This window comes from Geobacillus sp. LYN3, assembly GCF_003064505.1.
GTDB classification, from domain to species: Bacteria; Bacillota; Bacilli; order Bacillales; family Anoxybacillaceae; genus Parageobacillus_B; species Parageobacillus_B toebii.
Window position 1 is genome coordinate 2,593,956 of sequence record NZ_QCWL01000001.1, and the last position, 40,374, is coordinate 2,634,329.

Sequence of the window (40,374 nt, forward strand, 5' to 3'; positions counted from 1 at the left end):
TCGCATATTTATCAAAATTTGGGGGCTAGAAGTTCAATTTATCTCGAAGAATTTTTACTCCTCAGAGCTGATTGCATAAGTGCTAAAATATCATAACCTTCTAATTTTTTGCGTCCCTCAAGCTCGGTAAGCTCTATTAAAAAGGCAATGCCAGCTACCACACCGCCTAGCTGTTCGACAAGTTGAATCGTAGCGCGAATCGTTCCGCCTGTCGCCAATAAATCATCTGTAATTAACACGCGTTGTCCCGGTTTAATCGCATCTTTATGCATCGTCAATACATCTTTTCCATATTCTAATCCGTATTCCACACGAACTACTTCGCGCGGAAGCTTTCCTTCCTTGCGCACCGGAGCAAATCCTACACCAAGCGCATACGCAACAGGGCAGCCAATAATAAATCCTCGCGCTTCAGGTCCAACAACAATATCAATTTTCTTTTCGCGCGCGTACTCCACAATTTGATCTGTCGCATATTTATATACTTCGCCTTTATCCATCAATGTGGTAATATCTTTAAACATAATCCCAGGTTTAGGGAAATCTGGAACAATTGTAACATATTGTTTCAAGTCCATTACACATTTGCCTCCTCGTATGTTTGCGAACCTTTCATTTCGAAAAGACAACGCTTTAATTGTTCATATGTTGAATACAAAAATAGATTTTCAAGCTCAAACTGAGCTTGTTTAAAGCGATAAGTCGGCGATTCGCTTAAATCGCGTTTAGCCGGTTGAGGAACAAGCGATACAACTCCATCCTGTTGCGTAATAAATTCCAGCTCGAGAAATACTTTTGCCATAAACCGGACAGTTTCTTCTGTCCATCCACGCGCACGTGCTAACTCGCCACCATACTTAGCCAAGTTAAACACACCTTTTTTTCTCAAAAACGCATAAAACCATTTAAAATGATCACGCGTTGGCAACGTGCGAAAAAAATGAGTCTCCCTTTGATAGAATAACGCATAAATGCGCGCAGGTAAACTAGAACGTAACAACATTTTTATGATTTCCAAAGACGTTGGCATATCTAACAGCACAACGTACCGGTTATCTAAACAAAGCCGCGACGCTTCTTCCACTGAGGCCGTGTAGTAAATCTCTTCTTTATATGCTTCAAGTCCTAATGCATCTGCCGTACCTTCCCGAAACATAATCAACATCCGCTTATCTTTCGGAAGAGACGCAATCAGTGGCCGTACATCGCGCATACCGCGAATATCATACAATTGACATTCATGCACCGCAACATCGCAAATCATTAGCTGCGGTTTGCGAAGATTGTTCCACTCATTCACCATTAACTCGCCAACCACGGACACTTTCGCATCTGGAGCGATTTCATCGCACAAATAACCAAAGCCGAACCCGACGCTATCAATCGCAGCGCCATTTTGGGCGAAAACAGCCTTTAAATGCGACTGGTCAGCCCCGATGCGTCGGATCGTTTCCACTGATACATTTTCCATTAAAAAAAGAGGCTTTGCGTTATCTACACCAAACGGAGCAAACTTTTCCAGCTGTTCGGCTACCGAAAGCGTTAAATCAGATACGGAACAAACTGCATCAATCGGTGTAATTGGGGTAAAATCATCGGCTGTCAACATATCATCGGCAAGTGCGTTGAGACGCTGACGCAATTCATCAATATGATCAACCGATAATGTCATTCCCGCCGCCATTGGATGCCCGCCAAAATGTGGCAAAATATCGCGACATGTCGATAAGCTTGAAAACATATCAAACCCATGAATGCTTCGCGCCGAACCTTTTGCAATTCCTTTCTCGGAATCAATGCTCAAAACAATCGTCGGACGGTAAAATTGTTCAACCAATCGGGAAGCAACAATGCCAATGACCCCTGGATTCCATCCTTCTTTTGCGATCACAAGCACTTTATTTTCGGATGGCGGAAATTGTTCATTTACTATTTGTGCCGCTTCCTCCGCTATTTTCGCGACAAGCTGCTGCCGCTCCCGATTTAAATCATCCATTTCTTTCGCAAGTCTTTGTGCTTCCTCTTCTTTCTCCGTCATTAACAATCTGACAGCAGGGGTTGCTTCTCCCAACCGGCCAACTGCATTCATCCGCGGCGCAATAACAAACCCAACCGTCTGTTCGTTAATTTCTTTTGCTTCTATTCCACATTGTTTACACAATGCACGCAATCCAATACGTTTCGTATTTCGCAACTGTTCAAGCCCTTGTGCAACCAACAGACGATTTTCTCCGGTAAGGGAAACGAGATCAGCGATCGTTCCAATTGCTACGACATCTAAAAAATGACGCGGCACATCCCCAAGCAATGCGTGGGCAACTTTAAATGCTACTCCGACGCCTGCTAATTCACGAAACGGGTATGTACTGCCGGGCTTTTTCGGATGAATAATTTCATATGCTTCCGGCAACGCCGGTCCCACTTCATGATGATCTGTAATAATGACATCCATACCAAGCTCATTGGCAAGCGCCACTTCCTTCACTGCAGCAATGCCGTTATCGACCGTGATAATCAGAGAAAATCCTTGCTCCTTTGCCCAACGAAATGCATTCTCATTCGGACCGTATCCTTCGGTAAATCGATTGGGAATGTAAAAATCCACAATGGCGCCAGCTTCCTTCAGAGCACTAACCATTACCGTCGTGCTGCTTACGCCGTCAGCATCATAATCACCATATACCAAAATATGCTCTCCATGTTGTATCGCCCGTTGAATCCGCTCAATTGCCCGTTCCATCCCATCTAGCAAAAACGGATCATGAAACGGTTGTTTCAGCGGATATAAAAACGCGTTCGCCTCTTCTACCGTACGAACTCCACGATGAACAAGAAGCTTCGCAATCAACGGATCCATATGCGACTGTTCTACTAAATGCGTTACGATATTTTCGTCAGGACGTTTCACATCCCAACGTGTTTTTGCTATTAACATGTATCCCACCTCAACTCTTCCTATTATACAAAAAGGAAAAAAGGGTGAGCAATGAAGTTATTGGTTTTTTTGAATGATACGCGGGCTAACCATTTATTCGTCCAATCGATAATATAAGACATAAAACAAAAATGCCCCATAAAAACATGGGGCATTTTTTGCCTTCCGCTTTTCGTTATACTTGTGGTTCCAATTCTTTTTCTGAACGTTTTTTCGTCTTTCCTTTTTTCAATTGGTTGCCTTTCCAAACAATCCATAATTGCGCGGCGATGAATAAAGAAGAGTAAACCCCGCATATTAAACCAACGAAAAGGGCGATATTAAAGTTGAGAATCGCTTCACTGCCGAAGATCAAGAGAGCAACAACGGTAAAGATGACCGTTAACACCGTGTTAATGGAACGAGTAAGCGTTTGTTGCAATGCTCTGTTGACGATATGTTTTAAATCATCCACCGTTTTCACTTTGCGTTTTTTCAGTAAATCACGGATGCGGTCAAAAGTAACGATCGTATCGTTAATCGAATAACCGATAATCGTTAACACCGCAGCAATAAACGTTAAGTCAACTTCTAAACGAGTCAAGCTGAAAAAGGTGACGATGACAAACGCATCGTGAAGAAGCGCCACGATCGCGGCAAGCGCCATATATATTTCAAAACGAATCGTCACATAAATAATAATCCCAATGGACGAAATGAGCACAGCGATCAATGCGTTACGCGCCAATTCTTTTCCAATAACCGGAGATACCGTGCTGACGTTCGGCTCTGAACCATATTGCTGTTTAAAATGTGCTTTTAGCTCCGCAATTTCTTTTTTGCTTAACACGCCGATCAAACGAGCAACACCGATATTATTATGCTCGCCTGATAATACGATGTCCTCCGGTTTTAAGTCAAGCTTTTGAAACTCTTCTTTTAACTGCTGAACATTAATTGGTTTATCACTCATTACTTCTATGCGCGTGCCGCTCGTAAAATCGATGCCAAGATTAAGCTTCAGCGTTAATAAGGCAATAATCCCGATCACCGTTAGCAAACCAGAAAAAATGAAAAACTTTTTACTATGTTTTACGAAGTCCAAACGATCAAATTTTGTCGGTACTTCCGTATGATCCGTTGTTTCGGCGATATTTAAGATTTCCGATTTTTTTACACCGAAATAGCCTGGCTTATTGTTCAGCCAGCGGCTATGGACAAGCAGGCCAAGCAACAGGCGCGTGCCGTACACCGCGGTGATGAAGCTTGCTAAAATGCTGATGATCAGCATCGTTGCGAACCCTTTTACTGAGCTTGTCCCGTAAATAAAGAGAACAATACCGGCAATCATCGTCGTAATGTTCGCATCCACAATTGTCGCCAACGATCCTCTATTCCCAGAACGGAATGCCGACATAACCGACTTGCCTAGCTTAATTTCCTCTTTAATCCGCTCATACGTAATAATATTGGCATCAACCGCCATCCCGACACCTAAAACAAGGGCAGCAATTCCCGGCAATGTCAATACGCCGTTCATCCAATCAAAGATAAGCAAAATAAGGTAAATATAAACAGTTAATGTAATGACAGCGATAACCCCTGGCAAACGATAAAACAAAATCATAAAGAGGAAAATCGCGGCAACCCCTACAATGCCGGCAAAAATTGTTTTTTGCAGGGCATTTTGGCCAAACTGCGCCCCGACCGATGTCGAGTAAATTTCTTTTAACTCGACTGGAAGCGCGCCAGCATTAAGCAGGTCAGCTAATTGCTGTGCCTCCTTAACGGTGAAATTGCCTACGATGGAGACATCTGTTTGGGCAAATACTTGGTTTACCGCTGCCGCGGAAATAAATTTTGGATCTGCTTTTCCCGCTTCTTTCGCGTAGGAATCTTCTCCTTCTTTAAAGTCCAGCCAAATGACCAATAAGTTATTTGGCGGTCCCATTTTATATACTTTTTCTGTCACTTGTTTAAATTTATCCGCATCTTTTAATTTAATGGCAACACTCGGTTTCCCGTTTTCGTCAAAGGACAGCTTTGCTCCGCCTTGAACAAGATCGCTTCCATCCATTAACACGTTATCATGCACATCGCGGAACGTTAATTTTGCCTGCGTCGATAAAATCTCGCGCGCTTGATTTTGATCTTTTATCCCCGCAAGCTGCACGCGAATCCGATTTTTTCCTTCTATTTGAATGTTTGGCTCGCTCACACCGAGCACGTTAATCCGTTTGTTTAGCGCGCTCACCGTGCTTTTTAATGTTTCTTTGTCAATTTTATCGCCTTTTTTCGCTGGCTTTACTTCATACAGCACTTCAAAGCCGCCTTGCAAATCAAGACCTAATTTAATGTTATGTAAAATTCCTTGAATCGTCGGCCCCATCACTCCTGCAAAAAGCAAAAGCAACAGGAAAAACGCGACAATGCGACTGCGTTTTACCATAATAAAAAAGTCCTCCTTCAACTCGTCTTACCACTTACTTCTCATGATTGTCACTCATCTAGAAATTACTTGCTAGACTAATTTTCGAAAAAAAGAAAACTTCTCTTACACCGAAAAACAATGCTTGCGAGCGCTTGTTTTTTCTCAATAATCCAATTATGAAACAGTTAACGGAAACTGTCAATTTTCTACATCACTATAATAATTCGTTTAACACTGCTTCTAAATCATCATTTCCAGAACAGTGCTGTTCTTTATATGATTGCATCGTAATAAATGACATGTACTCGCCGATTTGTAACGATAAAATATCGTTGACAAGCTCAAATAACTTTCTTTCTTCTTTAAAATTTTTCCATTTCTTTTGAACTAGATAATCCCATATTTGATCCATCGTCACCTGTTTATAACCAAGCAGGCGAAATTCATCATACTTGCATTGTAATGCGGGCATCAGCTGTTCTCGCAGTTCTTTTTGTTTTTCCTTTTCCATTCTCTCGCCTTCTCCCTCTGAAAACTTGTCATGCTTGTTTATATGTATTGCATATAGTTAATTGTATAAAAGATCATGACATTTGAGAAGGTAGGGAGACGAGATGTCTAAATTTCTACAAGGAACGATGATTTTAATCGTTGCTGGTTTGATTACAAGGATTCTTGGATTTGTCAACCGCATTGTCGTCGCCCGCGTTATTGGCGAGGAAGGCGTTGGATTGTACATGATGGCGATGCCAACGCTTGTGTTAGCCATTACGATCACGCAAATGGGGCTCCCTGTCGCCATTTCGAAACTAGTTGCAGAAGCCGAAGCGGTTGGCGATCGACAAAAAGTGAAAAAAATTCTTGTTGTCTCTTTAACGATTACAAGTATACTTAGCGTTATCTTCTTCCCTACTATGATATTGCTTGCACCATTTTTATCACGAACATTATTTACTGACCCACGCACTTATTATCCGTTAATCGCTATTGCTCCTGTCGTCCCAATCATAGCGGTTTCTTCCGTGTTACGCGGTTATTTCCAAGGAAAACAGCAAATGAAGCCGTACGCATATTCACAGCTTTTAGAACAAATCGTTCGCATTAGTTTGATTGCCTATTGTACAAAAGCATTATTGCCGTATGGCATTGAATATGCTGCTGCAGGTGCGATGTTTTCATCTGTTATTGGTGAATTCATGTCATTATTATATTTGCTTTACATGTTTAAATTAAAAAAATCCATTAAGCTGCGAACAAAGTTTATTCAATATGTCAAGGCAGGAAAAGAAACGTTTGCAAGTTTAATGCGCATCGCTTTGCCAACGACAGGAAGCCGTTTAATTGGCTCTCTTTCTTGGTTTTTGGAGCCGATTGTCGTTGCAAACAGCTTGGCAATGGCCGGAGTCGCAACAACGCTAGCTACAAAACAATATGGTCAGCTGACTGGCTATGCTCTTCCATTATTAATGCTGCCGTCTTTTATTACGTATTCACTATCCACCTCTCTTGTTCCAGCAATCAGTGAAGCAATGGCACAAAAACAAACATTATTGGTTGAACATCGCATTCAGCAAGCAATGCGTCTTTCTCTCGTCACAGGCGGGCTCTCTGTCGTCGTCTTATATGTATTTGCAGAACCGCTCATGCAACTGATGTACGGTACAAGTGAAGCAACCATTTTTGTCAAAGTGATGGCACCATTTTTTCTATTTTATTACTTTCAAGGTCCGCTGCAGGCAGTATTGCAGGCCCTTGATTTAGCGAAAGCAGCGATGACAAATAGCTTAATTGGCGCAGCCGTAAAAATTGTCTGTATTTTCGCCTTAGCAACCCAACCGAGCTTAGGAATTATGGGAGCAGCATTGGCCGTTGCGATCAACACTGTGTTAGTCACATTGCTTCATTTTGCAACGATTATAAAAGTAGTATCTTATTCTATTTATCCACTCGAATATGTCAAGGCTTGTTTATCCATCACTATAGCAGGTGTTGCTGGGTACGTATCATTCCACTATTCTTTCATCGTGCTGCCACTGCCTATACGAACGTTGGCTTCTATTACCGTTACCGCCATCGTTTACTTGCTTCTGCTGATTATTTTTCAATTGGTCAAACGAGAAGAGCTTGCACATATTCCGGCAATTGGTGCTTTTTTTGCGAAAAAAAATCGCAAATAAACTTCTAAACATGTCCGAATAGGAATATATTTTGGTGAAACTTATTTATCAGGCGACAGGGGGGAATGAGATGACAAAATGGGGAACAGCTATTGTTTATGGGGTTGTAACTATTTTCTTATTGGCGGCTCTCATTAGCTTCTTTTTATCTCTCATACTAAAATGGACAAACGTGCAAGAACCTTCGTTAACATGGATTATTTTTGCCGGGTCGCTTCTTTCCATGTTCATTGGCGGGATTGTAGCTGGTGGAAAAGGAAAAGAAAGAGGCTGGCTCATTGGCGGGGGAACAAGTTTATTATTTACATTCATCGTATTAGTATTTCAATTTTTGGGATTGGAAAAAGCATTCACTATTGAACAATGGTTATATCATCTCATCTTTTTTGTCGCAGCGGCGCTTGGCGGCATTGTCGGTGTAAACCTAGCCGCATCACGCAATTAAACGATGACGGCTACCTTTACTTGGGAAAGGTAGCCGTCATCGTTTACTTATTCTCTTTTTCCGTCACCACTTCGCGCACCGCCGAGCGGTCATATGTAAGACGCGTGCCATCGCCTGCACGAATGACAACTTTATCTTCATCGACCGAATCGATGATCCCATGCAGTCCGCCAATGGTGATGATTTTATCCCCTTTTTTTAAATTAGCCTGCATTTGCTGAATCGCACGCTGCCGTTTTTGCTGCGGCCGAAGCAGCAAGAAATAAAAAATGACAAAAAACAAAATAATTGGAAGCAAATTAACAATCGCTGCTGACATTTATTTCCCCCCTTTCTAAAAATTTTTCGCATTTGGTTTATTAAAGCCATATCGCTCGAAAAATTCATCGCGAAAGTCCCCAAGACGATCTTCACGAATCGCTTGTCTCACTTGCTCCATTAATTTTATCAAAAAATAGACATTATGGTAAGAAGTTAAACGAATTCCAAATGTTTCATCACATTTGATGAGATGGCGAATATATGCGCGTGTATAATTGCGGCACGTATAGCAGTCACAATTAGGATCAAGCGGCGAAAAATCGCGGGCGTACTGTGCATTTTTAATGACGACACGCCCCTGGCTCGTCATTACTGTTCCATTGCGGCCAATACGTGTTGGAAGCACACAGTCAAACATGTCAATGCCGCGAATCGCCCCGTCGATAAGCGAATCCGGCGAACCGACTCCCATCAAGTAACGCGGTTTATTCGCCGGCAAAAGCGGGGTCGTAAACTCGAGCACACGATTCATTACTTCTTTCGGCTCACCAACAGATAAGCCGCCGACAGCATATCCCGGAAAATCTAACGACACTAAGTCTTGCGCGCTTTGTCTGCGAAGATCTTCGAATTCCCCGCCCTGCACAATCCCGAACAATCCTTGCTCATTCGGGCGCTTATGCGCTTTTAAACAGCGCTCCGCCCAACGGCTTGTTCGTTCCACGGACTGTTTCATATATTCATATGTTGCCGGATATGGGGGACATTCATCGAACGCCATCATAATGTCTGAACCAAGCGCATTTTGTATTTCGATCGCCTTTTCCGGAGATAAAAATAGCTTATCTCCGTTTAAATGATTTCGGAAGTATACGCCTTCTTCCTCAATTCTCCGAAATTCACTTAAACTAAACACTTGAAAACCGCCGGAATCGGTTAAAATGCCGCGGTCCCAATTCATAAATGAATGAAGGCCGCCGGCTTCTTTTACGATTTCATGTCCCGGCCGCAGCCATAGATGGTACGTATTGCTCAAAATAATGCCGGCACCCATTTCTTTTAATTCTTCCGGCGATAATGTTTTCACAGTTGCTAATGTCCCAACCGGCATAAACATCGGCGTTTCAAACGAACCGTGCGGCGTATGAAGAATTCCAAGACGCGCACCCGTTTGTTTACATGTTTTAATGAGCTCAAAACGAATCGGTGATGCCAATCCAACGATCCCCTTTCTTAAATAATCAACATTGCATCGCCAAAACTAAAGAATCGATACCGCTCTTTCACCGCCGCATTGTATGCCCGCAAAATATTTTCGCGGCCGGCAAGAGCGCTGACAAGCATAATAAGCGTTGATTTCGGCAAATGAAAGTTTGTCACTAATCCATCGATTGCCTTAAATTCATAGCCTGGATAAATGAAAATATCCGTCCAACCGCTTTCCGCCACAAATGCACCGTTATGTTTTGACGCAATCGTCTCTAACGTGCGTGTAGACGTTGTACCGACAGCAATAATGCGTCCTCCTTGCTGTCTCACCTCGTTTAACAATCGCGCCGTTTCTTCTGTCATTTGATAAAATTCGGCGTGCATATCATGTTCTTCAATGTTTTCGACGCTGACTGGACGGAATGTACCAAGTCCAACATGGAGAGTAATAAACGCAATATGCACCCCTTTGGCGCGTATATCATCAAGAAGCTGTTCCGTAAAGTGAAGGCCGGCTGTCGGCGCCGCCGCTGAACCCACTTCACGGGCATATACAGTCTGATAACGCTCCGGGTCATCCAATTTTTCTTTAATATACGGTGGAAGCGGCATTTCCCCAAGCTGTTCAAGCACTTCATAAAAGATGCCTTGATAAGAAAATTCCAAGATACGCCCCCCATGCTCAAGCGTATCGACACATGTCGCTTTCAGCCGTCCATCGCCGAAAGTAATTTCCGTGCCAACTTTTACTCGTTTTGCTGGTTTGACCAATGTTTCCCATCGGTCTCCTTCCAATTGTTTTAATAACAGCACCTCGATATTGGCGCCAGTATTTTCTTTTTCCCCATAAAGCCGCGCCGGCATCACACGTGTATCGTTCAAAACAAGACAATCTCCTTCATGCAAATACGATAAAATATTGCGAAAGGTTTCATGACGAATTTCGCCGGTTTTTTTATCGAGCACCATTAACCGTGATGCGTCACGGTTTAATAGCGGTGTTTGTGCAATTAACTCTTCTGGTAAGTCAAAGTCAAACAAATCTATTTTCAATTTTTCTCACCTTTCCTTATTGTTTAACGAAATCGTCCAAGCACATAAAAAATGAGCGATAAAACAATGCTTAACAAAATAGACGTAACAACCGGAAAATAAAAAGTCGTATTCCCTTTCCGAATAATAATATCTCCCGGAAGCCGCCCTAGTTTAATAAACTGCATGAGAAATCCGATAATAATGAGAACAACCCCAATCATCATAATAAGCTTAGGCAGGCTATTCATTGTTTTGGAACCTCCATTCCAAAATGTTCGTAAGCAATAGGGGTAACGATACGGCCGCGCGGTGTACGCTGTAAAAAACCAATTTGCAGCAAGTACGGCTCATATACATCTTCAATGGTCTGCGCCTCTTCGCCGATCGTTGCAGCAATCGTATCAATGCCAACTGGTCCACCGCCAAACTTTTCCATAATCGCTTTGATTAATTTATGATCGATATGATCAAGTCCTAGTCGATCGACTTGCAGCAGCTCCAGCGCCTCTTTCGCTAACAAAAATGTGATCGTTCCGTCTCCCCGCACCTGAGCAAAATCGCGAACGCGTCGCAAAAGACGATTCGCGATGCGCGGTGTGCCTCGCGAGCGCCGAGCGATTTCCAACGCGGCTTCTGCCTTAATGTCCACGTGCAAAATCTCTGCTGTTCGCATCACAATTTGCGTAAGATGTTCAGGTGTATAATACTCTAATCGGCTAATCACTCCAAAACGGTCACGAAGCGGAGCAGATAAAGCACCGGCTCTTGTCGTAGCACCGACAAGCGTAAACGGCGGCAAATCAATGCGAATGGATCGAGCAGTTTGTCCTTTGCCAATGATGATATCTAAACAATAATCTTCCATTGCCGGATATAACACTTCTTCAACCGAACGGTGCAGACGATGAATTTCATCAATGAACAACACATCGCCCGGCTCCAAAGAAGTTAAAATTGCCGCTAAGTCTCCTGGGCGCTCAATCGCCGGCCCGGAAGTCGTGCGAAGATGAACTCCCATTTCATTCGCAATAATCGCTGCTAACGTTGTCTTTCCTAACCCGGGAGGTCCGTACAACAGCACATGATCAAGCGTTTCTTCCCTCATTTTTGCCGCTTCAATAAACACTTTTAAATTATCTTTCACTTTATCTTGTCCAATATATTCATGCAAAAACTTCGGGCGGAGACTGTATTCGAGCGAAACGTCTTCGCGGTGGACATCACCGGAAACAAGGCGTTCTTCCACTTTTCTCCCCTCCCTATTTTAACAATTGCTGAAGCGCTCGTTTCACATATTGATCTGTCGATAAGTTTTCTTTCATTAACGACGGTACTACCTTTTGAATTTCCCGTTCAGCGTAGCCGAGCGCTTTTAACGCCTCGATCGCCTCCTCAAGAGCCGATAAATGCGGCCGTGCGGATTCCTCTTGCAAATGGAATAAATCCGGAAATGTTTTAGCAGTAACCGCTGTGAGCTTTCCTTTTAAATCGAGAATCATTTGTCGCGCTGTTTTTTTCCCGACCCCCGGAAACTTGCATAAAAACGTTTCGTTTTCTTGTTCGATCGCTTCGACAAGCTGCTCCGGCTGCCCCGCTGCTAAAATCGCTAGCCCGCCTTTTGGGCCAATTCCTGAAACTTGCAATAGTTTCGCAAACAACGTTCGTTCTTCACGGGTGCGAAATCCGTACAAAGCAAGCGTATCTTCACGCACGTATTGGTATGTATAAACCGTTACGATTGTATCACGGCTTTCTTGAAATGAAAACGGATTGGGTGTAAAGATTTGATACCCAATGCCGTTGTTGTCGATCACAATATATTCAGGGCAAACATAATCAACGTATCCGCGGACAAATTCAATCAACGCTGTACTCCACTCCTTTTCTTTCCTGCCTTTCATTGTACCATACCATTACATTATAACAAAAAGCGAATGTATATTCCTATTTAGAAAACAAAAAAGACTTACCCTAGCGATAAGTCTTTCTAACGTATTAAAGCAAAGTGGCGATATGTTTCGATAATATCTTTATACTGTGACTTGGAGACGACGCGAATTCCTTTTTTCAGCTGCTCATGATGACGGCTTTCGAGTTTTTTTACATCAATTTGAAAAAATGATTGAATAACCCGTGTAGAATGAGCAGGTTTGCCTTCAAAAATAGATAATGTTCCGTCTTCGGTGATTCCAAAATAACCGTTCGCCTTTAATAATGGGGAAATATCATTCACTGTTTTGCGAAATACTATCGTTTGATCATCCATATTCACAAGCTGCCAGTCTTTATATTTTTTCCATATATCTTTCATGGAAACAACGGTTTCTTCTTTTGTTTCTTGGCTCACTTCTCCGTCTAAATATTGCTGCTCTAAAATAATCGTCATTTTTACGGAAGATGGCGCAGCAAAAGCAGCCTGGATGAACAATACATAGGAAGCGATCATAATGAAGAAAGTGGCAAGAATTCGCATCTCCTTTTCCTCTCTTTCCAGGTAAATAAACAATATGCTTATTTCTATTTTCACCAATGTGAGAAGTTTTATCCTTTGCACCGATTCCGCATTTCTATATTTTCCGCCGTTATTATTGTGACAAACGCCAAAAAACAATGCCCTATGCAGCCAGCATAGGGCGCATTATTTCAATTATTACTCTTCCAACACCGATTCGTCCAAATTGTGGTACACCTCTTGGACGTCGTCGTCATCTTCAAGGGTATCGATCAGTTTTAGCATTTTCTTTAGATCATCGCCAGCAAGCGTGGTATATGTTTGTGGAATCATTGTAATTTCAGCGCTAGCAAACGTAAAGCCGTTTTTCTCTAATTGTTCTTTTACTTCTTCAAATGCTTCCGGTGTTGTATAAATTTCAAACGAATCTTCGGTTGTTTCCATTTCTTCCGCTCCTGCTTCAATCGCTTGAAGAAGCATGTCATCTTCATCGATGTCAAGTCCTTCGCGGGCAATGACAAGAAGTCCTTTTCGGTCAAACAAATAAGAAACGCAGCCGGTTTCCCCTAAATTGCCGCCATTTTTTGAAAAGGCTACTCGCACGTTCGAAGCGGTACGGTTTTTATTATCGGTTAAGCAAACGACCATCACGGCAACGCCGCCAGGTCCGTATCCTTCATAGCGAACTTCTTCGTAGTTCGTATGTTCTTGTGTTCCTGTCGCCTTTTTTATTGCACGTTCAATATTTTCGTTTGGCATGTTCGCAGCCTTTGCTTTTTCAATAACAAGGCGCAAGGCTGGATTGGATGCTGGATCGCCTCCGCCCGTTTTAGCCGCTACATAAATTTCTTTCGCCAATTTCATAAACAATTTGCCGCGCTTTGCATCTTGCGCATTTTTACGGCGTTGAATGTTCTTCCACTTCGAATGTCCAGCCATCGAAATTTCTCCTCTCATCGCAACGAAATTTCCGATATTACTATACCAAAAAAACAGGAAAATGTCATATAACAAAAATAGGCGGATTCTTCTCCTACACAGCCGATTTTCTTCGTTGAAGAAGAAGCCTTCTCGGCTATGTTTTACAAAAAAGTGGGAACACCTTTTTAGGTGTCCCCACTTTTTCACATTAACGTGTATTTGCAGGACGTTCGTTAATTTTTCCATCAATAAAAATCGTTTTTAAATCACGTTCGATTTCTTCCATTGGCCGGCCGCGGCGGATGTCGTTGTCGATCGTACGGACGCGGTTGTACATGCTAGGATTGGAAACGATGCGCACATGTTTGCCTTTCGTATACGGTGCAACCGCTTGGGCGACAAGACGCTTCACGTGATCTGCGTATTTGGAATTGGTCGAAATCGCAACAAGCACATGATCACGGTAAACAAGCGTCCGGGCATCGTTGACTCCTCTTACCGCAGCGGCGCGGCGGGAGATCGTTTCCGCCAATCGTCCGTCATACTTCCTATAGTAAGAAGGAGTTGTTTTACTTTCCATCGAATTTAAATGCCCATGGTAGTTGCGGTCCGCATCACTGAAATCAGCATCGAGCGGAAGCGCAGGCGTATCCGTATCAAAACGGGTAATTCCCGGAATACGTGCACGGTTATTGTCTGTATCGAAAAAATCGGCCGCTGGTCCGCGACGGCTTAATATATAGTTGTTATCATAGTTAGTCGCATTTGTTCCATAGCGTCCGTAACGGAAGTCATCATCAAAACGCTCCGTGGAATAGTACCCGATCGGACGCGTCGCATCATTGTAGCGTCTATCATTGTTGTCCGCGTAATTGGCGCATGCAGCCATCGCGCTCAAGACAGAAACAGCCCCGATGATTTTCATTGCGTTTTTCATGGAAAAACCCCCTTTTTTCCTTCGCTCGCACCAGGCCAAAAAACATATTCCGGCCTTATTATTAGCTTGGCGAAGGAAAGAGGGTTTTATCGCTGTCAGTTAACGGTAGAATTAGAATTTTGGCGGTGCAATCGCCAACTGGCGTTTATGTTGTGAACGCTTGTGCAAACGCTCAATAATTTGCCGGTCTTTTTCCGGAACTTCTTCTCCTTTTAAATATTTATCAATCATCTCGTAGGTTGTCCCCATTTCATTTTCATCTGTTTGCCCTTCCCATAATCCTGCGCTTGGCGCTTTTGTAATAATTTCGTTCGGAACGCCGAGAATGCGCGCCATCTCGCGCACTTCTCCTTTCGTAAAATGAACGAGCGGCACTAGATCGACTCCGCCGTCCCCATATTTGGTAAAGTACCCTGTATACCATTCCGCTGCATTATCAGTGCCGACTACCATATATCCGTAATTATTGGCAACCGCGTATAATGTTGTCATGCGAAGGCGCGCTCTTGTGTTCGCATCACCTAAACGCGCTGTTTCTTCATTCCATTCTCCTTTTTCTTTCAGTTGTTTTTCCACTTCTCCAAATAACAGGTTATGCGTTTCGGTTAAATCAATGATCAAGTGTTTAATGCCGCAGCTTTCCACCACTTTTAATGCATCTTCCATATCTTTCGGATTGCTTTTACATGGCATAATCAATCCGAGCGAGTTGTCCGGAAATGCACGTTTAATTAAGTGGGCGACAACTGCTGAGTCAATGCCGCCGCTAATTCCAACAATTGCCCCATTTAATCCGGCATCCGCTACTTGGTCGCGCAGCCATTGAATAAGTTTTTCAATTTTTTCCTTCATCTTTTTTCAGCTTCCTTTCACGAAAAAATTCCGTATATTCATTTTATCATATCGATAATTTCGCGGACAAACGTTTGAAACAACGGAATTTTTATTAACAGCCTGGCGATGGAATGATATGTTTGTAACAATTCCAGTCCATCGGCGATATCTTGTTGACGAGCGAATGATAATCTTTCTGCATCGGAAATATATGTTTGCATCACCCAAAAGGCGCCTTCAAAGAAAAATACACCATTTTGTCCCAAAGTGGTATATATGGCAGGAACATGAACAAACCCCGCCTTTCTTAGCGATTGCATAAATAGCGCTTGTCTCATCGCTTCGAAAAAGGTTCGATACCGTTTAATCACCCAATATCCTTCGCATGCTGTAACTACCCATACGTTATGTTTGACTGTTTTTATATTTTTCACACGTAAGCCGTATTCGTTTTGCAGAAGAAAAAAGAGACGACCTGCTACATCGTCTCTTTTTTGCTTATTGTTCACCAATAATCATTACTCTCCTCGTCATGCGGTTCTGTAAATAATTGTTCTTCCGTACGAGGAAACGCTGAAGTGGTTGGTGCTTGTGTGAATGGATATGCCGTCCCTGCCGCCGGATATGGATAAGGAGCAGGTGCAGCTGGCGGATAGTAGCCGTACGACGCCGGCGGCATGTATGGATAAAACGCTGGATGCCATCCATATCCTTGCATTACTGGTAAAATCGGTGCACATGGCATAATCGGATAAGAAGAAGCAGGTGAATATGAAGGAAATGGTGGCATATTTGCCGATGCCGGATTTACTGTTGGTGATGTATGCCCTGGCATTAGTGGCACTTCACCTGATTCACCGCTGCTTTCTTCAATACCAGGAAATGGATGAGAACCACTTTCCGCATCCCCATATGTTGATGGTTGTAGATATGTTGGATAGTTAACTGGCATGGTTGGCATAGGCGGAAAATAATATCCCGCACCTGGTAAAATAGGAGTTACCGGACCACACGGCTGTGGTGGCATTGGTGCAACAGGCGCTCCTCCCATCGCATATGGCTGCTGCATCATCGGAACGTATGGAGCTTTTGGAAGTTCTGGTGGTGTATCATCATCCGCTGCTAATTCTTTTTCTTCTACCGCCTCAGCAGGGCTTTCTAATTCTTGTTTCATGATTCCTGGTAAAATATTTTCTGGCTTTGGCGGAATCGGCGGAACATTAGAAATCGCATTAGAAAAGTTAATATTTACGTTTGGCGTTACTGGTGGAATCGTATGCGATAACGGTGGAATGTTGAACTGCTTTTCCTCAGAACCTAGTGCGGCATTATCTGATTTCGTCCCTTCGTTCACCGGCGCTTTTGGCGCTTCCTCGATCGGTGCTTTTGGCGTTTCCTTGATCGGTGCCTTTGGCGCTTCCTCGATCGGCGCTTTTGGCGCTTCCTTGATCGGTGCCTTTGGCGCTTCCTTGATCGGTGTCTTTGGCGCTTCCTTGATCGGCGCTTTCGGCGCTTCGTTCACCACTGCCTCGGGAGCCTTGTTTACCTTTTCTTCTTTTATAGGCTCCGAAAACTCCGCCTCAATGTTCACCGATGCAAACGGCTTTGTATGGGCATACGGGTGCTCTATATTTTCTTCTTTTTTCGGAGCCAGATTAATTTTTGTTTCTTTTTTCGGCGCTTCTTTTTTTACCGGAACTCCCGCAGTCGGTACTTTAATTTTCATTCCCGGCATAATCATATCTGGATTGCTCAAATGACCGTTCATTTTCTTTAGATGTTCAAAATCGACCCCATACTTTTGCGCGATTTTCCAAAGCGTATCGCCCTTTTGGACAATATGGATTTTCACTCCGTTCCCCTCCTAACCCGAAACTATTAACGTTGTATCTCAGCTTCCGCTTGTTGTCACCATCATCCTTCAACACAATTTATGATAAAAGCCGTTGTTTTATGATAAAAAAATCATCCTGCCCAGCGGAATATCACTGTCTGACAGGATGATTAGTTCACTTTTTCCTTTACGCCAGCGCCAGCATCCGCGCAAGCGCCTGCGCCGCATCTTTTGCAATTAGCGGAGGAACGGTAATTTGGTTAACAATTTCCCCTCTTTCAAGCGATTCAAGCGCCCATAGTAAATGCGGCAAGTCGATGCGGTTCATCGTGAGACATGGGCACATATACGGATTTAACGAAATGATTTCTTTATCAGGATGTTCGCGCATCAGGCGGTTCACCAAATTCATTTCCGTGCCAATCGCCCATTTGCTTCCGGAAGGAGCGTTTCGGATCGTTTCAATAATGTATTTCGTGGAACCAGCATAGTCGGCTTGCTGTACAACATCCCAGCTGCACTCCGGATGAACGATAATGTTCATATCCGGCTTTGTCCGACGAATATATTCAATATGACGGACAGTAAAGTTTTCGTGAACGGAACAATGTCCTTTCCAAAGAATCACTTTTACTTTCTTTATATCGCCTTTGTATTCTAAACGATCCGTATGCGGATCCCATACCGCCATCTCGTCTAACGAAATTCCAAGCTCATAGGCTGTATTTCTGCCTAAATGCTGATCTGGCAAAAAGAAAATTCTCTCTTTTTGCGTAAACGCCCATTCGACCATCTTTTTCGCGTTCGAGGAAGTAACGGTCGCGCCGCCGCGGCGTCCAACGAACGCTTTAATCGCCGCCGTCGAATTCACGTATGTTAACGGCAAAATCGTGTCACCAAACAGCTCTTGCAATATCGGCCACGCTCGCTCCACTTGTGTAATGTCCGCCATATCAGCCATCGAGCATCCGGCCCGCATATCCGGCAAAATGACTTTTTGATGGTCACCCGTTAAAATGTCTGCCGTTTCTGCCATAAAATGTACACCACAAAATACAATGTATTCCGCTTCACTATTTTGCGCCGCTACTTGCGCAAGCTGCAGCGAATCGCCTGTCGCATCGGCAAATTGAATCACTTCGTCTTTTTGATAATGATGTCCCGGGATAAACAATCTTTTTCCAAATCGCTCTTTTATTGCCCGAACACGTACTTCCATCTCTTCCATGCTCATCGTTTTATAACTTTCCGGCATATCGTCAAGCCGCTTCATTATTTCTAGCACGTTCATTATTTTCTCCCCCTATTCCATCCTTGCAAATGAAAACTAATATCTAGCGCTTTAGCAGAATGTGTCAACATACCGAGCGAAATATAATCTACGCCAGTTGTTCCGTACGCAGCGAGGTTTTCTAATGTAATCCCGCCAGACGCCTCGGTGACAATCGGCTTTGGCACTAGCGAGACAAACTCGCGCACTTCCTCTGGAGTACGATTATCAAACATAATGACATCAGCCCCCGCCTCCACTGCTTCTAACACTTGCTCTTTCGTTTCTGTTTCCACTTCGATTTTGACCATATGACCAAGCTTTGCGCGCACCGCCCGTACCGCTTTCGTAATCGAACCGCAAAAAGCGATATGATTATCTTTAATCATGACACCGTCGTACAAACCAAAACGATGATTATAGCCTCCTCCGCATACAACGGCGTACTTTTCTAACATCCGTAAGCCCGGCGTTGTTTTTCGCGTGTCACAAATGCGCGTATGACTGCTGTTTAGTATCATTACCGCTTGATGTGTTAACGTAGCGATGCCGCTCATTCGCTGCAGCAAATTTAATATAACGCGCTCCCCTGTCAATAGCGGAATAACCGGCCCAGATACAACGGCAATCGTCTCCTCTTTTTTTACTTGTTCGCCATCACGTTTATAAAGCGTTACATCGATGCCTGGATGCAATAGACGATATCCTATAGTAATAATATCTGTCCCCGCTAACACCCCATCTTCCTTCGCCGTAAACGTTCCTGTCGCCCATTCATTCTCTGGAAAAATCATTTCGCTCGTAATATCGTGTTCACCAATATCTTCAATGAAAAATTGCTGCAATAGCTGTTGCAATTTGAGTGTATTCATCGTGTCCCTCCGCTCTTCCAGCAAATTGTTATACCGTTACGGTCAGCTCTTTTTTTGTCCGCCGAATACGCCGTTGTCTCCATTGTTCTCTCTCAAACGGATAATCGGTGCGATAATGCCCGCCCCGGCTTTCTGTACGCTCTAGCGCCGATGTTGTTATAAGCCAGCCGGTTAACAGCATATGAATAACCGTAATTTCCTCGATGGAAAAATCATCAAGCGAACCATTCGCAAAGTCAGACAACGGAAATTGTTCAAACCACTGTTTTGCACGTTGCAGGCCTTGTTCATGACGAACGATGCCCGCATATATTGACATGATGGTTTGAATGGTTGGTATTTCTGGTAAATCGTTCACGCCCCTTTTGATACTGTGTATATTATTTGTTTTTTTACGTAATGGTGTCGGCGGCGCTGTTTCTCTTCGGATCGCCTCTGCAGCGCGCGCTCCGAACACAATTCCCTCCAGCAGCGAATTGCTCGCCAACCGATTTGCCCCGTGAACACCTGTACATGCCACCTCTCCGACGGCATATAACTCTTGTATGGAAGTCTGTCCGCAATCATTAACCAAAACGCCGCCCATCAAAAAATGAGCGCCTGGCACAATCGGAAGCCTGCCTGTTTCCATATCAATACCATGTTCCGCGCATAGATTTGCCATCGTCGGAAATCGTTCGCGGTAACTCGGAATCGCTGAAATATCTAAATAGACACGATGTCCCTTGCTCATTTCGTCATGAATAGCACGGGCTACAATATCGCGGGGAGCCAAGTCTTTTAGTGGATGGACATGTTCCATCATTCTCCGCCCGTCTTCTGTCACTAACACCGCACCTTCGCCACGTACTGCTTCTGAAATTAAGCCAACCGCTTTCCCATCGACAAACAACATCGTCGGATGGAATTGGATAAATTCGACGTCGGCAATAACCGCGCCGGCGCGATAAGCTAATGCAATCCCATCCCCTGTAACCGTTGAAGCATTCGAAGAAAAAGCATACATCCCCGCGCATCCTCCCGCTGCGAGCACGACAGCGCTTGCATAATAGCACGAAATCTCTCCTAATTGATTTTTCGTCTTAATTCCGACGCAGCGGCCATTTTCAACAAGCAGTTCGATGACATACTCGCCCTCCACGATCGTCACGCGTCCCATTAACTTTTCTAACAAAAACGAGACGATCGTTCTCCCTGTTTGGTCTCCTCCTGCATGCAAAATCCGCCGTTTACTATGCGCCCCTTCCTGTCCAAGATGTAGGATGCCATCCTGATTGACATCGAATGACAATCCTGCATTTATTAATTCGCGAATTCGTTTTGGCCCCTCACGAACGAGCAGTTCAACCGCCTTTTCGTCATTATGATGACAGCCAGCAGTCATCGTATCATCAAAATGACAACGCCAATCATCCTCCTGTGAAACGGACGCAGCGACACCACCTTGTGCCAGCCATGAATTGCTTTCTTCTTTTTTTGTTTTTGTGAAAATCGTCACATTTTTATGTTCATGCAAATAATAGGCAGTGGTTAACGCCGCAATGCCGCTTCCGATGATAATAACTCCATTTTCTGGCATAAAATTGCCTCCTAATTTCATACTGTCTTGACACCTATATTTACATATATTTAAACTAATGACAAGAGTTTTGTTAACATTTTGTGAACAAAAGGAATGATTTTGATGATTTATCTTGACTATGCCGCTACAACACCGATGAGCAAAGAAGCGCTAAATGCCTATGTAGAAGCAGCTGACGCTTACTTTGGAAATGCAAGCAGTTTACACGATATCGGAAGCAATGCCGAACGACTGTTAACTATTTGCCGAAAAGAACTTGCGACGCTTATTGGCGGCGAGGAACGGGGTATTTATTTTACAAGCGGGGGAACAGAATCCAATATTCTTGCTATTCGTTCGCTTATTAACGCACATCGCCACCGCGGAAATCATCTCATAACAACCGAGATTGAACATGCTTCTCTTTATCATCTATTCCAACAATTAGAAAAAGAAGGATTTGAGGTCACTTATTTACCGGTTAACCGCTTTGGACAAATTGATATCAGTGATTTACAACGGGCGATTACACCAAAAACGATTCTCGCCTCCATTCAACACGCTAATTCAGAAATCGGAACAATACAGCCAATTGCCGAAATTGGACGGCTGCTTCGGCGTCATGGGGTAATCTTTCATAGCGATTGTGTCCAAACTTTTGGTAAAATACGAATTGATGTGAAAAAGATGTTTATCGACAGCCTTTCGATTTCTGCCCATAAAATTTACGGACCAAAAGGGGTCGGTGCGGTATATATTGACCCACGCATCCATTGGCAGCCATGTTTTCCTAACGCCACCCATGAAGATGGATTTCGTCCAGGGACAGTCAATGTGCCTGGAATCGCTTCTTTTATCACCGCAGCACAGCACATTTGCGAAAATATAGATGCCGAACAAACTCGTTTCGAGCAGCTGCGCCGTTACTTGCTGGCGCTTATTCGTGAAAAAAGCTTGCCTGTCACGGCAGAGGGACATCCTGACGTTCACCTGCCAAATATTATCGGTCTTTCTGTTCATGGAATCGAAGGCCAATATGTCATGCTGGAATGTAACCGTGATAACATCGCCATTTCCACTGGAAGTGCGTGTCAAATTGGAAAACAAGCTCCTTCGCGGACGATGTTGGCAGTTGGAAAATCTGTAGAAGAAGCAAAACAGTTTATACGTGTTTCATTCGGGAAATGGACGACGGAAAAAGACATTGACCAACTTGTGTCTTCCCTTGAGCGAATCAGTCAGCAAAGAAAGGAGTTTGAATGAATTGAAAGAAGAGAAAAAAATTCTCGGGGAAAAGCGGCGCCAGCTCATTTTGCAGTGGCTAAAAGAAAGCAAAAGGCCGATCACCGGCGCCGAGCTCGCCGCAAAAACAAACGTCAGCCGCCAAGTAATCGTGCAAGATATTTCACTATTAAAAGCGCGCAATGAACCGATTATCGCCACGAGCCAAGGATATTTATACTTGCCGCCAAACATTCCAGCACAAACATATACGCGCACCATCGCGTGCTTTCATACGCCTGAACAAACAAAAGAAGAATTATATATTCTCGTTGACCACGGCGTCACTGTCAAAGATGTGAAAATCGAGCATCCCGTATATGGGGATTTAACCGCTTCCGTGATGGTCAGCAATCGGCTGGAAGTCGATCAATTCATTCAAAAAATTGAAGAAACGAAGGCATCGTATTTGCTGCAGCTGACAGATGGCACTCATCTTCATACGATTGAAGCGGATTCGACCGCCAAGCTCGACGCTGCCTGTCATGCTCTCCAAAAAGCCGGGTTTCTCATTGAGTCGTAGAGATTCGCCCCTTACAATAATTTCGAAACAACTGAAAGGAAGAATGGTATGGGTTACATTGAAGAACTGCGCGCCCTTATCGGCCATCGCCCCGTCATTTTAGTTGGCGCACTGGCGATCATCAAAAATGAAAAAAACGAAGTATTGCTGCAAAAGCGCAGACAACCTAAAGGATATTGGGGGCTTCCAGGCGGATTAATGGAGCTTGGGGAATCGGCTGAGGAAACAGTAAGACGGGAAGTATGGGAAGAAACAGGACTCACCATCGGAAGCTGCCGGCTCCTCGATGTCCTTTCCGGACCAGGCACGTACGTGAAAGTTCCTAATGGAGATGAATTTTATGCCGTTACAATCGTGTATGAAACGAATGAATTTTCCGGAGAAATCCGCGCAAATCCTGAGGAATCATTAGATGTGAGGTTTTTTCCAATTAACGAGCTTCCAGAACAAATGATCCAAAGCCATTGCTGCGTCATAGAGAAACATATAAAGCCATCCCCGCCGCTATAGGTTAGGGATGGCTTATTTTTTATCGCAACCTCCTCCGCTAAGCGAAAATATAGGGAGAGAGGTTTATATAATATAATACGGATAACTCCCTAATACTTGCACGGTGCAATCGAGCGCTTCAAGCTCAGCGATCGCACCTGGAATTAACACTTCATCCATCTTTTGGTCAATATCGATGATAAAAAAGTAGTTTCCTAATCCCGTTTTGGCAGGGCGGGATTCGATTTTCGTTAAGTTTAATTTGCGCCACGCAAACGCGGACAGCACTTGGTGAAGAGCACCGGGCTGATCTTTCGGAAGCATCACCATCAATGTCGTTTTATCCCCAGCATACAGCGGCGAATCGATTTTCAGCGGTTCGTTTTGCTTGCGGACGATAATAAAACGGGTATGATTATAATCATAATCGTGAATATTTTCTTGCACGATCGTAAGCCCATATTCTTCGGCCGCCAGCCGGTTGGCAATCGCCGCAATCGGAAGGTGCGGACGTTCGCTGACGAATTTCGCAGCTGCACTTGTCGATGTCATATATACGTGCTTTGCTTTTTTTAAATTAGCGTGCAAAAATTTGTGACATTGCGCAATCGCATGTGAGTGGGAATAAATTTCTTTCACTTCCGTCCAATGATGCGCATGGTATGGGTGGACCATTAAATGCTGTTGAATGGGTGCGATAATTTCCCCAACGATTGGAAGCAATTGTTCATGAATTAAATAATCGAGCGTTAAATTAACCGAGCCTTCTAACGCATTTTCAAGCGGTACTACCCCAGCATCAATCTCTTCATTGCTTACCGCATCAATGCATTCTGGAATGGTATGGTATGGAATTTTTTCTGCGCGAGGAAACATCGTTGTTACCGCTAAATCGGTAAATGTTGCTTTTGGCCCTAAATAACCAATTTTCATTTTATTGCCTCTCCCTTACTTTAATACGCTCCCGAGCCAACAATTTCAACTTTTTCGATAAATTCAAGCCGCCGCAACTTCGCAAGCAGCTCCTCAATATCTTCTTTCATCTCGTTTGTGCTAATAGATAGAGTAACATTTGCACGACCTTGAAGCGGAATCGTCTGATGAATCGTCAGCACGTTGCAGCCTGCTGCCGCAACAACGCTAAGCAGTTGGGAAAGGGTGCCGGAGCGGTCTTCTAAATGAAAAAATAATGTAACAATACTTTCTTTCACTACCGCTTGAAACGGAAATACCGCGTCACGATACTTATAAAATATGCTCCGGCTGACATCCACTAACCGCACTGCTTCCGCGACAGAATCAACTTTTTTTCGCTCTAGCAATTCTTTTGCTAAAAGCACTTTTCGCATCGCTTCTGGCAATACGTCTTCACGAACTAAGTAAAATTTTTTATCCATCGTGCCTCCCTCCCCTGCCCCTTTAAGCGTTAATCAACAAACTCAAATTCATAATCCAAAAGCCTTACAATGTCTCCATCTTTCGCACCGCGCTCACGCAACGCATCATCGACCCCCATTGCCCGCAACTGTCGGGCGAAACGGCGAACGGATTCCTCTCTTGAAAAATCAGTCATTTTAAATAACTTTTCGACTTTTTCTCCAGATAGAATAAACGCTCCATCACTGCCTCTTGTAATCGTAAATGGCGGCTCCTCTTTTTCATACTTGTAGACGACGCGCTGAACCGCTGGCTCTTCCACTTCGTGAAGCGGGAATTCCGGCGTCGTTTCTAAAAGGTCGGCGATTGCAAATAGCAGTTCGCGCACCCCTTGTTTAGTCACCGCGGAAATCGGAAAGATCGGCACATCGTCCCCGATTTTTTCTCTAAACTTTTGCAAGTTTTCTTCGGCATTCGGCATATCCATTTTATTGGCAGCGATAATTTGCGGGCGTTCCGTTAACCGCAAATTGTATTGTTTTAACTCCTCGTTGATCACTAGGTAATCTTCGTACGGATCCCGCCCTTCTGTCGCCGCCATATCAATGACATGGACGATGACGCGCGTCCGTTCGATATGGCGCAAAAATTGATGGCCTAATCCGACGCCTTGATGGGCGCCTTCAATCAGCCCAGGCAAATCGGCCATGACAAAGCTTCTGCCATCATCCGTTTCGACCACGCCTAAATTAGGAACGAGCGTAGTGAAATGATATTCGGCAATTTTTGGCTTCGCCGCAGAAACGACGGACAGAAGCGTTGATTTTCCAACACTCGGAAAACCGACTAAGCCGACATCAGCGAGCAGTTTTAATTCGAGAATGACATTGCGTTCTTCTCCCGGCTCCCCGTTTTCCGCGATTTCCGGTGCAGGGTTTGCCGGCGTGGCAAAACGTGTATTTCCTCGTCCGCCGCGTCCGCCTTTTGCGACGACAAATCGTTGACCGTTTTCCGTTAAATCCGCTAATACTTGATTGGTGTCCGCATCGATGACAACCGTCCCCGGCGGTACTTTGACGATCAAATCTTCACCGTTTTTTCCGTGCTGATTTTTCGACATGCCATTTTCGCCTCTTGGCGCCTTAAAATGACGCTGATAACGAAAATCCATGAGCGTCCTTAATCCTTCGTCAACGACGAAGACAACGTCTCCGCCTTTTCCGCCATCACCGCCGGCAGGTCCGCCTTTTGGAACATATTTTTCACGGCGAAACGCAACCATTCCGTTGCCGCCGTCACCGCCTTTTACGTAAATTTTCACTTGGTCGACAAACATCTTGTTTTCCTCCGATCTATTCTTGATGCCATGACTGTTTATTATTTTGCACAAAAACCAGAAATAATAGTGTCTTATATAGGAACACGATCGTTTCTGTTCATATAAAAATAAGTAGCTTTTATTATATCTATTCAGTAAACCGCGGCCACCTGTTCCATCACGAATGCCGTCAAAGGATAATTTTTATAAGTACAGTCATCTCATTATTATGTATATCAAAAGATTCGAGATGGATCGCCGCTTGCTGTCGATGCTCACGAAGCCATTGAACAATGATATCCTTATCTTTTATCGTTCCGCTGTAATCAAAAAACAACTTTACTTCCTCGCTTAACACTTCAATGGAAATGCTCATATGATTTTCGTCATGCTTATCCGCTTGTTGTTCCATTAAATTCAAAAAATTGCTGCTCCATGTTGTTAAATCTTCGTCATAAGAGGATAAATCACATTCATCCCCAAGCACTTCATATTCTAATGAAATAAGCCGTGTTTGCCAATTATAAGTCATCATCCATTCCGCAAATTGTACCGCTTTTAAATTGGTAAGTTTCGTTTCCTGCTGCATATCGCCAATAATTTCATCAATAATTTCGTAAACTCGCTCTATTTTATTTAGCGTCAAATTCCCTTTAATAAGCTGAATTTTATTCAGCCAGTCGTGGCGGGAATGACGCAATACATCCACTATTCTCCATTGCTTTTCCATTCGTGTTCCACTATCCTCCACTATTTTTCCATCCGTAGCGTTCTATTCATCAATCACGCAACTTGATCGATCGTCCATTTATCTTTACTATAGCATTTTTCTACAAGAAACGTGAATGCTTTTTCACGCTTTTCTGAAAAAACAAAAAGAAAACTCTAACCAAGACAAGGTTAGAGTTTCTTTCTCATTTGCTTATGCTTCTTTGCTAACAGGATATACGCTTACTCTTTTGCGGTCACGGCCGAGACGTTCGAAACGAACGATGCCGTCAATTTTCGCATAAAGCGTATCATCGCCGCCGCGGCCAACGTTCAATCCTGGATGGATTTTCGTACCGCGTTGACGGTAAAGAATCGAACCGCCAGTGACGAATTGGCCGTCAGCGCGTTTTGCGCCAAGGCGTTTCGCAATGGAGTCACGTCCGTTTTTTGTCGAACCTACCCCTTTTTTCGATGCGAAAAATTGGAGATCTAGTCTTAGCATCTATGTCACCTCCCGCTATCGTTGAATAACGCGAATATATTCTCCGTAATCACGTTCTATCGTTTGTAAAGAAACGAGCATCGCTTCAAGGAGGAGCTGAACTTTCTCTGCCGTTGCTTCATTTTCAATAACAGGAAGCTCGCAGCGGAGATAGCCGCCATTTTCTCCTTGTGTAATATGCGGTTGAACGTTCGTTAACGCGATGATCGAATTGACCGCGCCAAACGACACTGCAGATGCTCCAGCACAAACGATATCTTGCCCATGGTTTGCAAAATTCGCATGTCCTTTTATCGTAAATGCGCGAATTTTGCCTTCCTTTGTGCGCTCAATTTCTACTTTAATCATCCCAAATGCCTTTATGCATTAATTTTTTCAATTACTACTTTTGTGTAAGGCTGACGGTGGCCTTGTTTGCGACGATAGTTCTTTTTCGCCTTATATTTGAAAACGATAATTTTCTTTTGACGGCCGTGTTTTTGTACTTTCGCCGTTACCGTTGCCCCTTCTACTGTAGGGTTGCCGATTTTTACTGTTTCGCCGCCTACGAATAATACTTTGTCAAACGTTACCGTTTCGCCTTCTTGGGCGTCGATTTTTTCGATGTAGATTTCTTGTCCTTCTTCTACTTTAATTTGTTTACCGCCAGTTTCGATAATTGCGTACATGAATTGCACCTCCCTATATAGACTCAGACTCGCCAGCGACAAGGCGGTTCGGGATGCCGAACGCTTTATAAACCCGCGCTGAGCGGTTGTAGTACGGGTGCTAAAAATACGTTGCACCGTCTTTTGTCCGTTTTCGCGAACGGTACAAAATTGTCTACAACACGTGAAATAGTACCATAATACAACTAGAACTGTCAATACATTTAACATTTTTCCCATGAAATCTCCCACCTCTAAAGGAATGGAGGTGGGAGAGGTTCATCAAATTCATTCATATATAAACAAGATTTCCCAGTTTCTCGTTTGATTGTTTTTCAGAAAAAAATACATGAAGCAACTCATTTTCATCCAATGTTACTCGCTCATGATTGCGCTTTGTAACAACAATAGAATGTTTCTGTCCACGGTAAAAGTTTTGCAGCACTTGAATAATCGTCTCTTCCTCAGAAACATGAATAGTCCGTAATTTCGCATAGCTTCCTCGTTTTCCGTAATAGCGCTCGAGTAAAAACCGCATCATCACATAATGGCGATGTCTCCACTCTTTCCATAACGAAATAAAGAGAAATATCATCATGATCCACAAATCAAATTGCTGCGGCTGCAACAATAGAACACTGCTGAAAAACAACATAAGTGCTACAAATGACAGAATGATCATTTTTTTATGCGCTTCACTAAAAGGAAAGTAGCGGGTTAATGCAAGGAATAGCAGCTTTCCCCCATCCAACGGCCAAATAGGCAGTAGATTAATAAAAAGAAGCGCGACATTGTAATGAGCAAATAAACTCCATCCTTCGTCCGTCATAAAACCCGCTTTCCATAAAAAAAACGCAATACCCATCAGCCAAAGGTGTTGCACTGGTCCAGCTAGCGTTACAATAAGTTCTTCATGAAACGGACGATTTCCGTGTTCCTCTACTTCGGCTACCCCCCCAAACGGAAGCAGTAAAATTTGTTTGATGCGCCATGAAAAAAAAGCAGCAGCAACAGCGTGTCCAAGCTCATGAATCAACACGATAAGAAATAAAAGAAACAATTGCTTAAAATGCGCGGTGATCACCGCAATACCACCAAACAGCCATAATAGCGGATGTATATGAATTTTTGTAAACAATGTGACATACTTACTCAAAGGAAATCACCTGAATCGGATCAATAAAATGATCTCCTTGTTTAATGGCAAAATAAAATACCGCCTTTGTTTGATCATGGCTGTTCGTCATCGCTGTTCCGACTTCCTTGCCCGTTTCTACAAAATCGTACAGTTTTACGGCAATCGTACCTAAGTTGCCATACCATGACTCGCTTCCATCTGCATGTTGAATGATTACGGTTTTCCCAAGCTTCTCCTTGGTGCCAGCAAATATAACGATTCCTTCATTCACTGCTTCCACTTTCGCATTGCTAGCTGTCTCTACCATAACCCCTTGACCGTTTTTCTTAAAACTTTCCAGAACTCGTCCTGATGCAGGAACGGCATATTGTTTTGGCATTGTTTTTGTTTGTTTTTCTGTAGGAATTAGCGCAAGCGGCTCGCCAAACTGCTTTTCATACCATTTTGAAACGGCAGCAAATTGAAATTCTTTCTCCATCGTATTTTTCACAAACTGACGGGCTGGCTCTAACGAATCAGATGGATTTTTAAATAAAATGGCTGTTACTAAAACAAGACAGGCGGAAAGAAGCATTTTCAAAATAAACGTTTCTTTGTTAAAGATTGGATGTTTCTCTTCATCAAATGGATAGCGATCATACGTCACTACTGGCTGACCGTATCGTTCTTCATCTGTGATCGCCCACAATTCCTGATGTGATGTCCCAAAATGCTGCCTTTCTTTTCTCCGTTTTTCAATTCGCTTACGAATTTCTCGAGCGCGTCGATTCATTATTCCTCACCATCCCTCCCAAACATAGTTTGTACTAGTTTATTAGACAACCTTGGAAGATATGATAAATAAAAAAATCCCTGCTATTTTGATCAGCAGGGATTAACGTACGCCAAATAATTTTTTAATTTTCGAGAAAATTCCTTTTTGCTCATCTTCCAGCGGCTGCAGCGGGATGGACTCTCCGAGAATTCTTCGCGCAATATTGCGATACGCAATCGATGCTTTGCTGTTCGGGTCAAGAACGATTGGCTCCCCTTTATTGGAAGCTTTGATGACGTTTTCATCATCGGCAATAATTCCTAATAAATCAATGGATAAGTGCATGACGATTTCGTCGACATCAAGCATGTCTCCGTTTTTTACCATATGGCTGCGAATGCGGTTAATGATAAGCCTTGGTGGCTTTATATGTTCCTCGTTTTCTAGTAAACCAATAATCCGGTCAGCATCACGCACTGCCGATACTTCCGGCGTTGTTACAACAATTGCTTCATCCGCTCCCGCCACGGCATTTCTATAACCTCGCTCAATACCTGCCGGGCAATCGATTAACACATAATCATAGTCTTGCTTTAACTCATCCACCAACTGTTTCATCTGCTCTGGAGTGACCGCGGATTTATCGCTTGTTTGCGCGGCAGGCAATAAATAGAGATGATCATCAAATCGTTTATCTTTTACTAACGCTTTTTGCACGGTGCAACGGCCTTCCACAACGTCAACCAGGTCATAAATAATGCGGTTTTCTAACCCCATTACAACATCGAGGTTACGCAACCCGATATCTGTATCCACAAGACAAACTCGCTTTCCAAGTATGGCCAGCGCTGTTCCAACGTTTGCAGTTGTTGTCGTTTTTCCGACGCCACCCTTGCCTGATGTAATGACGATAGCTTCTCCCACTGTTACACTCTCCCTTCTAACCGCGTCAAGTTCGGCCTCAAATGCATAAGCAGCTGCAAGCGATCCACAACAATTTGATTATGATCATCGATATATGCGCATTCCATTTCATTCCGCTCATCCGTTTTGTAATCGGGCGCCCGATTCATCACATCGCTGATTCGCAGTTGTGTTGGCTTCATAATGGATGCGGCGATGACCGCTTCTTTATTTCCGTAATATCCGGCATGAGCAATTCCCCGCAATGCTCCGAGAATAAAAATATTTCCGCCAGCAATAACGGTTCCTCCTGGATTGACGTCGCCAATTAATAAAAGATCTCCTTCTACGTGCAACACTTGACCCGAACGAACAATTTTTGAAACTGACACAATTTCCGTTTTCCGTTTCCACTCTAGCGCTTCTTTCTTCGTTATCACATTGCTTTCAATCGATTCGACGACCAAATTTTTTTTGCGGCGAATTAATGTGCGCAATTCTTCTTCTTGTTCCGGAGTTAAATAACGATTTCCAACTTTGAGATGAACAGAAACGAGCGGACCGTCCGATTCTGCCTTTTCGCTTACCGTTAGTTTTTCTTCCAGTTCTTTTAATAGATCATCATAGGAACACGTGTCATCGAGATGCAACGTTAGTCCATCTTTCGTCCCTTTAATCGTTATATATTGTTTTGGTTTCGTCACAACGTTCACCTCAACGAATAATTCTACAAAAAACATTCATTTTCCTTTTTTACTCTTCCCGCTCAAAACGTTTGATTTTTACTAACCATTGTTTCAATGGGTATGAAAGTAAAATAAGAAACACGGCATTTAACAACAACGTTGGCCATAATCTTTCAGAACAAAATGCTTCAAAAGGCATATCGGTTCTTCCAATGAGCAGTTGAATTCCATATACATATAATTCAAGAATGGTGATAGAAAGAAGACTAAGAAAACAAGCGATTAACCAATGTTGATAAAACACTTTCATCGCTTTCGATACTATGTAAGCGATTAAAGTAAATGCAAATGCATAAACCCCAAGCAATTCCGTATATACACAATCATAAAGCACGCCAAAAATAAACCCGTAAACCATCGCACGCGTTTTTCCTATATAAATAGTGGTAAAAACAAGAAAAACAAGAAAAAAGCGCGGTACAAAAAAATAATGCATATACAGCTCGTTCTTTGGCCACAAATCAACAAAAATGCTTTCACTAACAAAACATAAAACGGCAAGGAAAGGAAGCGCCCATTTTTTCATTTTGCTTCCTCCCTCTCCTCAAATGTCTCATCAATTTTTCTTTTTACAATAATCACGTCATCAATGTCATAAAAATTAGCTGCTGGTTTCACGTAAACCATTTTTGTCAACCCGTATTGATCTGGCACTACTTCCATCACTTCGCCAATGACAAGGCCTTTTGGGAAAATTCCGCCAAGTCCGGATGTTAACACTTTTTGTTTTTTCTTGATTTTTGCATCAAAAGGAATTTCTTTTAACAACAACGCTCTTCGTTTTTCATCATATCCTTCGATTAATCCAAAGACATTTTCCTTTCCTTGTACATATGCAGAAATTCGATTTTTTTGATCCGATGCACTCAACAATTGAATCGTGGAAGTAAATTGGGCGGCATGCTGCACTTTTCCTACTAGCCCTTCTGGTGTAATCACCGCCATATCTTTCTTTACACCATGCTGCTGGCCTTTATTGACGATGACCGTTTCTTGCCAACGGTCTGGGTTTCTTCCAATAACAGTCGCCTGAATTGGAACAAAATCACGCAAGCTTTCTTTTTTATTTAAAAGAGCACGAAGCCTTTCATTTTCTTTTTTCAATGTTTGCACTTGCGCTTCTAAGGATACATATTCCTCGAGGCGTTCTTTTAACAGCTTGTTTTCTTTATATGTATTCCTTATATCATTCACATTCTCAAAGAAGCCCGCAACGAGTTGTGCGGGCTTATGGAAAATTAGCTGGACAAAACCGGTTGTATCTTTTAAAAACTGCTCAGACCATGTCAGTTCATTGCGATCTTTTAAGGAAAAACCAATCAATGCCACGAGGATAATAATACTGACAAGCAATAAAATGAGCCGTTTGTTTAAAAAGAACTGTGGCATGATGTTGACACCCTCTTACCGTCAGCGATGGCTTCTCGCTTTGTTTTTAAATAAATCGATATGATCTAACGCTTTTCCTGTTCCAATTGCTACACAATCGAGCGGATTTTCAGCAACAATAACAGGCATATCCGTTTCTTTGCTGATGACTTTATCGAGATTGCGCAATAATGCGCCTCCGCCTGTAAGCACGATGCCGCGGTCCATAATATCGGCAGCTAATTCCGGCGGTGTCTTTTCTAACGTATTTTTTACGGAATCAACAATCGCATAAACCGTATCATGCAATGCTTCTGCAATTTCCTCTGCGCTAATTTCAATGGTCTTCGGAAGTCCTGTCAATAAGTCACGGCCACGGATTTCCATTTTTCCAATTCCTTCTGCATCCCCTGCCGAGCCGATTTCGACTTTAATCGCCTCCGCTGTCCGTTCGCCAATCATTAAATTATACGTTTTGCGGATATAGTGAATAATTGCCTCATCCATCTCGTCACCAGCGATGCGAATCGATTGGCTCGTGACGATGCCGCCGAGAGAAATAACCGCAACTTCTGTCGTACCACCGCCGATGTCAACGACCATGCTTCCCGTCGGTTCCCATACTGGAAGGTTTGCACCGATCGCTGCAGCAAACGGCTCTTCAATCGTATAGGCATCACGAGCTCCCGCCTGACGCGTCGCATCGATGACAGCGCGCTCTTCTACAGCGGTAATCCCATACGGTACACATACCATCACGTACGGTTTCCCTGCAAAAAATCCTTTATTTGTCGCTTGTTTAATGTAATGTTTCATCATCGTCGCCGTTGTCTCATAGTCGGCGATCACCCCGTCTTTCATCGGACGAAGTGCGACGACATTTCCAGGAGTCCGACCAATCATATTTTTCGCTTCATTACCGACAGCGACAATTTGTTTCGTATCTTTTTGCAACGCAACAACAGATGGTTCTCTAACAACAATTCCTTTTCCTTTTACATACACGAGCGTATTTGCTGTTCCTAAATCGATGCCAAGGTCTCTTGTCCCAAATCCAAACATACTCTATATCTTCCTTTCTGAAACGAAATGCTTTTATAACGATCCGCTAAATTTGTCGAATTTACCCATGTTGTTGTTTCAATGTTTTGTACGACACCGCCCAAAACATGATAAAAACTCATAGTTGTTATTATAACTTATTCGACAAAAAATGAGAACTACTACACATATCCTTTTTCTTTCAGACTAACGAATTTTTGATCACCAATAATGAGGTGGTCTAACAATTCAATCCCAATAATCCGACCGCATTCGGCAAGGCGTTTCGTCACATCAATATCTTCTCGACTTGGAGTTGGATCGCCGGAGGGATGATTATGCACACAAATAATCGAGGCAGCAGATCGCTTGATCGCTTCTTTAAACACTTCACGCGGATGAACGATAGAGGCGTTTAAACTGCCAATAAATATTGTTTTTCGATGAATCACTTGATTTTTTGTATTTAAATAAATAGCGACAAAATGTTCTTGGGACAAAAAACGCATATCTTCCATGACATATTTTGCTCCGTCTTCTGGGGAACGAATCACATATCTCTCATTGTAACTAAGTCGGCTAATTCGTCTGCCAAGCTCGATTGCCGCCAAAATTTGAACCGCCTTCGTTGTCCCAATTCCTTTAATGCTTGTTATTTCTTCAATCGTAGCATCTTTTAACAGCCGAAGTCCTTCAAAATGCTTAAGCAAGCGATGAGCAAGCTGCAATACCGATTCTTCCTTTGTTCCTGTCCGAAGCAAAATGGCAAGCAGCTCGTGATCAGCCAAACTTTCCGGACCAGAAGAAAGAAGCCGTTCACGTGGGCGGGCATCCTTTGGCACATCGCGAATCATAAACGTCATCGTATTTTATATTCACTCCTTTTTTTCTTTTTATCAACCGAAAAAAGTTACCAACCAAGGCGCTTCAGCTCACGCACTGTCCGTGACAACGGCAGCCCGACAACGTTAAAATAATCTCCCTCAATACGTTTGACAAATAAAGCAGCACGTCCCTGAATACCGTACGCTCCCGCTTTGTCCATCGGTTCTCCTGTCGCAATGTAATCGAAAATTTCTTCTTCTGTTAAATCCCAAAAAAACACCTTTGTCTTTTCCACAAACAATGATTGACCGTTTGGGGAAAGAATGGCTACTCCTGTTAGTACATGGTGTTCATTGCCTGACAACATGCGCAGCATGGCCGCTGCTTCTTCTTCTGTTTTCGGCTTTCCTAAAATGTTATCTTGATAAACGACGACCGTATCCGCCCCGATGACGTACGAATGAGGATAGTGATCGGCAACAGCTTTTGCTTTACGATAGGCAAGCAGCTGTACGGCTTGTTCCGGGGACTTGGCTTCATGAATTTGCTCATCAATGTGGCTAGCGAGGATTTGAAAGCGGAGGTTAGCTAATTCAAGCAGCTGTTTTCGACGAGGGGAACTTGAAGCTAAAATCAACTGTTTCATCCATATCACCCTTTTGCATTCGTTTCAAATCGGAAGATACACATGTATCGTACCAAATTTTGCGATTCAACACAATTTCTCAAAGTCGAAAAAACGCGAAAAAAAAAGAAGCCCGCTAGCTTCGCAATGGGAAAATGGCAATATACGATTTTAACGCTTTTAACAATTCTTGTTGCGTTTTCTGCAGCATCGCCTCTTGTTTACTTGTTTTATAAACAGTTAATGAATAATATGCTTTTTTTATGTGAGAAACGTATTGCTTTATATGATCGTCGTTAGGAACCGTTTTGGATATAAATTGTTGATAATCATTCTCTAGCTTTTTCCAATCATCTGTGTTTATATCTCCTTTTCCCAACAAAATAGCGGAAATAGCAGCCATTTGCGCGTATAACGTTTCTCCTGCTTTTATTACTGGCTTGCGTTGGTCGCTGTTATTTACAAACGATAGCGATTTTACGTATGTACTTTGTGCCTTCTGTTTATACAATTCATTTACCGCTTGCAATTGTTGTTTATCATTTGCAACACCAATAAACAAAGCAACTGGTTTTTCTCCAACAGCTACAACAGGAATGGAGGAAGATTGGAGTTTTTTGGCATAGGCAGCCGCTGCTTCTCGATCCGTAAATACTCCTGCTTGAATCACGCTGACCGTAAATGGAGAAATAGCAGCCTCATTAGCAGATTTCGTGGCTGGATTTGTCGAAGTTTTGGACTCTATCGGAATCGGCAGCGCCGTTTCCATCGTTTGCGGTGAATGAGTTTTTTGCTTTGGAATCACATTTAATACGATGAATCCAAAACATGTTCCAATAATGATCGCCATCGCGATTGAAAAAATAGCAGATTTAACCCGTGCGTTGAACGCGCCAGTAATTGGCGAGCGCTGTTTACGTTTCTTTTTCTTTTGTGGTTGGAAAGAAACAAATGCCCCTGACTCCGCCTCCTTTTCTTTTTCCAAAACACTCTCTATATGTTTCGGCTTATCCGTAGTAAACGGCTGCTCTTTTCCGTTAATTTTCACCGTAATTTTTTGCCCATGCTTGTCCATTATGTCACCATCCTTATTCTTTCATTTCTCGCCTATCTTATCATAAACAAAGAAAAAAAGAACAAGACATTTGTCGTCTTGTTCTCGGATAATTTCGGCAAATTTTGCTATTATCGGTCACGTATTTGCTGAACAGACAATGCTTCGACAGGAACTTCCGGCGATTGCTCCGAATAAGTGCACAGCTGTTCGCCATCCATTACTGCTGCGATGACGGTTGCCCCTCAGGAATGATTTCTGTTAGTGGATTCCGCTTTTTGCTCGGAGGGGGAACGTCTATTTGCGGCAGCATATTTTGCAATTTTGCTAATTTCGGATAATAAAATGCGCTGACCGTTACCGAATAGGTTAACGGATTCACTTCTGTATCTACCGATGTCAATTCCGGATTTCCAGTAAAAGACAGCGATTCAATCGACACAATGCGGTTAAGATTTTCAAGCGTCTGTAAAAAACGCTCAAGCTGATAGTATGACGGGGATTGCACCGTCAATTGCACCGTCACTTTTTTTAATCCGTCCGGCAGCCTAGAAGAAGATTGTTCTGTCTTTGATGATGCATCCGTTTTTTGCTGCTCTCCTGTTGCATTTTCCTCTTCATTAAAAGTCATGCTAGAAATCGTGCTGTCCGAAACTACTTCTGCTTTTTCCAGATCAAGTAATAGCTGTTCTGTAAGCGGCTTGACCGGTATCTTTTTTTGAAGCTCCACGACACTTTCCGGCAAACTGGACTTTTGTTTGGCAATCTCTGCTCTTGTAGCAGCCAATATTTTTTTCTCACTTGCCACCGTATTGTTTAACTCTTCAATTTGTTGGTAACGCGGATAAAGCATATAAAAATAAAGGCCGATAATTGCAGCGCCAAGAACTGTAAGCATAAGAACAAAAACGAAAAGCTGTCGTTTTGAGAAACGTACGGTCATGATTGTTTCTCCTTTTCTTCTAGCGCTTGTTTACGAATATGCATTTCATATTGCGCGAGATAACGCGGTACTACTTGTTCTTCGGTTGTCCCTTGTTCATCGCTTTTTTCGTTTGCATTCACCGCAGTAAGACTTTTCAGTTGCACATCGGCAATAAATTTTGCGTCCGACAGCCGTTTTAAATAATAGGCCGCTTGCTCGCTTGTATCAAATTGCACCGAAACCGTTACCGTTCCATCCTCAGCATAGGAAAAGTTCATGATAAATCCGCGTTCTGGGAGCAATTTCGTCATGTTGCGCAAAAGAGGCACCATTTTAAGCGGGTAATCTTTCGCCCATTGCACTGTTTTATCTAATTCTTCTATTTCTTTTACAGATTGCATATCCGCAAGCTTCTGCTGTTCGATCGCTTGAAGCGCCTGCGTCTGTTTCAGCTCTTTTTCTAGTGAGTCGATTTGCGTCTCCGCTCTGTCGATAAGAACATAAAAAACAGCCGCGGCAATCAAGACAATCGCAGTTATGATCACTGTGATAAAAAGAAAGACAACATTTTTCGGTTCTTTTTTTGGCAGTAAATTTATCTCAACGATCATCGTCATTTCCCTCTTTTAATCCAAGTCCCCATGCGAGATGATAGCGCACATCCACTGCACTTGCCATCGCAGCCGAAAGCTGTTCTACAGGAACGTCCAGCCGTTCTTGCAGCGCTTGATAAATATGGGACAAACGCGGATGATCCCCCATTAGAAATACACGGGTAATTTGCTGTTTTCCTTGATGGATGGAAAAGGAATAGAAGCTCATCATCCGTTCCATTTCTTTATATATATCTTCAAACGGATCAACGAGCTGTTGATCTTTCTCCATATTTATTTCTTCATACTGCTCCAGCAAAAGATGGCGCATAAAAACAGGTTTATGTTCATCAAATGCGCTAACATTGACAGAAGATTGATCAAACTGAATAAGCAAAATATGATCGTCTTTCTTCACTTGATCGGCCATATAAAAAAGACGATATGCACATAGTGGAGAAACATCAGCAGCTATCGGGCGAAGTTTTACATCTTCTAAAAGCTGCGCATAACTTAACACCGAATCTTCTGGAGCAGCGAATAACAAAACAGCGGTCGCTTCCTGCGTCTTTTCCAAAACAATGTAGTCAAACACCGGATTATCAAACGGCAACGGAATCGTTGTTCCTAATTCCATAAACAAATAACTGCGAATTTCATCTTCTTCCAAATCAGCAGGAAGCGGAATTCGACGAATAATAACGAAGGGATCTGGCACAATGAAACGAACGCGGCGTTTTTTTAATTTCCATTCATCAACACATTCTTCTAAAATCATTTCTAATGTCTCGCGATCGATGATTTTTCCGTCATGAATAATTCCTTTTGGAAGATGGTGCTCTCCCCATTTATGAACGGATAATGGGTCGTTTGGCTTTGTCTCTACATATCGAATGACATGGTCTTTTATTACTAGATTCGCGACTTTATGCCTTGGCTGAAACAGCGTAAACATATTCATGTTTTCCCCTCATATCAAAAGAAAATCATTTGCTTATACCATTCGACGATGTCTTGTCCAAAAAAATAGGCCGTTAATGACCCAAGAACGATCGCCGGACCGAACGGCATCGGCTCCCGGCGCCGGACTTTGCCAAGCGCCATGCCAATAAGCCCAATTACGGTTCCATAAAACGTGGAAAAAAAGAACGCAAGCAACACCGTTTTCCATCCAAGCACAAATCCAAGCAGCGCAAACAATTTAATATCGCCGCCGCCCATGCCGCCTTTGCTGATGACGGCAATGAGGAAAAGCAGCAAAAAGCCAGCCGCCGCGCCAACAAGCGCATCCCGCCATGGAATGAACGGAATAAACAGCCTCTCTAAAAGAAATATCGCCGCAAATACAAGCAGCACTTTATCGGGAATAATCATGTAGCGAATATCGGAAACAAAGATAATCATCAATAACGAAATGAGCGTCCAGCATACGATCAATTCTTTTGACCATCCCACCAAAAGCGGCGAAATCGTAAAAAGAATCGCTGTCGACAGCTCCACAAACGGATAAAGCAAAGAAATTCGCTTCCCGCATCCCCGGCACTTTCCGCCTTGCCACACGTATGACACAACAGGAATAAGTTCCCGCGCCGTAAGCTGCCGCTTGCAGCGCGGGCAATGCGAACGAGGAAACACAATCGACTCTCCCACCGGCACACGAAGACCAACAACGTTAAAAAACGAGCCGAGGAGGAGGGAGTATAAAAATATAACCAACATCATGTCTTTAAAACTATTTAAGTTTTACGTCGCTTCTTTCTAATTCATTAACATCTTTTTCACCATCAATATACTTAAAGCTACCATCTGAATCTACTAATTTAACTTTATATGTTAAGTTTTCACCACCAGTTTCTTTCTTATTATTACTATCTATCAATTTAGTTCTTTCTACTACCACCAAGCTTTTATCCGCATCATACTTTTTTGATTTTTTTCCTGGTGATTTCGGAATTTTTTCAAGATATCCTGCATCATATAGTTCTTTCATAGTAAACTCATTTTTATTTTCATCAAATCCTCCAGAAGATATTGCGAGCCTTGCAGCATTAGCTAATTGCTGTGCGTTCGCGATATGCGCATCTTTTTTCGAGTTGTCGATAATGGCGCCGATCGCCGTAATCGCAATTGCCGCGATAATCCCCAAAATGACGACGACGGCAAGCAATTCAATCAATGTGAGTCCTCGTTCGTTTTTCAAAAATCGTTTCATCATCGTAATACCCCTTTCCCTATTTTTTTGTGTTTATCACACTTTTTTCCTAACTATTTTACCACGATTTATAGATCTATGAGAATATATTCCTTACAATTTATCTTTACAATTTATCTTTTTTGCCGAGAAGACCCTCACCTCTAAGCGGAGCATAGGTGGGGGATGAATCGGCATTTTTTGTTTTTT

At 43.0% G+C, this 40,374-nt stretch carries 46 protein-coding genes and 1 other annotated feature; of the genes, 5 read left to right on the forward strand and 41 right to left on the reverse strand.

Annotated elements, in window-relative coordinates; all coding sequences use genetic code 11:
• Positions 1-38: 38 nt before the first annotated feature.
• From DCC82_RS13630 to DCC82_RS13645, 4 genes are all read right to left on the reverse strand, one after another.
• A complete protein-coding gene (locus tag DCC82_RS13630) occupies positions 39-578 on the reverse strand; it encodes an adenine phosphoribosyltransferase (protein ID WP_108430384.1) in 540 nt (179 codons plus the stop codon).
• Positions 578-2,935 (reverse strand): single-stranded-DNA-specific exonuclease RecJ, encoded by a 2,358-nt coding sequence (gene recJ, locus DCC82_RS13635; RefSeq protein WP_015864620.1) that lies wholly within the window; start codon positions 2,933-2,935, stop codon positions 578-580. The genes DCC82_RS13630 and recJ overlap by 1 nt, the downstream gene beginning before the upstream one ends.
• Before the next feature lie 175 nt (positions 2,936-3,110).
• Positions 3,111-5,363: a protein translocase subunit SecDF gene (secDF, locus tag DCC82_RS13640; RefSeq protein ID WP_015864621.1), complete on the reverse strand. Its 2,253-nt coding sequence runs from the start codon at positions 5,361-5,363 to the stop codon at positions 3,111-3,113.
• Positions 5,364-5,559: 196 nt separating this feature from the next.
• Positions 5,560-5,856 carry a post-transcriptional regulator gene (locus DCC82_RS13645; RefSeq protein WP_108430385.1) on the reverse strand — a complete coding sequence of 99 codons (297 nt, stop codon included), beginning with the start codon at positions 5,854-5,856 and terminating at the stop codon, positions 5,560-5,562.
• Positions 5,857-5,959: 103 nt separating this feature from the next.
• Here DCC82_RS13645 and spoVB point away from each other — a divergent pair, with 103 nt between their 5' ends.
• Together spoVB and DCC82_RS13655 are read left to right on the forward strand one after the other, a co-directional pair.
• Positions 5,960-7,522 (forward strand): stage V sporulation protein B, encoded by a 1,563-nt coding sequence (gene spoVB / locus DCC82_RS13650; RefSeq protein WP_015864623.1) that lies wholly within the window; start codon positions 5,960-5,962, stop codon positions 7,520-7,522.
• A 70-nt stretch (positions 7,523-7,592) separates the two neighbouring features.
• Positions 7,593-7,967 carry a TIGR04086 family membrane protein gene (locus tag DCC82_RS13655; RefSeq protein ID WP_108430386.1) on the forward strand — a complete coding sequence of 125 codons (375 nt, stop codon included), beginning with the start codon at positions 7,593-7,595 and terminating at the stop codon, positions 7,965-7,967.
• A gap of 43 nt (positions 7,968-8,010) precedes the next feature.
• Here the strand turns inward: DCC82_RS13655 and yajC are convergent, their stop codons facing one another.
• The 15 genes from yajC to nadB form a co-directional block, all read right to left on the reverse strand.
• Entirely contained in the window at positions 8,011-8,286 is a 276-nt protein-coding gene (yajC, locus tag DCC82_RS13660; protein ID WP_108430387.1) for a preprotein translocase subunit YajC, read from the reverse strand.
• 15 nt (positions 8,287-8,301) lie between these two features.
• Entirely contained in the window at positions 8,302-9,444 is a 1,143-nt protein-coding gene (gene tgt, locus DCC82_RS13665) for a tRNA guanosine(34) transglycosylase Tgt (protein WP_108430388.1), read from the reverse strand.
• Between the two features lie 17 nt (positions 9,445-9,461).
• Positions 9,462-10,490 (reverse strand): tRNA preQ1(34) S-adenosylmethionine ribosyltransferase-isomerase QueA, encoded by a 1,029-nt coding sequence (queA, locus tag DCC82_RS13670; RefSeq protein ID WP_097354787.1) that lies wholly within the window; start codon positions 10,488-10,490, stop codon positions 9,462-9,464.
• A 23-nt stretch (positions 10,491-10,513) separates the two neighbouring features.
• A complete protein-coding gene (locus DCC82_RS13675) occupies positions 10,514-10,720 on the reverse strand; it encodes a DUF2905 domain-containing protein (protein ID WP_015864628.1) in 207 nt (68 codons plus the stop codon).
• Positions 10,717-11,718 (reverse strand): Holliday junction branch migration DNA helicase RuvB, encoded by a 1,002-nt coding sequence (gene ruvB, locus DCC82_RS13680; protein ID WP_097354788.1) that lies wholly within the window; start codon positions 11,716-11,718, stop codon positions 10,717-10,719. The genes DCC82_RS13675 and ruvB overlap by 4 nt, the downstream gene beginning before the upstream one ends.
• Before the next feature lie 13 nt (positions 11,719-11,731).
• A complete protein-coding gene (gene ruvA, locus DCC82_RS13685; RefSeq protein WP_015864630.1) occupies positions 11,732-12,337 on the reverse strand; it encodes a Holliday junction branch migration protein RuvA in 606 nt (201 codons plus the stop codon).
• 122 nt (positions 12,338-12,459) lie between these two features.
• Positions 12,460-12,945 carry an intercompartmental signaling factor BofC gene (locus DCC82_RS13690; RefSeq protein WP_108430389.1) on the reverse strand — a complete coding sequence of 162 codons (486 nt, stop codon included), beginning with the start codon at positions 12,943-12,945 and terminating at the stop codon, positions 12,460-12,462.
• Positions 12,946-13,122: 177 nt separating this feature from the next.
• The gene (locus DCC82_RS13695) at positions 13,123-13,863 is read right to left on the reverse strand and encodes a YebC/PmpR family DNA-binding transcriptional regulator (protein ID WP_015864632.1); all 741 of its coding nucleotides are present in this window, start codon (positions 13,861-13,863) and stop codon (positions 13,123-13,125) included.
• A 190-nt stretch (positions 13,864-14,053) separates the two neighbouring features.
• Positions 14,054-14,782, reverse strand: coding sequence for a YhcN/YlaJ family sporulation lipoprotein (locus DCC82_RS13700; protein WP_108430390.1), 729 nt, complete (start codon positions 14,780-14,782; stop codon positions 14,054-14,056).
• 111 nt (positions 14,783-14,893) lie between these two features.
• A complete protein-coding gene (nadE, locus tag DCC82_RS13705) occupies positions 14,894-15,634 on the reverse strand; it encodes an NAD(+) synthase (protein ID WP_062677157.1) in 741 nt (246 codons plus the stop codon).
• A 38-nt stretch (positions 15,635-15,672) separates the two neighbouring features.
• Positions 15,673-16,128, reverse strand: a complete 456-nt coding sequence (locus DCC82_RS13710) for a hypothetical protein (protein WP_187252119.1) — start codon at positions 16,126-16,128, stop codon at positions 15,673-15,675.
• Entirely contained in the window at positions 16,122-17,468 is a 1,347-nt protein-coding gene (gene safA / locus DCC82_RS18600) for a SafA/ExsA family spore coat assembly protein (protein WP_108430391.1), read from the reverse strand. The genes DCC82_RS13710 and safA overlap by 7 nt, the downstream gene beginning before the upstream one ends.
• Positions 17,469-17,637: 169 nt before the next feature.
• Positions 17,638-18,741 carry a quinolinate synthase NadA gene (gene nadA, locus DCC82_RS13720; RefSeq protein ID WP_097354792.1) on the reverse strand — a complete coding sequence of 368 codons (1,104 nt, stop codon included), beginning with the start codon at positions 18,739-18,741 and terminating at the stop codon, positions 17,638-17,640.
• Positions 18,741-19,592, reverse strand: a complete 852-nt coding sequence (gene nadC, locus DCC82_RS13725) for a carboxylating nicotinate-nucleotide diphosphorylase (RefSeq protein WP_015864638.1) — start codon at positions 19,590-19,592, stop codon at positions 18,741-18,743. The genes nadA and nadC overlap by 1 nt, the downstream gene beginning before the upstream one ends.
• A 28-nt stretch (positions 19,593-19,620) precedes the next feature.
• On the reverse strand, positions 19,621-21,171 hold the full coding sequence (nadB, locus tag DCC82_RS13730) for an L-aspartate oxidase (protein ID WP_108430392.1): 1,551 nt from the start codon (positions 21,169-21,171) through the stop codon (positions 19,621-19,623).
• 105 nt (positions 21,172-21,276) lie between these two features.
• On the opposite strand from nadB, the gene DCC82_RS13735 reads away from it, so the two are divergent.
• From DCC82_RS13735 to DCC82_RS13745, 3 genes are read left to right on the forward strand one after another with little or no spacing between them, the layout of a single operon-like run.
• Positions 21,277-22,416, forward strand: coding sequence for an IscS subfamily cysteine desulfurase (locus DCC82_RS13735; RefSeq protein ID WP_015864640.1), 1,140 nt, complete (start codon positions 21,277-21,279; stop codon positions 22,414-22,416).
• Between the two features lies 1 nt (position 22,417).
• On the forward strand, positions 22,418-22,957 hold the full coding sequence (locus DCC82_RS13740; RefSeq protein WP_015864641.1) for a transcription repressor NadR: 540 nt from the start codon (positions 22,418-22,420) through the stop codon (positions 22,955-22,957).
• A 48-nt stretch (positions 22,958-23,005) separates the two neighbouring features.
• Positions 23,006-23,467 (forward strand): NUDIX hydrolase, encoded by a 462-nt coding sequence (locus DCC82_RS13745; protein WP_108430393.1) that lies wholly within the window; start codon positions 23,006-23,008, stop codon positions 23,465-23,467.
• 63 nt (positions 23,468-23,530) lie between these two features.
• Here DCC82_RS13745 and pheA read toward each other — a convergent pair whose 3' ends face one another.
• The 22 genes from pheA to DCC82_RS13860 all read right to left on the reverse strand — a co-directional run bounded on the left by pheA (position 23,531) and on the right by DCC82_RS13860 (position 40,188).
• Positions 23,531-24,379 carry a prephenate dehydratase gene (pheA, locus tag DCC82_RS13750; RefSeq protein WP_015864643.1) on the reverse strand — a complete coding sequence of 283 codons (849 nt, stop codon included), beginning with the start codon at positions 24,377-24,379 and terminating at the stop codon, positions 23,531-23,533.
• A gap of 20 nt (positions 24,380-24,399) precedes the next feature.
• A complete protein-coding gene (locus DCC82_RS13755; RefSeq protein ID WP_015864644.1) occupies positions 24,400-24,843 on the reverse strand; it encodes an ACT domain-containing protein in 444 nt (147 codons plus the stop codon).
• 29 nt (positions 24,844-24,872) lie between these two features.
• Positions 24,873-26,159: a GTPase ObgE gene (gene obgE, locus DCC82_RS13760; RefSeq protein ID WP_015864645.1), complete on the reverse strand. Its 1,287-nt coding sequence runs from the start codon at positions 26,157-26,159 to the stop codon at positions 24,873-24,875.
• A 172-nt stretch (positions 26,160-26,331) separates the two neighbouring features.
• The gene (locus DCC82_RS13765) at positions 26,332-26,871 is read right to left on the reverse strand and encodes a sporulation initiation phosphotransferase B (RefSeq protein WP_108430394.1); all 540 of its coding nucleotides are present in this window, start codon (positions 26,869-26,871) and stop codon (positions 26,332-26,334) included.
• Between the two features lie 192 nt (positions 26,872-27,063).
• On the reverse strand, positions 27,064-27,354 hold the full coding sequence (gene rpmA / locus DCC82_RS13770; protein ID WP_015864647.1) for a 50S ribosomal protein L27: 291 nt from the start codon (positions 27,352-27,354) through the stop codon (positions 27,064-27,066).
• A 15-nt stretch (positions 27,355-27,369) separates the two neighbouring features.
• Positions 27,370-27,702 (reverse strand): ribosomal-processing cysteine protease Prp, encoded by a 333-nt coding sequence (locus DCC82_RS13775; RefSeq protein WP_015864648.1) that lies wholly within the window; start codon positions 27,700-27,702, stop codon positions 27,370-27,372.
• 11 nt (positions 27,703-27,713) lie between these two features.
• Positions 27,714-28,022 carry a 50S ribosomal protein L21 gene (gene rplU, locus DCC82_RS13780; protein WP_015864649.1) on the reverse strand — a complete coding sequence of 103 codons (309 nt, stop codon included), beginning with the start codon at positions 28,020-28,022 and terminating at the stop codon, positions 27,714-27,716.
• 15 nt (positions 28,023-28,037) lie between these two features.
• Positions 28,038-28,120, reverse strand: a sequence feature (ribosomal protein L21 leader region).
• Positions 28,121-28,293: 173 nt separating this feature from the next.
• Entirely contained in the window at positions 28,294-29,157 is an 864-nt protein-coding gene (locus DCC82_RS13785; RefSeq protein ID WP_097354796.1) for a M50 family metallopeptidase, read from the reverse strand.
• Positions 29,150-29,911, reverse strand: a complete 762-nt coding sequence (locus DCC82_RS13790; RefSeq protein WP_089097955.1) for a M23 family metallopeptidase — start codon at positions 29,909-29,911, stop codon at positions 29,150-29,152. Before DCC82_RS13790 ends, DCC82_RS13785 begins: the two co-directional genes overlap by 8 nt.
• 102 nt (positions 29,912-30,013) lie before the next feature.
• Positions 30,014-30,817 (reverse strand): septum site-determining protein MinD, encoded by an 804-nt coding sequence (minD, locus tag DCC82_RS13795; RefSeq protein WP_015864652.1) that lies wholly within the window; start codon positions 30,815-30,817, stop codon positions 30,014-30,016.
• A gap of 2 nt (positions 30,818-30,819) precedes the next feature.
• Positions 30,820-31,536 (reverse strand): septum site-determining protein MinC, encoded by a 717-nt coding sequence (minC, locus tag DCC82_RS13800; RefSeq protein ID WP_015864653.1) that lies wholly within the window; start codon positions 31,534-31,536, stop codon positions 30,820-30,822.
• Positions 31,537-31,549: 13 nt separating this feature from the next.
• On the reverse strand, positions 31,550-32,068 hold the full coding sequence (mreD, locus tag DCC82_RS13805; RefSeq protein ID WP_062753055.1) for a rod shape-determining protein MreD: 519 nt from the start codon (positions 32,066-32,068) through the stop codon (positions 31,550-31,552).
• Entirely contained in the window at positions 32,065-32,931 is an 867-nt protein-coding gene (mreC, locus tag DCC82_RS13810; protein ID WP_062677146.1) for a rod shape-determining protein MreC, read from the reverse strand. Before mreC ends, mreD begins: the two co-directional genes overlap by 4 nt.
• Positions 32,932-32,952: 21 nt before the next feature.
• Complete coding sequence (locus DCC82_RS13815; protein WP_108430395.1) at positions 32,953-33,972, reverse strand: rod shape-determining protein; 1,020 nt, start codon at positions 33,970-33,972, stop codon at positions 32,953-32,955.
• A gap of 161 nt (positions 33,973-34,133) precedes the next feature.
• Positions 34,134-34,814 (reverse strand): RadC family protein, encoded by a 681-nt coding sequence (gene radC / locus DCC82_RS13820; protein ID WP_062677145.1) that lies wholly within the window; start codon positions 34,812-34,814, stop codon positions 34,134-34,136.
• A gap of 47 nt (positions 34,815-34,861) precedes the next feature.
• Positions 34,862-35,422, reverse strand: a complete 561-nt coding sequence (locus DCC82_RS13825) for a Maf family protein (protein WP_081188787.1) — start codon at positions 35,420-35,422, stop codon at positions 34,862-34,864.
• A 115-nt stretch (positions 35,423-35,537) separates the two neighbouring features.
• Positions 35,538-36,476 carry a stage II sporulation protein B gene (locus DCC82_RS13830; RefSeq protein ID WP_233252998.1) on the reverse strand — a complete coding sequence of 313 codons (939 nt, stop codon included), beginning with the start codon at positions 36,474-36,476 and terminating at the stop codon, positions 35,538-35,540.
• A gap of 199 nt (positions 36,477-36,675) precedes the next feature.
• A complete protein-coding gene (locus DCC82_RS13840; protein WP_108430397.1) occupies positions 36,676-37,398 on the reverse strand; it encodes a pilus assembly protein PilO in 723 nt (240 codons plus the stop codon).
• Positions 37,395-37,991: a PilN domain-containing protein gene (locus DCC82_RS13845; RefSeq protein ID WP_062753065.1), complete on the reverse strand. Its 597-nt coding sequence runs from the start codon at positions 37,989-37,991 to the stop codon at positions 37,395-37,397. Before DCC82_RS13845 ends, DCC82_RS13840 begins: the two co-directional genes overlap by 4 nt.
• Entirely contained in the window at positions 37,981-38,934 is a 954-nt protein-coding gene (gene pilM, locus DCC82_RS13850; protein ID WP_108430398.1) for a type IV pilus biogenesis protein PilM, read from the reverse strand. Before pilM ends, DCC82_RS13845 begins: the two co-directional genes overlap by 11 nt.
• A 14-nt stretch (positions 38,935-38,948) precedes the next feature.
• Positions 38,949-39,695, reverse strand: coding sequence for a prepilin peptidase (locus tag DCC82_RS13855; protein WP_108430399.1), 747 nt, complete (start codon positions 39,693-39,695; stop codon positions 38,949-38,951).
• A 10-nt stretch (positions 39,696-39,705) separates the two neighbouring features.
• Positions 39,706-40,188, reverse strand: coding sequence for a pilus assembly FimT family protein (locus tag DCC82_RS13860; RefSeq protein WP_097354805.1), 483 nt, complete (start codon positions 40,186-40,188; stop codon positions 39,706-39,708).
• Positions 40,189-40,374 lie beyond the last annotated feature (186 nt).

Bases quoted from the DNA above. Each gene is read 5' to 3' on its own strand.
- DCC82_RS13675 (WP_015864628.1), bottom strand. From the start codon at position 10,720: ATGAATAGCCTGCCTAAGCTTATTATGATGATTGGGGTTGTTCTCATT.
- nadB (WP_108430392.1), bottom strand. From the start codon at position 21,171: ATGCCAGAAAATGGAGTTATTATCATCGGAAGCGGCATTGCGGCGTTA.
- nadE (WP_062677157.1), bottom strand. From the start codon at position 15,634: ATGAAGGAAAAAATTGAAAAACTTATTCAATGGCTGCGCGACCAAGTA.
- DCC82_RS13790 (WP_089097955.1), bottom strand. From the start codon at position 29,911: ATGAATCGACGCGCTCGAGAAATTCGTAAGCGAATTGAAAAACGGAGA.
- mreC (WP_062677146.1), bottom strand. From the start codon at position 32,931: ATGCCACAGTTCTTTTTAAACAAACGGCTCATTTTATTGCTTGTCAGT.
- pheA (WP_015864643.1), bottom strand. From the start codon at position 24,379: ATGAAAATTGGTTATTTAGGGCCAAAAGCAACATTTACCGATTTAGCG.
- DCC82_RS13645 (WP_108430385.1), bottom strand. From the start codon at position 5,856: ATGGAAAAGGAAAAACAAAAAGAACTGCGAGAACAGCTGATGCCCGCA.
- radC (WP_062677145.1), bottom strand. From the start codon at position 34,814: ATGACGTTTATGATTCGCGATGTGCCAAAGGATGCCCGCCCACGTGAA.
- DCC82_RS13855 (WP_108430399.1), bottom strand. From the start codon at position 39,695: ATGATGTTGGTTATATTTTTATACTCCCTCCTCCTCGGCTCGTTTTTT.
- DCC82_RS13700 (WP_108430390.1), bottom strand. From the start codon at position 14,782: ATGAAAAACGCAATGAAAATCATCGGGGCTGTTTCTGTCTTGAGCGCG.
- DCC82_RS13825 (WP_081188787.1), bottom strand. From the start codon at position 35,422: ATGAAACAGTTGATTTTAGCTTCAAGTTCCCCTCGTCGAAAACAGCTG.
- nadC (WP_015864638.1), bottom strand. From the start codon at position 19,592: ATGAATACACTCAAATTGCAACAGCTATTGCAGCAATTTTTCATTGAA.
- DCC82_RS13695 (WP_015864632.1), bottom strand. From the start codon at position 13,863: ATGGCTGGACATTCGAAGTGGAAGAACATTCAACGCCGTAAAAATGCG.
- DCC82_RS13690 (WP_108430389.1), bottom strand. From the start codon at position 12,945: ATGCGAATTCTTGCCACTTTCTTCATTATGATCGCTTCCTATGTATTG.
- DCC82_RS13630 (WP_108430384.1), bottom strand. From the start codon at position 578: ATGGACTTGAAACAATATGTTACAATTGTTCCAGATTTCCCTAAACCT.
- DCC82_RS13840 (WP_108430397.1), bottom strand. From the start codon at position 37,398: ATGACCGTACGTTTCTCAAAACGACAGCTTTTCGTTTTTGTTCTTATG.
- nadA (WP_097354792.1), bottom strand. From the start codon at position 18,741: ATGAACGTGCTAGAAATAATGAAGCGGCTTGACGATATGCCGGAAAGT.
- DCC82_RS13860 (WP_097354805.1), bottom strand. From the start codon at position 40,188: ATGATGAAACGATTTTTGAAAAACGAACGAGGACTCACATTGATTGAA.
- yajC (WP_108430387.1), bottom strand. From the start codon at position 8,286: ATGTCAGCAGCGATTGTTAATTTGCTTCCAATTATTTTGTTTTTTGTC.
- spoVB (WP_015864623.1), top strand. From the start codon at position 5,960: ATGTCTAAATTTCTACAAGGAACGATGATTTTAATCGTTGCTGGTTTG.
- minC (WP_015864653.1), bottom strand. From the start codon at position 31,536: ATGTTTTTTGTAGAATTATTCGTTGAGGTGAACGTTGTGACGAAACCA.
- rplU (WP_015864649.1), bottom strand. From the start codon at position 28,022: ATGTACGCAATTATCGAAACTGGCGGTAAACAAATTAAAGTAGAAGAA.
- DCC82_RS13765 (WP_108430394.1), bottom strand. From the start codon at position 26,871: ATGGAAAAGCAATGGAGAATAGTGGATGTATTGCGTCATTCCCGCCAC.
- DCC82_RS13755 (WP_015864644.1), bottom strand. From the start codon at position 24,843: ATGGATAAAAAATTTTACTTAGTTCGTGAAGACGTATTGCCAGAAGCG.
- DCC82_RS13775 (WP_015864648.1), bottom strand. From the start codon at position 27,702: ATGATTAAAGTAGAAATTGAGCGCACAAAGGAAGGCAAAATTCGCGCA.
- DCC82_RS13655 (WP_108430386.1), top strand. From the start codon at position 7,593: ATGACAAAATGGGGAACAGCTATTGTTTATGGGGTTGTAACTATTTTC.
- DCC82_RS13735 (WP_015864640.1), top strand. From the start codon at position 21,277: ATGATTTATCTTGACTATGCCGCTACAACACCGATGAGCAAAGAAGCG.
- DCC82_RS13745 (WP_108430393.1), top strand. From the start codon at position 23,006: ATGGGTTACATTGAAGAACTGCGCGCCCTTATCGGCCATCGCCCCGTC.
- DCC82_RS13830 (WP_233252998.1), bottom strand. From the start codon at position 36,476: ATGGACAAGCATGGGCAAAAAATTACGGTGAAAATTAACGGAAAAGAG.
- recJ (WP_015864620.1), bottom strand. From the start codon at position 2,935: ATGTTAATAGCAAAAACACGTTGGGATGTGAAACGTCCTGACGAAAAT.
- obgE (WP_015864645.1), bottom strand. From the start codon at position 26,159: ATGTTTGTCGACCAAGTGAAAATTTACGTAAAAGGCGGTGACGGCGGC.
- pilM (WP_108430398.1), bottom strand. From the start codon at position 38,934: ATGAATATGTTTACGCTGTTTCAGCCAAGGCATAAAGTCGCGAATCTA.
- DCC82_RS13815 (WP_108430395.1), bottom strand. From the start codon at position 33,972: ATGTTTGGATTTGGGACAAGAGACCTTGGCATCGATTTAGGAACAGCA.
- DCC82_RS13845 (WP_062753065.1), bottom strand. From the start codon at position 37,991: ATGATCGTTGAGATAAATTTACTGCCAAAAAAAGAACCGAAAAATGTT.
- mreD (WP_062753055.1), bottom strand. From the start codon at position 32,068: ATGAAAAAATGGGCGCTTCCTTTCCTTGCCGTTTTATGTTTTGTTAGT.
- rpmA (WP_015864647.1), bottom strand. From the start codon at position 27,354: ATGCTAAGACTAGATCTCCAATTTTTCGCATCGAAAAAAGGGGTAGGT.
- secDF (WP_015864621.1), bottom strand. From the start codon at position 5,363: ATGGTAAAACGCAGTCGCATTGTCGCGTTTTTCCTGTTGCTTTTGCTT.